Source organism: Oscillospiraceae bacterium (genome assembly GCA_015065085.1).
GTDB lineage: Bacteria > Bacillota > Clostridia > Oscillospirales > SIG627 > SIG627.
This window is the reverse complement of sequence record SVQW01000014.1, coordinates 1-57,671: the sequence shown is the minus strand read 5'-3', so window position 1 is coordinate 57,671 and position 57,671 is coordinate 1. Positions and strand designations below refer to the sequence as shown.

Sequence of the window (57,671 nt, the reverse complement as noted above, 5' to 3'; positions counted from 1 at the left end):
GGTACTTACCTTCCCCGGATGTGGGCTTGTGGGTTTTGTTATGACTAAAATATTTATGATGTTATTCACGTAATTGAAAGGAAGTTATAAAATGGCAAAAGGTGATAAGTTTTATTTTGAAAATTTTTTGGAGTGTGTGACGCTTTCAAAGAAAGCAGCAGACTATCTGCTGGACTGTCTTAAAAATTATAATCCCGATAACCTTGGTGACATGCTTAAGGAAATGCACGAAATCGAGCATGGCGCAGACGCAAAAAAGCATGAAATGGGTGATGCGCTGGCGAAAGCATTTGTTACACCCGTTGACCGTGAGGACCTGGATTTGCTGAGCAATGACCTTGATAATGTTACTGACAACATAGAGGATTTACTGCAAAAGCTTTATATGAACAATATTACCGTAATTAACCCGTCGGCGATCGTTTTTGCGGAGAATATAGTGAAGTCGTGTCAGATACTTTGTGAAATGATGGCTGAATTTGAGAACTTTAAAAAATCCAAAAAAATACATTCACTTATAGTAGAGCTTAACGATGTGGAGGAGGAGTGCGACAGACTTTATATTTCTTCTGTTCACGAATTGATGGTGAACCCGGGCGATGTGCTCACTACCATTGCATGGCGAGAAATGTTTGATTGCTTCGAGGCATGCATCGATGCCTGCGAGCATGTAAGTGAATGTGTCGGCTCTGTTATCATGAAAAACACCTGATATGTGCAGAATTCCCAAGTTAAAAATCCCCGCTTTTTATGTAAAAAAAGCGGGGATTTGCTGCGTAAAAAACTTTTTAGCTCGAAAAAATCAGATATTTCCGCTTACGGTGAGTGTAGCTACACCTGGGGTTACAGTCCAGATTCCGGTTGCGGGATTCTGAGTGTAAGTTGCCCCGGGGACGGTTACTGCACCGGGCTGGGTGGCAAAGTCTCCTGTTGCCGGGTTATATGTGTATCCGTCGGGTTCAGTCAGAACGGTGCCGTTATAGGTTACACTTATATCGCTCAGAATGGGGTCAAAGGTGTCGGTTATTACTATGTTGTCGGTTGTCACAGCAGGAGTATTGCCGGTATTCTGAATAACAAAAGTGTATGTTATCCGTCCGTTTTCGGTAACGACGGCAGGGGATACGGATTTTGCGATGGTAAGGTCGGGCGCATTGTCGGATGTAACAGTTTCGTTAACTGTGATGTCGGTAATACCCGCTCCGCTTATGACCGCGGTGTTAAGTATTGTTCCGTCGGCAAGGGGAGAGGCGGTGCTGTTGACAACAGCTGTATACAAAATTGTTGCAACTCCGTTTGCGGGTATGCTTATACCTGTGATTACAAGAGGCGGACCTGCGATTACTGCGGGAGCGGGCTGCAAAATTCCGTCAGCAAAATATTTTACTGATCCGTTTATGTAGTCCATTGGGTACAGTGTTAAAGCCCCCGCAGTGTATTCACCAAGATTGTCGGTGACGGTAAGACCGTTTATGGGAGATGCACCGGAATTCGCTATATTTATTGCATATGTGATTTCGGAGCCTTGGGTGTATTCGCCTGTAACGGCGGTTTTTGAAGCGGACAGAACTTCAATTATTTCGCCTGAGGTCACATTTGAATTGACAGTTCCACCGCTGTATGACAGGGTTGCCTGGTTAAAGAATGTTGCCATAGATTTCCTCCTTTTGTTTTTTGTCAGGATGAACTCCTGTATAGTTATGGTATGCAGAACAGCGTGTTTTTGTAAATTCATAAAAAAACATAATTCGTTTTTTTGCTTCAAAGTATTGCATTGTATGTCATTTTGTGATATAATACCGGACGTGTGCCCGGTAAATGAAAATTTAATAAATTTGGCACACGGCTTTAATCATTGTCACATCGCAGGAGGTAATAATGGCAGTTCTTTCATTTGTTCTCAGCATTACGGGTCTCATAAGTATGATAACGGCATCCCTTTTGAAGGGAAAGAATATGCGCAAGATACTTGTTTTGGTATTTCTGGGCAATACTCTGGTGGCTACAAGCTATCTTATAGACCAAAATGCCAATGGCGCGGCGTCCTGCTACATAGGAGCGGCACAAACAATCATCAATTACTTTTTTGAATCCAAAAATAAGAAGCTCCCCATCTGGCTCATAATTGCATATTCTGCGGCATTTGTGGTTATAAACCTTATGGTTTTCACAGAATTTGTGGATATCATGGCTATTATCGCTTCTCTCACGTTCATAATGTGCATCGGACAGAAAAACGGCAGAAAATACCGTATATGGACGCTCATCAATATGATACTGTGGTCATCCTATGATATAATCAAAGGCTCCTATGCACCGCTGGTTACTCATGCGATAATGCTGGCATTCAATGTGGTTGGCATGATCATTCACGATACCAAAAAGAAAAAAGCATAAAAGCGAAATGAAGTTCAGGATTCCCGCACTTCATTTTCCAAGTTATATTGTATTTTGCTTAAATTTGCAATAATAGTTGATTTTTTACTTTGGATGTGTTAGAATACTCACTGTTCTCGATAAGAAACAAAACATGGAGGATATATGGAAATAATTTCTTACATACTTAGCATCATAGCGCTTGCAGTTATGCTGGCATCGTCTCTTATAAAAGGCAAAAACATGAAAATTATTCTGATTCTCGTGTTTTTGGGTAATGCGCTTTTGTCTACAAGCTACCTTATCTCCGGCTCGCTCAACGGTGCGTTGACCGGTTATATAGCATCGTTATTCACAATCATCAACTACTTTTTTGAATCCAAAGAAAAAAAGCTTCCGATGTGGCTGATAGTCGCGTACGCCGCAACCTTTGTTATTATAAATATTGTTATTCTTTCGGAACTTGTAGACCTTATTGTTATAGCTACCTCTATGCTTTTTGTACTTTCCATCGTTCAGAAGAACGGAAAAAATTATCGATTGTGCAGTCTTTTCAATCTGCTGTTTCTTGTTATCTATGATTTGCTGAAACCGTCGTATGCTCCGCTTTTGACTCACGCAGTTCAACTTGCAGTGAATGTAGCCGGAATGATAATTTACGATACTAAAAAGAAAAAATCATAACATTTTCACCTAAAAACCTTATGGTCCGAAATTCCCGTTTCCGAAAGGAAACGGGAATTTGCTTTTAAATCGCATTGTAATTATTTTTCAAGTACCATTATGCAGGATTCCTCCGGATTGAGCGAAAAATCAATTCCGCTTTTTGTCGCTTTGCATACAGCATTGCCGAAAATAACGCGTACATCGGAAATTTTTTCGCCTATTTCAATAGTGCCTGTTGCTTCCTCGAGGGTGCTGTTTATAAGAATGGCCATATAGGAAAGGCCGTTTTGTCCGCGAATAACAGACACCTTTACACCGTTGGCTGTACAAATGTTGGGTGTCACTCCCGCTTCGTTTGCGACCTTAAGCACAAAATCCCTTGCAAAAATACTTTTGTTGGCTGTATCATAGCTGTGAATGTCATCTGCAATAAGTGAACGGTCGGAATAACTAAGCCCAAGATTTGTCGCTGAAATAATCGCTCTTCCTTTTCCGAATTTGTTGGAAATGATGGCAGGTTCACCGTTTGTTGTGGTGTAAAGTACGTTGCCATCCGGCACCTTAAACACCTCAAATTGCTGTGTGCCTTTAAGCGTATAGCTTTCTTTCCCGTCGGTCAATGTGACCTCTTTACGCTGTCTCATATCCCTTGCCGTACAGCCGAACACTTCTTCAAAGCCGTGACCGGGAATGTGGTAAGAACGTTTGAAGGTTTCCTCAAAAGCACCGTAGAACGGGTCGGAAATGACTGTTCCGCCGTTTTTTATATATTCCTTGAGTTTTGCGGAAAATGACTCGGAAATTGCATAGGGTGAGGGGAGTATAATAAGTTTGTAACGCGACAGCTCGGGTGCGAATGACTCGTGAATAATATCTGCGGTAATATTTTCTTCCCAGAAAATTTTGTAATAACCGCTTATGCTGTCAACTGCAAATTTGTTTTTTCTTTCTTGTGTGTTAGCCCAGTCGGCAAGAAATGAACGTAAGCTGAATACAAGTGCTACCTCTGCCGGCTTTTGTGTGCCGTTTAAAAAATAATCTTCATGCGCAGTAACCGCACGGCAAAGCTCTCCTGCTCTTTCGGAAAGCTCGGTTGCATCTCCGTTGTAATCCGTGAAGGAATATCCGCCCCATTCATTTCCGAATCTTTCACTGCGATACTGCCAGTACAACAGACCTGTTGCACCGTGGCGTATTGATTCAAGACAGAATTTGTCGAATGTATTTACGTCAACTCTGCCTGTTATACTAAGTCCTGTGCCGTTTGATCCCGCGGTCAGTTCGGATTGCCAGAACTCTTTGCCGCCGGCAGCGCATCTTGTGGCATCACAGCCCATTCCCAGTGTGGCACAGTCCGACGCGGCTTTTGGAAATGCACTGTACCCCCATTTATCAAATACCTGAGCATTTTTCCAGTCGTCAAATGCCATTCCGCCAAGGTTTGCGCAGGTGACGGAGCCACCGCCCCAGGCGTGTGCGATAACAGGCTTGTTATCACAACTTTTAATTATTTCGGAGCGGTATTTTATTTCATCGCGTATATTGTCAATTGTGAACAGACGGAAATCCGCATAGTCGGCAAACGAAGGAGTCCAGCGCGGAGGACGTATTTCGTCAAAATCGTTGTAAAAGTGTCCCCAACTGTCATTGAGCGTTTTTATGTCACTATACTTTTTAGCCAGCCATTCACGGAAACGCTTTACACTGGCATCGCAATAGCATGTAATAGATGCATAGGGGTTTACGTAATTATTCCACTGATGCGGCTCATTCATGGGCTCGTAGAAGGAAACACAGTCATGCTTTTTAGTTTCAGCAATAACACCTTCTATGAATCTGCGCTCAATCTCACGAACCTCGGGATTGTCAAAGCAAAGTCCCGGCCAGCCTCCACCGGGTGTGTTTGGACGCACAGCGGGCTGGAATGGAATTTGTCTTTCATCCTCATAAAAGTAATGAGGGTACTTTTTCACTGCCCATTCGGGACATGCATGCATGTGGAAAAGAAGCCCCACCTCAAGGTCATTTTTCTTGGCAAGTTCAAGAAAGGTTGAAAGATAATCGTAATCAAAAACCCCTTCACTGCGTTCAATGGTATTCCATACAAGCCAGGCTCTTATGGTATTAAAACCGTTTTTTCTTATGTTGTACAGATCCTTTTCCCATACATCGCGTTCGGGAGAGGCGCCTCTGAGATACTGTGTACCGAAAACAAACTTTTTCTTTTCCATAATGTTTCACTCCTCAATTATTGTAGCTCTTTTTATTTTTCTATCCGTAAATACATCTGTTTCATCAGTGCTGGTAGTGGAAAATTCCGAAATTACCGCGCCTTCTTTTCCCGACTGAAACCAATGCAGGGTCTCAGGCATGATAGTGTACTGCTCGCCTGAAGTGAGAATGATTTCATGGTATACAGTGGTAGGGGTATCGGGCAGAACGGCGTTTATATCCTCTTTTTTACCATCGCCTTCAACATAAAGGTAAACCTTTCCGTATCTGCAACGGAAGGTTTCTTCTTTCCCCTCTTTGCCGTCTGTTTTTACATGCTTGTGCTCGGGACATGTCTGATGAGGTAAAAGTACCATTTCCTTGGCACATACACGGTCGGTATTTATGTAAACGCAAAGCTGCAAGCCGATTTTTTCTGAGTTGTCAAGCCCGAAGTCCGCAACCTCGATTTCTTCGTCTTTCCTGATGACAATGCCTGCTTTTTTGTAATATTCCTTTGCGGAATTTTTCATTTTTATCCATAAATCTTTTTTCATTATTGTCCCTCCGGATTCATTTGCTCCTATTATACACATGAAAAAAATATGTAACTACACTTTTTTTAAGAAATATAGTGCATATATTATTATTTGCTTGAAAAAGAGCATAAAAAGTGATACAATATACGTACCGTCAGTTTGCCATATAAAAAAGGGGATGGATATGAGAGATAATTTGCGTTTGGTGCGTCCTGAATTTAATTCCGCTCAACAAATGTCATGTACCGTCAAATCGGTAGAACGTCCGTGCGGGGTTCATTTTCATGATTTTTATGAAATTGAGCTTATACTGGAGGGCAGCGGAAAAACTATACTGAACGGTAAGGAGTATACGGTTTTACCCAATATGGCGGTGTTACTTTCACCTATCGATTTTCATGAATACGAGCCGTCTCCGGCGTTTACAATGTTAAATGTTCAGTTCGGCACACATGTTTTGCGGGATTTAGAGCTACCGTTTTCGGGTTTTCCCATTTGTTTTCTGGATGATGGCGATGCGGCGCTTTTGCGTGAGACACTGGAGCTTATAGGTTCTGCGAATGATGGAGATACAAAAAAATACGTTTATACCAAAAAGCTTCTTGAGGCTGCTGTGGCTTTTGTTTTGCCGCATATGAAAAAAAGTACGGTTAATGAATCATTTCCTTCTTCTGTCGCGAATGCAGTTGTTTATATTAACATGCATTTCAAAGAAAATCCGTCGTTGGAAGAGGTTGCGCATGCTGTATTTCTAGAAAAAAACTATTTTTGTTCGATTTTCAGAAAGCACATCGGCAAGAACTACAAATCATACCTGCGCGAGCTTAAGCTTGGGTACGCTATGCGACTTCTGAAATACACCGATTTATCGGTTACCGAAATAGCGCTGGAAAGCGGTTATTACTCAATGCCGCATTTTTATCGTGAATTCCGTGCTGTTCACGGCTCTTCACCCTCGGAATTCCGCAAAAAATCCGAAAATAAAAAACAGCCTTGACTCTTGTCAAGGCTGTTTTGCGTTATATTCTTGATATGCTTATACCTGCAACGCCAAGTATCACATCGTTGGCAACTGCTTCTATTTTTATATCAGCCAGTTCTTTTTCGGGGTTGATTCTTATACGCTGTACAGTTGCATGATTAACATTGCTGAAATAGAATATTTCTGCTTCGGTGGTAAGTGCGGATGTAAGCCAGTCATCGATATTGAAGGGATAAACAAGCTTTACATGCTGTGAAGTTCCATCAGTGTAGGTGACGGTTATGCGCGCATTTTCTACATGGGAAAGCATACAATTGGTGCTTGCTATAAACATAACCGCAATTTCCTGTCCCTTTCCGCCGAGAGGAACGGTAACCTGCGTGGGGAAAGTATCAAACATGGTAACGCAGGCTAAGTTTTTGCCGTTCTCGGGTGTAATGAAGGGTATTCCGGAGGGGGAGTGAATAATGCCTCCGGAGGTTCTGAACATGGTGTCATCAACGTACACAACGTGTCGTCCCATCTGGTTCCAGTTGTGTGAATAACGTCCGTTTTGGAATAGTCCCATGGAGTAGCCTTCGGGTCTGGGACGTATATATGCCTGCTCATGCACCTCGGTCATATTGCAGTTAAAGAAGTTTGAAATGTCAACAGGGTCGAAGGGCTTGCTTTCAAGCGGGACTTCTTCGTTTTTTTCCTGTTCAATTGTGTAATCCGCGGCAAGCCATGCATCGTATTCGCCCGACGCCGTGCGCAGAAACAGTGTGTGCTTTCCGAAAGTGTCTTTTGCTGTTGCATAAACCTTGTTGCACACAATTTTTATGTCATGGAGTGTTTCGGACACATCAAATATATCAGTAATTACAGCATCCTTTACTTCGAATACCATTCTGTTTTGCGCCAGCACATTTTCGGGATATGTAACTGTCGGAACGGGGGCACATCCGTGCATTACGCGAAGCTGGAATCTGCCTATTTTGTCAATTTCAACCACGATGAAGCTGTTGTTGGGATGCGCCACTGTTTTGTATGAAACAGGCACACCGTCAAGCATTACGGATTCAATGCTGCCCGATCGCATGGGGATTCGTATAAGCTTCTTTTCGTTTTTGTCGCAGTATATATTTAAAATTTCAGCATTGCCTTTTCTGGTGTAATGCAAAGCGATATCCTTAAGAGTAAGGCTTGCGTTGTCCCACTCATCGGGAAAACCGGGCTGTATGTAAACATAGCCCTCAAGATTGTTGATTCTTATTCCGAACAGGCCTTCTATAACAAGACGAAGATATGTGCTTGACACATCGGAAAAATCCAGATCACCCAGATCGGAGGTACACAGTGCGGACTGGACATGGGGTGCCATGCCGGGATTCTTACCTGTGAAATAGCAATCTGAAATACCGTCCAGAATCTTTTTGCCTTCGTTCTTAAGGCCAAGCTTGAAATACATGAGTGCAAGATGAGCATTTTCGGCTGGGAATATTCCGTGGTTGGAATACTGCTTGGGAAGCCAGTCGGAGGAATAGCACAGCCTTCCGTCCGTTCCCGGTGTGACAATGTTCTTCAGACGGTTTTCGGTGTAACGAAGCATTCTGTAAGCTTTGAAAAAGTCAACCATGTCCGAATCAATAACATGGTATACCGAGGGGAGCTCTATTGCGGGATGAATAAGGCAGTTGCCTACGGTATCGAGATATTCCGCAATAACGCCGTCCTGATTTACCCACAATTTCTCGTTGAGTGCACGCTTTATCTTTTCGGCGCGCTGTGCAAATACCTTTCCGTCACGTCCTATTTTTTCCGCAATTCTGGATAAAACCAGATTGGCGCGGTAGTTATATGCGGTTGACTGCGCACATCCTGCGCCGTTGTAGTTGTGTCCGTCGGAAATCCAGGTGTTGAGAAGATTTTGATAAAGCCCGTCATCGTCCGGGTCAAACATTCGTCTTTCCCATTCCACCATAGAACACAGGTCATCGTAATATTTTTCGGCTATTTTAAGATTTCCCGACCACTCGATGTAATAAAGCATCATATCGAGAGCGCATTCCTGCATATTGTACGGACCGTAGGTGGGTGTGTCTACTGCGGAAAAGTCCGAGGGTAATCTGCCGACGGGATTTTCAAGCATGTGAAATCTTCTGTCGAATTTATCCTCACCATCAGGTATAACGGAGTAATCGTACCATACATGTTCATCTTCTACCGAGCCGCGTGAAATGTAACTCAACCACATAGCCATGGTGGTTTCAACTCTGTCGCCCCAGCCCAGCGCAGTGGGAGCATACCAGTTTCTCCAGCCTAAAAAGGGTGCGTGGTAAGCGAAAGAACCGTGATGAAACGAATCTTTGTGCCAGGAGGAATCAAGCGCAATAACCGTAGGGGCAATTGTCAAGTCAAGTGTTTTTTGCGGCGTGGATACATCAATGCAGGCATATTTTGCATATATCTGCTGCTTTATATGGCTCACGGGTTCCTTTATGGAAAGCCATTTGTCAAGAGTACCCTCGTCGGAATTGTAAATAGCAATGATATATCCGTCCAGTACTTCGCCCGGCTCGATAGGCGCGGAAATTTTTACAACGCAATCGTTTTCGTTTTCAGGCTCATTTCCCAGGAATGTGCTGGGGTAGGGGGCTGACATGGCATTTGCAGAGCCAATGGCGAAATCGGCGTCAAAGCTTGTGGCAACGAACATTGCTTTACCGTCGGTGTGCTTTACATGTGCACGATTTTTGCCGATAGTTATGGTGTTTCCCACTGTGTCCTTTGCCGAAAAATTGCGTTTGGGCTCACCTCTGTACTCAAAGCGTGCCTCGCAGGTATCTGTTATTCCGCCAAATCCGGCGGTAAAGAAAATACGCTGATCGGTTGAAATCCTGTAATGAATAAGATAGCCGTCATCCGGCAAAAGTGGATATGCTTCTATATTTACACGTACATCCGGTGCCCAGGACGAAATCTGAGTAAGCCTATACTCCATCCAACCGTTTTTGAATTCTGCACATACATCCTCCGAGTCATGGAACCAACGCGAGGTCTGGTCAATATCCTCGGAATAATAAAACGCTGTTCGTTGACCCGGTGTTACAGCAAGACCGCTTACCAGTATACCGCATTTTTCGTATGTACTGAAGGTGTCCTTCGTCCAGTCGGTTATGGCACCCATGAATTTTGGGACATCACCGGCAAAAGTAAAAAAACGCTCCGGTTTGTAGTCGTTTTTGTGTGAACCGTAAAGTGTTCTGTTAAAAAAATCATTGCTTGCGCTGATAGCAAATCCGTTTTCGGTGGGAGTATAATGTGTATATGGCTTCATAAAATGTTCTCCTGTTGTATTTAATGTCGGTGTCTGAATAATCAGAAGTGATAGTTACTATAACGAATAAAGTATAGCACATATATGATTAAATTGCAAGTACTTCACTTAAAATACAATGGCTGTAATAAAAAGCCGTGCTCAGTAAAAACTGAGCACGGCGGTATATACCAAATCATCTGTTTTTATGTAATTTCTCAAGATTAATTCTGTTTTTCAGTGCACTGTCTCTGATAAAATCAAAATCCGCACCTGCAGACAGCATATCAGCCCCCAAAGCGCTCCAGTGGCTTATGACTTCTTCGGAGTATCCACCCGAAGCTATGGCAACATATTTACCGTTTTTGTGGAGTAATTCGATGGTATCACTAATGATTTTTGTTATCTTGTCGGAAAACACTTCGCCCAGCATACCGTATGAACCGGACAAGTCGTTTGCACCGAAAATATAACCGTCGATGTACGGATTTTTCATTATTTCCGTCAGGTTTTCAATGGCGTCCCTGTGTTCAATCTGTATGAAGCGGCATAGCTTGTCCTTTGAATTTTTTATGTACTCGGCAGTGTTTTTCAATCCGAAATCTATTGCGTTCATCGGACCGAAGCCGCGGTCGCCGTGAGGCGGATAGAGAGTGGAAGCAATAAGCCTGTTCACTTCCTCTGCCGTTTTAACCATTGGGAATATAATTCCGTCCACGCCCATTTCAAGAACTCTTTTGGTGGCGGTAAGGTCATCCTGAGGCAGGCGCACGATGACAGGAGTTCCGGTCGAGCGAAGCGCGTAAATGTGCCCCATAAGCGTTTCGAGTGACATAAAGCTGTGTTCGGTGTCCACCCACACAAAATCATATCCCGCCATTCCCGCAATTTTAGCAATACTTATATCGCAAAGCTGTACGTACATACCGATAGTTTTTTCTTTATTCAGTATTTTTGTTTTAAGCATAATTTCACCTCACTTGATTATATCATCCTCGGGAAAGGTGTGTCAATCGGATAAAAGGACATGTTATTAACATTTACGGACATTTTATTGACAGTGCGCAAAAAAAATGTTATACTGAAAAAAACAAATTCTATTTTCCGGTACAAAACCAATGAACACTATTGATTATACTTCCAAACGTGCACTGACACTCAGAAAGATGTCCTTTTCGGACACAGACATTCCCAATATTAAAATTTTGTGGTTGGATTTGTTGTCCTCCGCCGAAATGAACAGCCGGAACAGCTGGATTTATCACTTTCATTCTTTTTATGAAGTCCATTTCAATTTGTCAGGTACTTCGCTGTACAGCTGCGATGACACGTCCGTTGAAATACAGCCACTTGAGGCACTGTTCATACCGCCGTGCACAAATCACAGATTTATCAGCTGCAGTGACGGTACGGTAAGATTTTCGCTTGCTTTTTCATTGGAGAATTCTGATGGAAAAATGTTTTTGTCCGAAGCCAAAAAAGTAAAAAGAATCACGTTATCGGACAATATTGTCCAAAGCATAAATTATATTCTCGAAAGAAGCGAAAAAACAGATTTTTTAACGCCTGCCGTCATAAAAGGACGGCTGCTTGAGATTGTCGGGTTGTTGTGCGAAAAAGCAGACATACAAATCCCCACCTATAACTGCCGGAATCTTGATTCCCGAGTGTATGTGGCGCAAAAATTTATCAATGAAAATCTTGACAGACACATAAGCATCAATGATGTGGCAGGGGAGTGTTGTCTCTCGTCAAAACAGTTGGGAAGACTGTTCAAAAAATATACGGGGAAAAGCGTTTTTGAGTATATAACCTACACCAGAATAAATCGGGCAAAAAAACTTTTGGCGTCGGACAGATACACAATAAAAGAAGTGTGTTATGCACTTGGTTTTGAAAGCGAAAGCGGATTTGCGGTGTTTTTTAAGCGACATTGCGGTATGACACCGGGCGATTTTAAAAAGGATAAGCTGAATACTGATACAGAGGAGATTAATTATGAGCTTCAAGGAAATAATACACAACAATTACAAGGTAAAGCTGGAAGCCCCCGAAATATATGTGAATAACGAGGTGCGCGGCAGAAGCGGACATATGTCACATGCCATGGCAGAATTTGCCCCCGGTTGCTTTATAGAGTTCAATTCCAACTGCTCTGCAGTACGTCTTAACGGTCATTCTGCATTCGGATTTGTAGAATACCGTATTTCCGAAGATGCAGGTAAAACATATTCGGATGTATACGAGCTGGAGTATTCCAAAAAAGTCCTCATGGACGGTATAAATTCAATATCTGTGGAAAAAGCGGTTGTGTGTGATAACGGTGATATAATTGCTTTTTGCCTGCGTAATACGCAAAGAGGAGAGGTGTGCTGTGAGCCATGGCATACACCGCAGTACCTGATCAGCCACGATAAGGGTAAAACCTGGTCAGAACCTTTTGAACTTTGCCCATACGAGGGTCGTACCTACGATGCCTGCTGTTACGAAGGCGATGTATACGCGCTTAATTTTTGCAACCCGAATTTTCTCGGCAGCTCCGAAGAGCACAAATTCCGCATATATAAGAGCAGCGACAACGGAAAAAACTTCAGCGAGTGGTGTACGGTGCCTTTCGATACAAACGGACGCGGTTACGGCGCCATGATATTCGACCACAAAGGCGCATTGCATGTATATACTTATAATTCTAACGCCGAATGTGAGATGGATCATGCCGTAAGTTATGACAAAGGCAAATCATGGCAGATTCTGAAGCCCTGCCATCTTGCGCAGGGTATAAGAAATCCTCAGATTGGTTACATTGACGGTGTGTATATTCTTCACGGCAGAGCGGGTGAACTTAAAGGCTTTGTTATGTATACATCCGAGGATGCCGAAAACTGGGATGAGGGATGCCTTGTTGTTGAGCGAAAAGGAATATATGCTTTTTACTCAGAAAATATAACCCTTGCCGATGAGAAAGGAAGCTTTATGCTTATTCAGTATTCCGACATATACGGAGAAGTGGGTGCCCGCGTAAATGCAATGCATCTGAAATTGCGTGTGGAAAGATAATTGTACCACAAAAGAAAAGCCTTGATTTAGCGCATTGTCCCTTGGGACACTGCGCAACGACATAAATTCCTGCGGAATTTGATATATGTGCTTCGCAGTCGATATGCCGCAAGCGGCGCGATATATCATTTCGTGACGAGAATTTATATTATATCCGCATTTGCGTAAGCAAATATATCGCGTTGTCGCAAGACAAAATATCACCGGATAAATAAAACCTCTGAATTCGACTTTTCATGCCGTTTTCAGAGGTTTTTTCTTATTTAACTATCCTTTAGAATACAATACTTCATCAAGGCTTTTTTGTGTTATATGAGATAATTTGAGGGATTGAACGCGGCAAGTCTTATGTGCTTTCTTGCCACCGTGTAGGACATGGCAAAGTTACCGTCTGCATAATGTTGTATATAAGGATAGAAACAGCTTGAATTCATTTTTGCCGATAAAACCACCTTGCTGTTTTTAATATCATCTGTGTCTATTTTTACTATACCGATATGCTCCCTGTCGATGGGTGCATGGAATAAATAAAGGGCACCGTTGAACATAATAAAGTCACTTCTGGACTGGCAGTCTTCAATCAGCACGGGCTTTTCCCACGTGTTGTCGGAGATGTTGTATACCGTAAGGAATCCGTGCTTATTTTTGGCTTCCCACTGTCTTACAAAGTAGAAGATTTTGTCGCCCAAAACATACGTTGCGTTTTCCCATCTGGAATTGTTTGGAAAATCGGGCTGTGCGACATATTCCCAGGTAATCAGGTCTTCGCTTTTGATTATGGCGTTGAATTCACCGCAGTATGTTCCCGTATAGTAATATGTTTTGCCGTTTTCTACTCTCTCGGAAAGCTTTTGCATTATACCTATATCGTCGCTGTACATCTGCTTGCAAGGAATGCCGTTCTGAGCGAGCGCCCCTTTGATACCGCTTGCCGAAAAATCATTTGTAATATTTCCTGCCTTGAATCTGTTCACACCGATTTCGCCCAGCGCTTTGGTAGAGAGGGTGAAGGGACAGTAAAAACGGTAGTAATTGTTTTCCGTGCTTGCGGTCCACATTATGTAGATTGTATCTTCATCCTTTTGCATGAGAATGGTATCGTAAACCCTGTCAATAATCTTGCCGTCGACAACATCGCCTGTTGTCTGCAAATCAATAAATGTCTTGTTTTCTATATCGTTGATAGGCGCATAAACAAAACGCGCTGTCTGATTTTTGGGGTCTTCGGACGGCTCCTTTGTGTTTGCGTAGTAGGACATATAAACGGTATCCTTGACTACAACAAATGTGGACACATGAGCCATCTTATCCTCGGGTCTTTCAAAATCGGAGACAAAACAGTCGGTTATTTCATTGGCAAATCTATCCCCAAGCTTAACCGCGCTCTCGTTGTTTTCATATCCAATCGTTGCCGCAATATCGTCAATAGGCAGACCTTCCGAAATAATCAGCTCTTTTTCGCAGAGTGCATCATCTGTAAAAACGTTATTTTTCATTTCTTCCTCCATGTTCTTTTATGAAATAAAGTATAATTGAAATAATTGAAACAGCTTCGTTTACGATACCTATATATGAACCTACGAAAATGTCATAAATCAAAAACGCCGAGGAGATGGGGATGGAAATAATTTTAGTCAGTCTCGGGTTATCAATCCAAAGTGATACGGTAACAAAGGTAGAAGCCGTAATCGGCAAAATGTTGTACCATGAATTAAACGTTCTTATTCCCAAAGCCCAGTTTATAAATATGAAAACCATCGGCCATATGGCATGTGACGCCCATTTTTTATCTTTTCGGTTTATAAATACCAGCTCTCTGAATATACCGACCGCGTTGGGTATCATTCCCGCAAACCCGCCGAGACATAAATAGTGAACTACCCAACAAATGTCTGCAGTAAGCTTGGCAAGTATCATGTGTCTGCGATTTTTTTGCTGATAAATGAGAAACAGTGCCGTCATGGCACCAAGCCCGAAAAGCTGAGCGATAAGATTCATTTTTTCTCCTTGTTGACAAAGCTTTTAATTTATTATATAATAATTATATTGCAGATTTTATTATAATTCAATTGATATATTGTGATAAATTAACATTATATTGTGATATAGGTGATGATATGCTTGGAACACGCTATGAAGAGTATGAGCAGTGGAGAAACGGATTGCCGTTTGTACTGAATGTGGATATAAAGAAAAATTATCACAACTTAAGTAAAGAGAATAACTGGCATGAAAATCCGGAAATACAGTTTTGCACAAACGGTAGCGGTACGGTCTTGCTGAACGGCAAAGAGTATCCTTTTTGCAAAAACAGCACAGTGTTCGTAAACTCCAATATTATTCATTATACTGCCACAAAAAAAGAACTGACATATGATTGCCTTATTGTAGGCACCGAGTTTTGCAGACAAATGAACTTTAATTTAAGCGCATTGGATTTTGAACCGGTGATTGAAAGTGCAGCGATTGGTGAGTTGTTCTCCGAACTTAAAAGTGTCTATGCCGATTCGCAAGCTATGTGCAGAATTGCCAGGCTTAATATGCTGCTTATTCAGATAATGATTGAAATAATAAAGCACGGCACCGCGAAAAACGGCAGAACCTCAAACAACAAAAGCTATGAAAGAATTAAACTGGCAATCTTGTATATCCGCAATAATTATCAGAAGAAAATAACACTGGATGAAATCGCAAAAGCGGTTATTCTTGATAAATATATGCTTTGCAAGGAATTCAAAAAGTACACCGGACAGACGGTTTTTGAAAACTTGAACAATTACCGTTGTATCAAGGCAATCGACTGTCTTGATGCGGGGCACACTGTAACCGAAACTGCTTCACTTTGCGGATTTGACAATCTTTCGTTTTTCGCAAAAACCTTTAAAAAGCATATCGGAATTCTGCCGTCGCAATATAAAAAGCACTGTAACTAAAGCAGTTTATGAGAAAAATATATCCTTGGAAGAACAGTAAAAAAAGAGTTTTGTGATAAACATCCCAAAACTCTTTCTGTTTACGTAAAAAACATCAGACGGCATTTGCCGTCTGATATTTTTTTGATTTAATTACGGGTTGATAAGACTGTTCATGAAACAGCTTAAGGTCTTAGTGCTGTAAAGCCTCTGAACCTCGCCACCGTCGACAGTATAATCAACATAAGCTCTTGCGGCAATGCTTCTCGACATCGCGTATTCGTTGTCAAGAGGAACACCGTGGATAACAACCGTGAAGTCGGTTCTGTATTTATCCTGGTAGAATATAGCATCCTGACATTCCTCGACGTATACAAGATCAGCCATGTCGGTACCCTTGAACATTTCGGCAGTGATTTCCTCATCGCCCACAACATCCTCGGGAACAAGAACCATACCATATCCTACAACTTTGATGTCGTTGTCCTTAAAGTTCTCATAGCTCTTGGAAAGAGACATCTTGAAGCGCATACCCATGGGAAGTTCGCCATCGGCTTCTCTCAGCTCGGTGCCTACAACATTGAGCGCGGGCTGAGTCTTGATATCCTTAATGGTGTGTGTCTGCTCGTTTACAGAGCGGAAGAATGCATCGTGGATTGTTGAGTAAACGTAGGTGTGCATGGTCTTACCGCCGTCCTCGAACATCATCACGAAGATAAGTCCTTCGTCCGAACCGAATTTCACGTGATTTGATATGAAATTCTGGTCCTCGCTGATTTTCCTTCCACCATTGGAGTAATCAAGTGCGTATGCGGAGCAGTCGGCAAGTATCTGGATTACATCATTGCCAAAGTCATTCGCAGTGGGAGAGTTCAGATAGCTGTCATCTCTGCTGTGAGGATGCTGTTTGGTGTCATCACCCTGGGAGTGTCCGCAGGTTACGAGAATTACGTTAGGATACTTGGTAACAAGCTTATTATAGATGTCAAGACCTTCATTGCCATCGCTAAATCCATCTGTTTTTGTGGCGTTGGCTTTATCACGATTTGTAAGAGTACCATCCGTAGAGAAGTAGCAGTGGGTAGAAATAATAGCCTGGTGATTCGGATATTTTGTAAGAACATTGCCTACCCATTCAAGCACAGTGTCGCGCGGACCGTATTCCAGCGTAATGAAAATATAGTCAACGCCGCCGATGTTTGCAAGGCTGTACATGTTTTCAAGGCTCTTGGCACCGTTGAAAGTTCCACCGAAGGTGTCGCCAAATCTTCCAACATATTCGTCGTAATCAAATGCTTCCAGGAATCTGGAAGGATCACGAAGCTCTTGACCCAGACCTGAGGATGGAGATGGATAGTCGTGGTTTCCGAGCGGAATTGCATAAGGAATCATGGCGTCATCCAGGTATTTGAAGGACTCGCGGACCACATCCCACTCGAAACGAGTGTTGTTCTGGGTAGCATCGCCGAGAAGGGTTACATAACCGATGTTATATTTATCCTTGTTTTCAGCCATCCACTTGAACAAATAAGGAAGCATTTCGTGATTATTCTCTTTGTCTCTGTCAAAGTAGAAGTAGCTCTGGGTATCACCAAACTGAATGATGGAGTAATCACCCTGAAGACCTGCTTCCATCTTGTACCAACCGGTACTGTTGAATGTTGCGGTGTTTTCATTATTGGAGGAGTCGAAGTATTCCAGCCACTTGTAGCTGTCTGCAGTCAGCGACCAGTGTGCGAGGAGTTCGTCGTCGCTCAAGAAGCGTACATCTTTAAGGTGACCGATGAAGCCGTACGAATTAATTGTTTCAATGTAATTCTCTATGCTATCAGATCCCTTTTCTGTTTTGTAGGTGACATCACTGGCACCGCCAATAATGGGAGCGTTAGTAGTAAAGGTTACAGCAGACCCTTCTGTATCAAGAACACCGTCGAGGTAAATCTTACCGTCGGAGGTGATTGTAACACGAGTCCATTTGTCAGCGTTAAGCGCGGAAGACTGGAGAGTACCCACGGTTATTTTGCCGTCAACCAGCTTAACGGTTGCAGAACCATTGGTGATAATGGGCATTTCCTTTGCGATATCAGCCTGACTAACCATTATATTGAATTCAATGGTATCAGGCACAGATACTAAGTCCTTGGATGCGGTAATGGTGTCGTAACCAAGGAATTCATGCCCTTCGCTTGTGTAAGTAGGAACTACTTCGTCAGCAGGCTTGGGCTGGAAGTTTGTTTTGTAGTTTACTGTCTTGTAGTAGGTTTCGGTTTTATCTCCGTAGCTGAGTCTTACGCTTACGTCAATAGAACCGCCATTTTCCTTGGTAGAGGGCACGTAATTAGTGTAAGTGATGTTGTCTGCAGCTACGCCTGTTATACCTGTACCTTCAAATATATGGTTGATATATTTTTCAGTATGCATTTTAGCATCTGAAATGGTTTTGCCCTCTTGGTAATCGGTGAAGGTCTTTGTCTGGGGGAAGAGCGCTGCGGCAGCATTGAGAGTGTCGGGAGTTGCGGTCAAATCAGCAATTTTTGCAGCGACAATATTTTCATAGAAACCAAGATACTCAACAGTTGCAGTGGTTGCACCCTTGAAGACAACGGTAATGCGTTCAACAATTCCGTCAAAATCACAGCCGTTCAAGTCAATGTAAATATCTTCGCCTTGCTTTTCAAAATCAACGTCTGCGAGAGTGCTTCCGTTGATGCTCAAAGCAATACCTGTTCCGGTGAAATCCGCACCAAGCTTCATAGCCTTGTGAGAGTTAAGATTTGCGATGGTTTTTGCCAGATCAGTATTAAAGGTAAAGGATACATCACTGTCGGCGGTTATAGTCATTGCGGTGTAATCGCAAACAGCTTTTTTGCTGATTTCTTTTACAAATTCGGGGTTTGTGAATTTGTAAATAACGGGGGTGATGGTGTCGGATTTGGAAACAGTGAGAGTGATATTACCGGTGGTGTAAATAACCTCGTTGTTGTATTTTACATCTGCGGTGAACACGTAGCTTCCGTCGGTCGCACCCAATTCGGGAGCGGTGTAGGATACGTCATTGATTACAACGGAAGCCTCATTGTCGAGAAGCATTTTGTCTATGAGTCCCAGTGCTTTCGCCTGTGCGGTTTCGAGAGTATTACCGTCGTAGAAGTCCACTGTTTCGCCTGTGTAGTTTCTGAGTGTGAGCTCGGTATTGGAGGTTACTCTTTCTTTTACTTCGATGTTCTGTACATAATTTCTTGCATCCGCCATGGAGGGAAAGAATGCTATAAATTCGATTTCGGCACTGAGGTCTGCGTATCTGCGTACACCGAAACTAAACTCGAAGGTATCGGACATTCCGATGTAAGCAGGAACAACGGGAGGATTGAGTGCAACATTTACACCGTTTTTCTCGAGGATTCCGGTATCGATGTTATAGTTATATGCCCACATATTATAGCGGTCGGGTATATACGGGTCAATCAAGGTATAGTACCAATTGTCAAGCTGCTGACCCCAACCCATATTGGAAATTGAACCGGTTGTACCGGCTTTATTTTTAAACACAAAGCTACAGTTCATAACATCAGTCATGCGCTTGTGCTTAATCAGAATATACTGATAATTCTGAAGACGGAATGAGCCGCCGGGCATGTTGTCGGAATCGATAGTCAATTTGAAAGCTCCCATGCCTACGGGGTTTTCGTTATCCAATTTCAAGAGATTGTCTTCAATCTTTGGGTTATCAACAGCGGCAATCTTAACTTTAGTATCAGAAAGGAGTGCAGGGTCATTGAAGCGCCACATGATATAGTCATCAGGCTTTTCAGCTACAGGAACTTCAATATTTGTTACCGTGCGTTTTACGTCACCGCTTCGAAGCTCGATATCAATTATGTGTTTGCCTTTTGTATCAGCGGTAGAAGGAATATAGTCTTTAAGCTTTATGTTACCGCCAAGGCCTCCCGATTGCTCCTCAATAAATATCATAAGACCGTTGGTCGCAATAACATCCTTTGTTCTTACACCTGCAAGGTTTACAGTGCCGTCGGGATTGAGGGTGGCTCTGTCATTGTCAATTTCCGTCTTTTCCTTGGCAACGTCGCCCCATATAGCTACTGCGCCGCTTGCGCCAAGGCTTCTCAGCTTTGCTTCGGCATCATCGAGTCTTTTTCCTTGCTCAACAATACTGTCATATGCTTTCGCCTCTTCGAAAGAGGGGAAGAAGCCGATGTAGTAAACCTCTGCGTTACGGGGGAGGTTTGACTGACGCATGAAGTTAAAGCGCATTACGGAGTATTTGGTGTTGTTATCTCTTATTTTTGTATCGGTATTGTCATAGCATTCGGTTCTGTCTGTGGTAAAGTCTATGTATTTTTCGGTATTCTGGGTGATATTTTGAATGTAAACTCTTTCCTCAAGATCGTTTTGGGGGATGTCCTTCATGTTTACAATGACTTCCAAAATATCATCGTCCTGGTGACCGGTACCGGTATAAGGAGTAAACGCACGGCACAGACTAACAGCGGTGTCGTTGTTTATTCCGTAGTATATCTGGAAGCTGCCCCAGGGATTTGGAACAGCACCGCCCGAGATGTTCTTGTGAATTCCCGAAATTTTATATCTGACTTTAATGTATGGAAGATCGTTGATATTAAACTTGGGAGCCACATTGGGGAAGCTGAGATTAATCTGGAAGCCGTCCTCTACTTCAGGCTTCACGGAATTCAATCCGATAACACCGCCGTTATAGATAAGCTCTGCATTGCTGGTGGATGACAGCTTCTGGAATATGGTCTTGTTGTCCATGTAAAGCATTACCGGTTTTGTCAGCTTTGGAATGTTTATTGTGACGCTTACGGTGTATTCGTCATTGGGTTCACTTCCAAACAATACATCAAATACATATGTACCGGCTGCATCGGAGGTAGGACGGTTGAATACGGCGTTTTCGTAGTCGATATTAACGTTTGATACGAAGCCGCATTCTTCAATGTACGCATCAGCAGCTGCTTCGGCATCTTTTTTTGTTATAACGTTGCTGCCGGCGGTAAAGCTGTTTCTCTGACTGAGATATTCAGATTCGTTCTTCATGGTATCGGGGTCATCATCAGGTATATCTACGGCTATTTCAACAGTTGTATCCTTGACAGTACGCTGATATGCTTTGTCGCCAATAGCGATACGAACCTTACAAGTATATACTGTGTCATTACGTGTACCGCTGAGCGCAGTTACGGTAACATTTGCTATACCTCTGTTGTTGATAACGGCTACTGCATTTGCTACGGCATCATCAATTACATCCTGCGCCGCATTTAACCAGGCGTCCGTGCCTGCTCCGACCTTGGTCAGTGCAAGCTCGGAATCGTCAAGTGCGTCAATAATGCTCTGTGCATCTGCATCGTTGGGCATTGCGCCTGCGTAATCCAGCGCTTCCTTTTCGGTAGCAAAGAAGCCGATATATTCAAGCTGCATTGTACTGCCAACTTTTCCGTCAAGCCAGTCCAATCGCCAGTCGTCGGTGAATTTACCGGTCCAGAAGCCGGTGGGAGCACTTTCATAATTGGCAATGGGAGTTTTAGCTGTGCCTACTACGGTACCTGAAGCATCGTATACGGTGTAAGTACAGTAAGCATCGCTTTTTTCGTCTAAATTCAGAACGGTTTTTGTGAAAATATCTTTTCCGAGGACTTTGAACTTAAGTGCCTTGTCAAAACCGAAAATCTGAACCTCGCGATTATAACAATCTGTGGGGTATTTTGTGCTGAATACAATGTAAGGATAATCAGAACGTTCAACCTCGCCCAATGCACTGACGGATAACTTACTGATACCATCGGCATTATTTGCAGTTAATGACATGGCGAGCTTTCCGTCGGCATCATAAAGTGCCTTGCCTTCATAATGCGGGGTGTAGAACGAGTTAATGTCTGTCTGGTTGTTGAACTTAAACACATAGGGAGCGGGGGTGATGTCGGAAGCCGACTCAACATCAAGAACAATGGTTGTATCCTTTACTGTACGCTGAAAACTCTTGTCACCTACAGAGACGCGTACTTTGCAGGTATATTCATTGTTTGAAAGTGTACCGCTGATTGCTGTAACGGTAACGTTTTGTATACCTTTAGCTTTCACAGCGGATACTGCTGTTGCAGTTGCTTCATCAATTTCAGCCTGAGCCAGTGTCAAAGCACTCTGGGCGGTCACACTGCCCTCCAGAGCAAGAGTGGCGTTATTAAGCGCGGTAATAATGCTCTGAGCATCCGCATCGTTAGGCATTGCGCCTGCGTAATCCAGCGCGTCCTTTTCGGTAGCAAAGAAGCCGATGTATTCCCATTGCATGGTTTTGCCGATGCTTGCACCGTCATTCAGCATATCAAATCTGGTTTGTGCGGTCAATGTACCGCTCCAGAAGTTTGCATCGCTTTCAAAACGAGTTGAATAATTGCTGATGTCGGTAGCAGTTTTGACAACACTGCCCGAAGCATCATAAACAGTGTATTTACCTTTACCGGCACTGCTTTTGTCAAGATTGAAAACGGTTTTGGTAAAATAGTCGCTTTTGAAGGGAATAAACTTGAGAGGGGAGCCGGACCATCCGAAATAAAGCTGGGTATCGCAAGAAACCTCTGAATATCTTGTGCCCAAAACCAGGTAAGGATAATTTGCAAGGTTGACTTCACTCAGTACCCCTTCAGGTAAAAAAGTATAAGTATCATTGGTGGTTGCAGTCAGCGACATGGCGAGCTTTCCGTCAACATCGTAAAATGCCTTCGTTGCCTTTTCGCCTTTGTAAGCACTGATATCTGCGGGATTGTTAAATTTAAACACATACTGTGAGGGAGTGGCAGAGGAAAGAACTGCTTCTTGCGCGGCTGACACTGTCATGCAAACGTTTGCAATAAGCGCCAACATAAACACAGTGATCAGCAATATGCGTGAAAAATTCGTTTTTTTCATAGTTTTTTCCTTTCTTTTTTGATTATTGTGTATGATCTATTTAAAAATTCCTGCGAATTTTATTTTTATAAATCTGTCCAGTCAAAAACTACACCGATGGGGAAGTTTTTGTCGTGTGCCAGCCTGTCGTATACCCGAAAAGCTTCGCCATGCGAGTGAATTTCGGTTATCATGGATTTGAAATCAAGTCTTCCGGCAGATAAATATTCCAGTATAGCCTGAGCATCGTCCATCTCTGTCCAGCTGTCATGACTGGATTCGTTTGCGGGGCGCGCACCGCTGTGTGCTCCTATCAGCTGTATGCCGGGACAATGTACATCCCAATAAAAATTCACGGGAGTCGCGAGTCTCGTACATCCCAACAGCACAACCCGTCCGAATTTTGCGGTGTTCTTAAGTGCCTGGTTTAACGCCTCGCCGTTTCCTGTAACTTCAATAACACTGTTTACGCCTTTTTGATGAGTGATCCGCATTATCTTTTCTCTGCAATTCGTATCGGTGGGATCAAAGGCGTAATCTGCTCCCAGCTTCAACGCAAGCTCGCGCCTTTGCTGGTTCATATCCAGCGCGATAATGGGCATTGCACCGGAAAGCTTGGCAAACTGCACGGAAAATAGCCCCAGAAGTCCAAGCCCTACCACCATACAGCTTTCTCCGAGCTGTATTTTTGCTTTGCGTACTGCGGCTAACGAAAATCCGGATATTATGGTCATAGAGGCTTCCCTCATACAAACATTGTCCGGTATATGTAACACTCTGCTCTGATCTCTGACCGTGTAAAGCTTGTGTCCGCCGCCGTGCATCATTACTTTATCGCCCGGTTTGAACTTTGTTACACCTTCGCCGACTTTTTGGATAACACCGGTTCCCGAATATCCTCCTGCCGAAGTTGGATATTCCTTTGTCAAATCAAATTTTTGACCGGTGTGCTCCGATGCGCTTTCATACACTAATCCGGTGAGCACTGCACGCTCCGTGCCTGCACTCAAAGCACTGTAAGATGTTTTTATCAAAACCTCTCCGGCACCGGGAACCGGCATTTGCGTTTCGTAAATATCGGCAACATTTACTTCTTTGAATTTGATTTCAATATTTTTTCTAACCATTTAATCCTCCAGTTCGCAAGTCTTTCGTATCAATTTGTACACTTCAAGCTCGTAGTCGGGGGAAAAGGGATTTTCTTTTTCGCCTGAAACCATTCTTGCAAAGTCAATCATCATATCATCATATCTGCCGTAAGGTTCAAAGGTGAATTGCTGTTCGATAACGGAATTATTTTCTCTGTATCTCAATTGAAGCGTTGATACATTGGCGTTGGTGATTGTTTCGTGAACGGTGGGATCTTCTATGGGTTTGATTTCTATAACACCGTTGGTACCCACAACCACGAGCTGCCGTCTTTTGTAACCATCGGTTTCACATGCAACTGTTTTGGCAAACGAAACACCTCTGTCGTAATGAAAGAGCACAAAGCCGGAGTCCTTCGAGGAACTTTGGTGCAGTCCGCTGGAGGTATTTAAAACCTCAATTTTGTTGGGCTTACCCTGTAACAGATACATAAGGTCCGTCAAATGGCATCCCAGATAAAACATCATACCGCCTTTAAATTCGCCCAGCCAGTCCACAAGGAATTTTGAGTACCATGCACTCATGTGCATTTCGGAAAAAATAATATCGCCCAGCAGTCCGCTCTTTATTATATCGAGTGTTTTAAGTATTGCCGGATTATAACGGTACATATATCCCGTCTGGAATATGACATTTTTCTCTTTGGCTGTTTTCACCAGCTCTTCAAATATTTTTTTGTCTTCACCGCCCGGTTTGTCCATGTGAACATTATATCCCCGCTGAACAAAGAACAACGCATCCTTACCTTGCTCCAGTTCATGGGTTTCCACAATAATGGCGTCTATATCTTTTTCATTCAGAACCTCATCCAATGTCATCCATCTGACGCCCTTGTATGCTTCTGCACTTTCTGCACGTGCTCTGTATTCATCGTTTGGCTCGCAAACACCTACCAATTCATAAATATCAGGCATGCTGCGCATGCAAAGTGCAACGTGGTCTGCGTGGGTACATACCCAGGTTCCATACTGAATTACTCTGATTTTTCTCATATATTACCTCGTTACAACGTATATTTCGATATTGTCATTGCTCGCCGACATTCAGCCAACCCGTTTTCCCTTTGAGAATATCAACATCATGAAACAATAGCGGAATATATTTTTTGTCGCTGTATTCCTGAATGAATTCGACGCTTTTTTCTCTGTTGAAAGGATAACCTGTGTTGATTTTGTCTGTAAGACATTTCTTGTAATAACATTCATCGCCGCACAGCACGTAGGAATCCGCAAGAACGATACACGAACCGATTGAGTGACCGCCGATTTTTCTTACAATCAATTTTTCTGAGAAAGTAAATCCATCCTCAAACAAATTTACATCAAAACCTTCCGGAATGTGCCTCTTAGCTTCGGGATACTCGTCTTTTTGAATATGTACGATTGCTTTTTTGTAATGACCCACTGCAGCAACATGGTCATGGTGAGCATGAGTGATTACAACATCGGTTATATCGTCGGGAGTAAGACCGTATTCTCCGAGCACTTCGACGGGCCTTTTGAAAACCGACATCTCAAATCCGGCTCCGTCATCACACCCTGCGTCGATGAGTATATTTTTGTTTTCTGTCTGTATCAGATAAATAGTAAAAGTGATGGGCAAAAGTACATTACCTCTGCCACCGTCGAAAATGTGACTTTCTCCGAACACCGACTCACCGTACTTCAAAGCAATTATCTTCATAATAAATATTAACACATAAATAGTATGGTTACAAGGAAAAATACACCGGTTGTTCTATATGCTTTTTTCCTCACTGTACCTTAAGAACTACTTTTCCTACATTTTCACCGCGGTAAAGTATATCGTGTGCTTCCTCAGCTTCTGTTATGGGCAGTATCTTATGTATTGTGGGCTTAACTTCACCGGTTGCCACTTTAGGCCATACATTCTTTACAAGCTCAGCCAAAATCTCGGCTTTTACCTGAGGTGTGCGGGAACGGAGTGTGCTTCCTACGATTCTTACGTTTCTGACATAAATGTTCTTAAGGTCGATTTCTGTTTTTTGACCTGCAAGCGCCGCAATCATTATCCATCTTGCACCGTGTGTCAGGTAGTGAATGCATTTGCCCATAATTTCACCGCCAAGGCAATCGATTGCAACATCAACACCGTGTCCGTTTGCCAGTTCTTCCTTTAACACTTCGGATATGTCTTCTTTTGTTGTAACCACAACTCTGTCAGCGTTCAAATGCTTTATTGAGTCAGCAATCTTATCGGACAGAACAGTAGTTATAACTCTTGCACCGAATGCTTTTGCCATGGGGATGACCACGCTGGCAAGACCGCTTGCACCTGCATTCATCAGCAATGTGTTGCCCGGCTTGATGCCGCCTTCACGGAACAGGTTGAGGTATGCTGTTGCAAACGCTTCGGGAATAGCCGCCGCTTCCGCCATGGTACAATTTTCAGGGACAGGCATAAGCATGTCATATTTTACGGCAACGTATTCTGCATATCCGCCGCCACCAAGAAGTGCGCAAACCTTATCTCCGATTTTCCAGTCGGATTTTTCCTTTGCTTCATTTCCGATTGCGGTAATTTCACCTGAAATCTCCAATCCCATCCATTCGGGACATCCTGCGGGGGGAGGATAATCGCCCTCTCTTTGCATAAGGTCCGCACGGTTGAGAGCCGCGTATTCAATTTTAACAAGAACCTCTTCGGATTTTATAACAGGGTCGGGAACATTATCCCATCTTAAACTTCTGTCGTCGTTTACAAGTATTGCTTTCATATGTATATTCTCCTTACAAAATATTTTACTCTGTATACATTATACCACTTGCAAAATTTTAATCAATATGCTATAATGTGAAAAAAGTAATTATTATGTAATCGGGGAGTGGAATTAAATGCCAAATACGGGTATATATGTTTCAGAACTGTCTTTTTGTGAGCATACGTTCCAAAATTACCATTTTTGCAGAGGGAACAGCAATAAAAGGAAAACCAGACTTGGTATCATCGAAAAAGGGTGCGGGACATATATCTATCTCAACAATAAGATGAAGGTGAAGGAAGGAGATGTGATTTTCATTCCCGAAAATGTTTATTGCTATTCCGAATGGAACGGGAATCCTGAAATAAAGGTCATGTATGTAAGCTGCTTTATGCACTATGAAAGCTTCAGATATGAGCCCCAAATAGTGACATGTGACAGCGATACAAAGGAAGCATTACATGAAATAAGCCGTCTGCTGTCTTTGGGCTATCCGGAAGATTTGGAAGCGTATTCGTTGTTTTACAAAGTTTTGCGCAGACTTCTCCCAACCATGGTTCAATCAGGCATTTCTACAGATAAAACACTGCGTACCGCCGTTGCGTATATAACAGATAACTGGGACAAAAGTTTTTCCGTGGGTGATGTGGCAAAAGAATGCTGCGTGAGTGAATCCACACTGTACCATTTGTTTAAAAAGGAATTGGGACAAACACCTGTAAGCTATTTGAATTCAATTAAAATCAACCATGCCATTGAATATCTTGAAAAAAGTAAGTATTCTATTGCAACCATCAGTCATCTGGCATGCTTCAACTCGGAAAATCACTTCAGAAAGGTCTTTTTTGATGTTACCGGAATGACTCCCATGAAATTCAGAAAGAAGACATAAAATCAAATGCGATATGTACACCCCAAAAAATCAGGCACTTTTGGGGGTACATGTCAGAATAGCGTAGGATGGTTATTTCTTGATTATTCTCATTATCATGCCGTCACAGGCGGGAATAACTTTAATATCGCCGTAAATAATCTCTTTAAGTGTGTATTCCTCGGAAATTTTGATTTCAGGAACAATTTCACTGTCGGAATAGTTGAGAACGGTTACCAGAGATTCGGTATCAGACTCGGGGTTAATTGTAACCCCGAGATTTTTATTGTCCGCGGTTACTGCTTTTTTCTTAATTATATCTTTTGCTACCTCGCTGTAAAGACGGTAATAAGGATATATGTTATATCCGTCGGAAGCATCAAAAGCAAGTTTTTCCGGAGCAAAATTAATAAAATATACGGTTCCCTTGCCGTACTTGTTTTTAAGTAATACGGGATTGCCTTTCTCATTTTCCGCGATAACCTCTGCAGTTGTGGGATTTAACAGTATTTCACTTCCGTGATAACCTGCTTTTTCGCCACCAAAGGTGAAGCTGTGGCTTACTCCGGTCATAAATCCCATCGAAGTTGCACCGATTACCTCGGGAAATGTATTAATATGACCACCGTCAAAAGAAATGCATAGTGTAGCACCGTCATTTACACGGCGGATAAGTTCTTCCCACACAGGCTTATATACAATTGTCCAACCGGTAATGGATGGGAGAAAATAAAGCTGTGAGTCGGGAAGAGGCTCTCCATCGCTGAAAGCGATATCCAGGTCAAGACCTGCCTGCTTCGCCAGAATTTGTGAAGAAATGGCAATGTTTTGGTACGATATGGCGCGAGAAAGCACACATACACCGTCCGCTTTGCGTTTGGGAAAAGGAGATGGCAATTTATCAATAATCTTTGACATTTTCTGCATTTCGTATGCTACCGGCTTGGGATTGCCGTCGCTGTCAAAAAGACCGAGCTCTCTTTCAATAACATTCCAGGTGTATGGTGAGAAATCAAGCTTGTCCTGCTCCCATGCACACCACCACTGGTAACCCAAAAGCCCGCTTGTGAGAGCGGAAAGTATCTGCATACGCATAAAGTCTGCCGACATTTCGCGGTTTCCCAAGGCTTGAGTGAAGGTACCGCTTTCTTGAATATAAGACGGCTTTTTTCCTACTCCTGAATAAAAAAAGCATTGTGCGACGGGGAGATATGACATTCGCAGACGGTTATACGGTTCCTTGGCTCCGCCGACAGTGGGGGAGGGATAAGGATGCGTGGTAAGAACGTCGCAAAGCTCACCTTGATGCTGTATTTTCCACTTTCCAACAACATCAAGAGAGTGCATACCGCTTGATATCGGACGTGTTTTGTCCTCACAACGGATAGCATCCGCAACAGCAGCTGTCCATTCATATGCTTCAAACTCGTTTTCTGGCGCACCCATACAGTTGCACTCGTTTCCAAGATCCCACATTACGATACACTGTTCGTTTTTAAGTTCACTTACAAAACGGTGGATGAAGCGTCTCATAAACATACGCGCTTCAGGGTCGGTTATAAGGTTTTTTCCGTTGAGAGCAGGCGGGAAAAACAGTCTTCCGCTCATCCATCCCGTAACTATTGAAACAACAAGTGTCATACCATTTTCTTCTGCGGCGTGGCAGAAATCGCGGAAATCTGCGATTCTGTCCATATCAACTCCGTCATCATATACAGGTTTTCCTGTGTTTGCGTTAACGTATTCACAACGTACGCCCTGATATTGGTATGTCAAATCAACGGGCTGAAAATCTCTCCAGTTTGGGAAAACTCTCATACAGCGAACACCATACTCCGAAAGTTTTTTTAATTCCTCACGGATAGCATTCCCGTCATAGTGACGCCACATTTCGGTTCCGTAATCACGTCCCCAGTAATTTACACCAAGCATGAATTCCATTTTCTTTACCTTTCTATCGAATCAGTCTATCATATGTATACGTATGAGTTTACTGTCATAGTCACCCCAAAGGGTAAAATCAACACCTTTGTTCATAAGCATCTGACCCGAATAAACTCCCATACCCTCCACCTCGTACAGCTTGTCTTCGCAAAGTCCGTAAAGGCGAAGTGCGGGAAAGCTCTGGCGGAAATCGAGATTGAGACCGAAAATGAACAGAACTGCCTCTCTCTTATCTTTTGCAGCAAAGTAAAACGCCGCCAGATTTTCGTTTGAGCGCGGAGAAATAAGACGGTACAGGTCCCCGCATTGTACGGTTTGTCTTATTTCCTTGTAAAGTGAAACGTAATAAGCGAAATCAGCTCGCTCTTGCTCGGTCATTTCGCGAAGGTCTATCGATATTCCCAAAGAGCCCATAAGTCCGATGTGCCCACGGAACGGGAGCGGTGCACTTCTTCCGTTCATAGCGTTGGGAACTTTGCTCAGATGCCCTGCTCCGCCTGCCTCCATTGATCTTATAACATGGGTGAAGCCCTCGTGCAGGAAAAGCTCGTCGCGGGGATCCTGGTTGTCGGAACGATTCATTCTTACGCAATACTTTGTCATGGTTATATCAGCACGCAGACCGCCCGAGGCGCAGTTTTCAATGATTACATGCGGATATTTTTCCTTTATATGGCTGAAAATCTCGTGAAGATGCTTAACGTAGGTGTACCAGAACGCCGTCTCCATTCCCTCAGGCGCATCTGTCCAGCCGGGCTGGGATATGAATCGGTTCATATCCCATTTCAGATAGTCTATATTATGTTTTCCCAAAAGGTTGTCGAGCATATCAATTATAAAGTCACGCACATCCGTACGTGCAAGATTCAGCATAAGCTGATGGCGCATGGTTTCCTTTTGGCGGGTAGGGAAGGAAAAAATCCAATCGGGGTGTTTTGCAAAAAGCTCGGAATCCTCGTTTACCATTTCCGGTTCTACCCATATGCCGAACATCATTCCTTTGCTGTGCACAACATCAATGGTGCGTTGCAGTCCGCCAGGAAATTTTTCCTTGCTGGGATACCAATCACCCAGTCCCGCGTGCTCGCTGTTTCTTTTTCCGAACCAGCCGTCGTCAATTACAAAAAGCTCGATTCCCATCTGAGCGGCAAGATCTGCCAGAGCCTCTATCTTATTCTCGTCTATGTCAAATTGGAAGGCAGTCCAGGAGTTGTAAAGTGCAGGCAGAGGCTTATTCGCGTATTCCTTAGGTCCCAGAACATAACGCTGATAATCGTGAAGCATGCGGGAAGAGCCGCCAAAGCCGCGGGTGGAATACCCCAGCGTCAGAACGGGTGTTTCAAATGAGGTACCGCCGTCAAGCGGCCAGGAAAAATCAAAGTCATTGATTCCCATCTGTACCGTGACTGCACCGTATTCTGTGCGTTCAACCGTCATTTTGAAATTACCGCTCCATTGGAGTGTGCCGAAAATAACCTCACCCGACTCCTCAAGTGCACATCCGTTATCCAATGCAAAATACGGATAATAATGTGAGTTTGAAACACCGCTTCGGGAGTCGAGCACAATTTTTTGTCCTTTTATCTCGGTGCGGTCGAGGTTGTATTCCCGTCCCCAGCCGCCTGTCATATAGGTGAGACGTGTTTTTGCATAATCCTCGAGATAAACTCCCCCTGACATTGCCGAAAGAACAGTGGCACGCTCTGTGCCTTTGTTACTGATTACACTTCGGCGGTTTATCAGGTCGAGACCATTGAATATTTCGTATTCAAGAGCTACCTCTATGGGGTAATATGTATCTGCCATAGTCACTGTCAGACGCATTCCGTCATCGGAAATGGTGTGACTCTTATATATAAGTTCTGTGTCACGTACACCGTCGTTATGGGTAATTCTCAGTGCCGGCTCACAGAAGAAAAGACCGCCCCATGCAGGATATTCCTCACGGTATTTTCGGACAGCTATTCTTGCAAAATCGGGGTTTGTGTCCCGAGGATGGCATCTTGCGGCGTCCTCATCGCGGTCTATTGGGGCACCGTAATGAGCCTCTGCAAGATGTCCGTCATTTTCGATACGGAGTGCGTAAAGAGAATTTTCTGTTCTTATGGCGAACAACTTTTGTTTTTCGTTAAACGTAATAGCCATAAAATCTCACTTTCCACCGCTATGAAGCAGTATAAACATCAAGAAATCTGTTTTGAATCATTTATTTATATATGTAAAATATATGTGGTGAATTTGATTTTTTCGTTTGGTGCAATAATCTTGTGTCCGTCCGGCATATTAAGCCCGTTTACCTTACCGGACATTGGCTCAACACACAGAAATCCGCTTTCTCCGCCGCCATTGTATAACACGATGTGGTCAAAATTGTCGGATATTCTATAAATAAAATCTCCTATTTTGGCAGTATCGCCGCAGGCATGGTAATACCCCGAAATATTTATTTTACGGGATGGTGATCCGTGAACGTATGCGTTTTCCGTTTCGCTAAGCTCAACATATTTGCCGGTGGGTACATGGTGTGCATCCTTTTCAAGACACATATCAATAGGGCAGGAGAAATTTTCGGGCTCAATAAATGTCGTATGGAGACAAAACGTGAACGGCATATTACCTTGTCCGATGTTTTCCAATTCATACGAAGATAAAAGTCCGTTGTCTGTCAGAGAATAGTGCACGGTGAGTGCATACGGGAAAGGATAACTTGTACATTTGCCGTCATTAATGCGCAAAACAGCAGTGTCTGCGGTCACATCAAGCGTTTCAAAGGATTGGAATAAAACAAGACCATGCAAATGACAGTTGTTCTGCGGTTCATTCAGCGGCATATTGTACTCTTTACCCTCAAAGGTGAATTTGCCCTTGTAAGTTCTGTTTGCCGGCATAAGAATGGGCGAACCGAATACATATGGGTTATTCTCAAGCTGCTTTTCATCTTCAAGAGGACGTAAGACATCCTTTTCCCGATATTTGAGAGCGATGATATTCGCCCCCGGACGGGGGCATATTTTAGCTGTCCATTCGCTATTTTTTAAGGTGATTATGTCATTCGTCATTTTTGTTTATCTTTCCGTGTCAATCACATGATACGTGCGAAGAGGTTATCGTTGTTGAGCATGTAGCTTTCTGCCATTTTTTTGTCAGCGGCATTGTCATTTTCTTCGTATCTGTCGATAAGAGCGGTAAGATAAAGGAACTTTGAACGACGGAGCTTTGCGGGATTATCTGTGAAGGAAATAAAGAATGGTGTGGTTGCAAAGAAGCCGTTATCTTGTACGTTCTCCATTTTGTTCCAGGTGCGTTTGTACTCTGTAATAAGACTGCGTGCCTTCAGTACCTCGCCGAGCCTGTCATATGACATAGCTCTGTAATAGGGGAGTTCGGAAAGATGCATGTTGCTGAAGTACTCAATCTCGGTTTCGGCAATGTAACGGTAAATGCTTTCCGCTTCATCCCGTCTGCCCAGCTTGTCAAGAGCAAGCGCTTCACGGTACTTAAGGGGTATCAGCTTGCAGTGGTTCCAAATGCCTGAGCCGAGGCTTTCGGGAAGCGTCTGACCATTCACAAACAGCTTGAGCGCCGCTTCGTAATCTTGCTCTTCAAAGCAGGCAAGTCCAAGCGAAAGATGTGCAAATATGTACTGGTCAGCAATGGCATGCTCTCCGCCCTCGCAAGAAACAAACTTGCGCGAAAGCAGGGTTTCTATAGCTTTTTGGTGCTCACCACACTGATTGTATGCTTTTGCAAGCTCTACAAAAAGATCGTCTCTGTCGAGTTTTGCGGATGACATCAGTGAAATTTTTTCTTCGGGAGAAACGCTCATTTTGTTCATGAGAATTACCGTCTCGTAAAGAATCTGACCATCATCTTTTCTTTCTAAACAAAGCTCTCTCATAATCTTCAAAGCGTCTTCCGGACGATCAAGATGGCTGAAATAAGCCACGGCAAGGTTGCGTTTTGCGATATATGAGGTGTCCGCGCTGTTCTCAAACAGCTGTGCTGCCGCACTGTAATGACGTTTGTTATAAAGAATACATCCAAGAAGCATTTTGCATTCGGCTTCTCCTTTGTCGGCAAAGCTCTTTAGTACGTGCACTTCAAATGTACGTGAGGGGTATGCAGAACCAAGCTTTGCTTTTTTGAACCGCTCGGTAAATTCGGCGGCATTCTTTCCGCATTTATCTGCAAGATATGCGGCAGAGAGCCATGTCATTTTAGTGATGCTTTCGGGTCTTTCGGATATAAGTCCCTCCAGAAGCTCCAAAGCTGAACTGTATCTTCCCATATCCGTAATGTCGGACACGAGGTCAAGGCAGGTTTCGGCAGGATTGCTCAAAAGCATTGAATAGAAGTCCTTTTTATCTGCCAGGTAACGGATAAGATGTTCAAGGGGATCAAGAACAAGATAATTGGAAGCGAGTTTTTTGGCTTGCTCCGCAAATCCCATTTCCTTTTTTGCAATTATTAGGCAAGCGGTTGCCAAAGCATTTTTTGCTCCGTATTCAAGCGCTTGTACGGCATGTTTTTCAGCCTTTACGTAATCGCCCGAACGAATATCCAACACGGCAATTCTTGTCATTGCCTTTGCTACGGAATCTGCTGCATAAGCAGCTTTATAATAGTAGTCGTATGCCTTTTTGTATTCCTCTGCCGTTTCATATATCTGAGCTAAAATGTAATAGCATTCTCCGCTCAGCGGCCTTGTGTTGAATCGTGTGATGACATTTATTGCTTTTTGAGCATAATCCTTCGCCTGTTCGATACAAAGCATTTCGAGACAATATTTTGCCATTGCCATAAGAGACGGAGCATGGTAAGGATTTCTCTCAAGTGCTTTTTTCCAGTAAGCGTCGGGCTTGACCGCAGGGTCGCGGTACTGCTCAACGTGAACACCCGCAAGATACAACTCGTCCGCACTCGCCATGTATTCCGCAATCGGCATATCCGTAATGGGGTTGGGCATATTATGCTCGTCGAATTTCTGCTCGGTATATTCCGATATAACCTCACCGTCTGAAGTTGTTATTTTAAAGGAAACGTAATCGGAAATACTGCCCAAGGAAATGGAGATGCACTTGTCGGGGGCAAGATTGAAAGACTCATCCAAAATGTTTTTTTCCGAGTCTGTTACCATGATGTGTGCGTTTTCATAAATTTTGCATGGCTGAACCTTGATGCTTGCATTATCGGCACTTCTGTCTATTTTTACCGCACAGTTAAGGTTTGCAAAGGTAGGTGCGCCGATTTCGGATATGGGATACCAATACTGGGAAAATTCCTTTGTTTCATAGGGCATAAGCCACGAAAAATCAGGCTGATTGTCTGAATAAGAGCCCGCCATAAGCTCTGCATACTGACCGTCGGTGTCCGTCAGTGCCTTTTCCCATGAACGGGAAAGCTGATTGTATGCCCAGGTAAACATTTTTTTACCGGGAGATATGTGATGATCGCCGATATGTACTACGCCGCAACGCTTTGAATGGTCATATCCACCGAAAAAGTCATAATCCGAATAGGACGCAAAGTAAGAGGTAGCCTCTCTTGTATTCTTATGCCATGATATATCACGCGGCTCCTTCATTGGTATTCCGTTGTAAACACCGTTGCCCGCGATGGGGAAGGTGGTTCTTGACTTCAGATAATGGAAGTTAACATAAGTCGTATCCTGCGGGAAGAAGATCTGATAGCTTTCGTTTACAGGGACAGCTGCATTTTCCCACCACAAAAAGGAGCGGGGGGAGAAAGTGCGGTTGTAAAGCCTCATTCTGGTTTCAATAGCCTTTGAATCCGGACGGAGAATTACACTTACCATACCCTTCATTCGGTCGATGGGGTCGTGCTCTGAAAGATGGCATGCCACAGAGCCATCGGAATATTCTTCTATCGTATAGTCGCAAGCCATATATCCGGAGGCGCGATGGTGAAACGGCCAGTTGAATTCAACTCCGCCGGATACCCACGAACCGAGAACGCCGATAAGGGCGGGCTTGATAACATGCTGTTTATAGAAAAAATCGTAACCTGTGGATTTATCGGCAGCGCTGTATATTCTTCCCCCTATTTCCGGAAGAACAACAACGCTTACATAATCGTTTTCAAGTCGTACGGCAATATATTCCTTGTCCTCGGGGGATTGTCTGTCGACAGCAGATACTATTTTGTTCGGATAAGGATTTCCGCTTGTTCTCTGATGAACACGGTTTTCCGCAAACATTGGCAGTTCTTCTGCGGGCGGCTCTTTATATGTCGGGATAATCAATTTTTCTACTGATATAACGGATTTTTTGTAAAAACTCATTTTGTCTCCTTTATTGACTTTACTCGAAAAATATGCTATACTTTAATTATATCATAAAATCTAACTGATTTAAATATAATATTCTAATGATTTTTTATAAAATCTTACTGTTTACGGAGACGAAATGAATATAACATTACCACAAAACGTCATTTGCGGATATTTTGATTGCAGTATTTTCGGAGACTTAAAGCAATCCCCGGAAAGAGTGCGCACACTTTACGAAATTGAATACTATCTTGAGGACGGAAAGCTTACATATTCTGACGGAGTGGCATATTCCATAAGAAAGGGATATATAAGAATAGGTGTACCCGGTGAAAGATGCAACAGCCTGCTTCCCTTTAAAACCAAATATGTCAAGTTTTCGGCAACAGGAGAATTGAGCGAACGTATGCAACATGTGCCGAAATATTTTAAATGCCGTCATCCGATTGAGGTGGAGACATTATTTGATGAGCTTATTTCCCTGCAAGCTTCGCACGAATTTGACAGTGTTATGTTCAGCGGAAAGCTTTTGGTGCTTTTAGCTACTGTGATATCGGATTCTAAAAACGCTCCGAGCGGTTCCGTTAAAAATGATACCGTCTTTAAATCCAAAAAGTACATTGAGGAAAACATAGACAAAACAGTTACGTTGTCTGATATAGCCGGTTTTGTCAACCTCAGCCCTAACTATTTTCACACACTTTTTTCCGATATTGAGGGCATAACGCCTCGCGAGTATATAACCAAATACAGGTTGAGTCTTGTTTGTGAGCTATTGCGTACATCTTCGCTGTCTCTGTCTGAAATATCAGACAGATGCGGATTTTGCAACCAACAGTACATGTCTTTGCTTTTCAAAAAAAGCTTTGGACTCTCTCCAAGGGCTTATCGCAGAAATTCCGGAAAAGACTATCTCATTTAATACAAAAAGCAAAACATCTATTGTTTAGCGCCCGTTCGCATTTTTCATTCACATTTGTATGGAATTCCGAAATCTTTTCATTACATAACTACGGACAGCGTGTGAATTACCCGCTGTCCGTAGTTTTTTTGTGATTTTAATATGAAAAACGTGCCGATATTTATAATTATTGATTTTTCCGTTTTATTTGCTGAACTTTTTAAAACAGCGATAGTTAAGTGCTTTTTATTATTTATTTGAGCTTCTAACGGAAGAAGATATTATATACCTTGGTCTGCCTTTGATCTCTTCGTAGATGCGTGCAATATAATATCCTATAATGCCAAGGCTTATCATAATTATGCTACCTATGAAAATTGTTATAATTATGACCGTTGTCATACCTTCAAGAGCTCTTCCGATGATTTTGTCAATAAGAGCCCAAACACCGAAAATGACGGATATTATAAGCATAGTAACACCCAAAGCCGTTACTATCTGCATCGGAGCGGTGGAATACGATGTGATATTTGAAAGCGCATATTTTATAAGTCCTACGGTTGACCATTTGGATTCACCGTCCACACGCTCTCTTACATCATATTCGACGGTTGTTTTGTTGTACCCCACCCAAAAGGATATTGCCCTGAAAAAGCCTCTTTCCGGCATTTTATTGAGCACATCAACAACTTTTCTGTCCAAAAGCTTGAAATCAGACGAATTTGCCATGTCAAACCCCGCCATATTGCTGATAACGGAATAGAAAAACCTTGCACCGATATTGTGGAGCTTTTTTTCCTTTCCCCGCTCTTTTTTGATTCCTTCAACAATTTCGTATCCTTGTTCCCACAAGCGATACATTTCAACTATTTTTTCAGGCGGATGTTGAAGATCGCAGTCAATGACCACCGCACAGTCGCCGTTTACTGCCGCCAAGCCTGCAGATATAGCGGATTCTTTTCCGAAATTTCTTGAGAAATGCAGTCCCGATATATTTTTCTTTTCCAAAGAAAGTTCGGTTATCATTTTGTAAGTTTGATCTTGTGAGCCGTCGTCTACAAAAATAAACTCACTGTCAATATTGTTTTCCATAAGCAGAGAATGTATAGTTTCGTATGCGCGTTTTATACATTTCTCTTCGTTATAGGAGGGAATTATTACGGATAACATAAAATCACCTTACTGTTTCTCAAATAATGCTTCTAATTGTGTAACAGGCATCGGACGATAAAAGTAATACCCCTGAAACATATCACATCCCGCATCTGCCACAGTGTTTTTGTGTTCTTCTGTTTCTATGCCTTCGCACAGGGTTTTAAATCCCAAGTCGTGGGCTGTTCTGATAATGTTTTTGAGAATCAAAAAACCCGATTCGGTTGTTGAATTCTGCGTGATTTCTTTATCGATCTTTACAATGCTTATATCAAATTCAGCAAGATCGCCGAAGCTTGTGTAGCCTTTTCCGAAATCATCCAGAAGAATCAAAATTCCTTTTTTCTTCAATCGCATAAGATTCTCAACCATTACCATCTTTTCGTTTTCATTCAAGCTTTTATCTTCAAGGATTTCAATGGCGATACACGAATAGTCTATACCGTATTTTTCTATAATGCGTATAATGTTTTCTGCTAATTCACTTCCGCAAAGAGTAGAGCGTGAAAAATTGATTGTATACACGTATTTAGTACGGTTGATTTTGTCATTTGCAATCCATTTGCAGTTCTTTTCAAAAATATAGTAATCGAATTTTTCATTAAGTCCGACGTTATTTACCGCTGACAAAAAAGAGTACGGTGTCAGAATACCTTCTGTTGATGAATTAAGACGGGATAAAACCTCGGCGCCTATTATCTTGTTTGTTTTAGAATCCAAAATAGGTTGGTATTCAAGGAAAAATCTGTTGTTGTCAATTTCACTTTGGATATTATTCTCGATTTTAATTTTTCTTTCAAAAGCTTTTCCGTTCGAACTGTCCCAACGGCAAAACAACATGTTTTCATTCTCGGCAATGCTGCAAGCCTGTTTTGCTCTTGCCAGCGCAGTTTTAAACGATACATCCGTCGAGCTGGTAATGTGGTACCCGAAGCTTACACGTACAATGTTTATTGCACCGTAATTGGCGCATACTTCATTTATTTTCTTGATACATGTGTTTATAGACCGCTCTGTTTCATCAGCATCCAGACGATTCAACGCAACAAAGCCTTCGCTTCCGTAAAGAGAAATCTCTCCGCCTGTATTAAGGCACATATGACTGAACAAAATTCTCTTGATTTGTTCATACATTCTGCCCGACTTTGATTCCGAGTACAGCCTTTTCATACTGTCAAGTGATATCGATATGTATACAACGCATCGGATCTCTCTCCCGGCCCCTGCTTTTTCAAAGTCAGTTTCGATTTTACCGATACCGCAAAAGTTTTTCTCTGCCGTTCCTTTTGCAGTTCTGACGGACTTTATGGTAAAATAAAGCCCGATAAATACCATTGCAACAAAAAGCATTGCAAGAATGGTTATAATGACATACGGGTATTCAAAAAATTTCATTCTTTGGGCACCTGCTATCTGTTTTCAAATATTGGAAACGCTTTCGTTCCCGATGTCTTTTTTAGACCTAAATTCAATGCGATCTTTGTATATTTTGCAATGTCTTTTTTTGCCGTCTGCTTTCTTCTGATAATTTCTTTCAGCAAGAACAACGGATTGAATTTAAGCATCGCTTTGATAACCTCCGATTTTGATATACCAAACCGTTTGTATTCTGCCAAAACCTCAAGGAGAGCATAACTGATGGCATTTTTGCTGAAATTTTTTGTTGCAGCTCTTTTGAGCCATTTGGCATATTGGAGAAATTTATTCATATCGGCGGATTCTGTAAAATAAATACCGCTGATATAGAATTTCTGCATTTCTTCATCCATCTCTTCAAGCATGACGGAATAGTATTTATTCTGTATTTTCAGGACTTCCGTATGCTGTTTTTCAAGAGTGGTTTTTGTAATTTGCTTATCATGAAGCCGGTAGATCAAAAGGCACTCGGGGAGAATTTGTATTTTTTCGTTTCCCATTGCCATTCTTGTCCATAACTCAAGATCTTCCGTGCAAGTGAGAGCAGTGTCATAATTGTACTTTTTCATAACCTCACTTTTGGCAATAACACCGGGGTGAAGTATTGGGTTTCCGACAAGAAGCATTGCGCGCAGTGCTTCATTATCACATCTTCCGCCGGCACCGCCGGACATGTATATCCCGTTTTTAACGGTCATAAATTTACATGATGATAACGATACATCTTTATTTTTTTCCATGAAAGCATATTGCTTTTCAAGCCTTTCGGGAAGACATATATCATCTGCATCCATTCTTGCTATGTATTTGCCGCTGCAAAGAGAGATGGCTTTGTTCAGGGAGGAGGGGAGTTTCAGATTTACTTCATTCGGAAAAACCTTTATCCTTGTATCCTTTGAAGCAAATTTTGCAAGGATTTCGCTTGTGGAATCGGTGGAACAATCGTTTATTATGATAAGCTCCCACGAATCGAAAGTCTGGTTTATTACACTTTCTATCGCTTCTTCAAGATATGTTTCTCCGTTGTACACACTCATTATTACTGAAATTTCAGGTGCTTTCAAGCTATTCACCCTTTCTTTAACATTTTTTTGATTTTACCCGCAAAATATAAAATGTAAAACGCAGCTTTGATATATCCTTTCTTCATCAAGAAAACGGTAAGTTTACTTTTGAAAGTTATTTTTTTAAATTCGGCTTTTTTGATAAGATCTTTATTAATTGAATTTAAAATAAGCTCTTTTATTTCATTAAGATATTTGAAATGTGCTCCCTCTGCCGCTGCTGCAAGAATTGCAAAACACATAAAGCAGGAGTAACGTGCAATCTGCTCATCAAAGTCTGTGGGTTTACGTAAGGTTATTTTATTTAGTCCGTTTATTACTTCAGCAAGCTGAGTGAGCTGTTTTGTAGTGAAGCTCGTGGTAAGTGAATCGTCTCTTATGGTGTAAAGATAGGCGGGTGTATTGTCCATATACAACAATTCGGCATCGAGATAGCAGGGGATCATACAGCTTATATCTTCACCGAGAGAAATTTTTGTGCTGACATTTAACTGGTGAGGAGTTATGAGGGTACGTCTTATCGCTTTTCCCCACACGAAATAGAAAAGATGCTCCATATTTATATTGGACAAAAGATGCGGATATATATTCTTTTCCATGTCCTCCTTGTTGTAAAGACCCACGGGAACAATGTCGTTTATTGTATCTTGCGGTTTGCCGTTACGGCATTCTTTATAAGAAAAGGAAACAATATCAGCGTTTGTTTTTGTGATAATACACTTGGCACATTCCAGCGCTTGCGGTAAAAGCGCATCATCACCGTCAAGATTGAAAACATATTCCCCCGAAGCGATTTTTATACCTGCCTGACGTGCACTTACAAGTCCGCCGTTTTCCTTATGTATAACCTTGATGTTGGCGTTTTTGGCTGCATAATCATCGCAAATTTTCGGGCAGTTATCGGGCGAGCCGTCATCGACAAGTATAAGTTCAAAATCATCACAGCTCTGTTCAAGCACACTGTCGATACATCTTTTTAAATACTTCTCAACCTTATATATCGGAACAATTACTGAAAAAAACATTTTTATCACCTATCTGCTTCTTAGTTTTACGAGCATTTTCATTAACAAGTACATTCTGTGTTTTACCGCATATGCAAAAATTCTTTGTTTGACAGGAAGTGTCTTAATGGGATATGCTTTAAGAGCTTTTTTGGTCAAATCATTTGTGCATATTGCCTTCAGTCTGTTTTTGAGATCGGCATATTTGATATTGCTGTCAGTGGCATGCATTATTTCCTGAGAACACAATACTCTGCACATTGCTTGCCAGAATCTGTATATGTATACCCGGTAGGTGTCGGGCGCGATATCTTTTTTGAATCTTTTTTCAACTTCGCTTACAAAAATAAGACTTTTTTCGAATCTGTCTTTTTTGTAGGATTTTGAAAGTGAATTGCCGTTTCTGCAATAGTTATAAAACGCCTCGGGAATTCCCGTTGCCTTTCGTATACAGGATATGTAATCTATCATAAACAGTGCATCTTCCGAAAGCGTATCTCTTTCGGATTTATACGCAAGCTTGTTATCTTTTATTATCTTGTTTTTAAACAGGTTTTTTACCGTGCCCATTCCGTATAGGCTGTCATCAGCATCACCCGGTGTCGAACCCACAATGCCCATTCTCAGCTTTTGCAGGTCGTTTTCGGTTTCAAAATGTGTATCCTTATCAAAATATGCTTTGCATACACATTCGCCTTTTTCGCTGAACATATTTCCGTCTACAAACAGCACCCCTGACATTACAAGGTCACAAGCGTATTCGTCTGCTTTTGCGCAAAGAGTCTTATACATATCCTCTTTCACAAAATCGTCAGAATCCACAAAACCGATATACTCTCCGGTTGCAATCGCAAGACCTGCGTTTCGCGCCATACCTGCACCCTCATTGATCTTGCTGATGACCTTTATACGGTTGTCTTCTTTTGCGGCATTATTGCAAATTTCGAGTGACGAATCTGTGGAGGAATCGTCTACAAGTATTATCTCGAGGTTGGTAAGAGTCTGATTTCTCAAAGAATTTATACACCGGTCAAGATACTGCTCAACGTTATACACCGGAACGACGATGCTCACTTTAGGCTGCGACACTCTATCACCTCGCGATTAATCTTTCGTATTCTTTGATTAAAATATCAGCGTATTCTTCAACGCTCAGAATGCTTTCTGTTCCTTTTTTGCATTCCCGTTTGAGAGTGTTATAGTACTCTTCGTTTTCAAGTGCGCGTTTTAAAGCCGTCGCCATCGCTTCGGGGGAGGGTTCGTCAAAGAGAATTCCGGTAACACCGTCTTTAATAAGCTCTGCCATTCCTCCGTTGTTCATTGTGATAACGGGCACACCCATGCATTGTGCTTCAAGAATGGAAAGCGGGCAATTCTCATACCATATCGACGGCACAACAATAACCTTTGCGTTTGACATGAACTCAGTAAGTTTTTTGCCGGACAGAAATCCAACGGGTTTAATATTTTCAATGTTTTCAATTAAATTCCTTTCAGGACCGTCTCCCGCCACCATAAAGGTATATTCAGGGAGAAGCTTTGCGGTATTTGCAAGAAGCTCAATACCTTTTTCCTTTGAAAGTCTGCCTGCGAAGGCAATGTAGTTCCCGTTGCTTTCGTTTTCACAGTTAAAGTCATTCTTGTTTATAAAGTTGTGGATTGTATTTGTTTTTCCTTTATACAAAGGCTTTGCCGACAAAAGCTTTTTTTCAAGGAAATAGCTGGGTGTTATGTACAAATCCACTTTTTTATAAGTTCCCAAAATGGAATATAAGCCTGCTTCTATTGCGCCTATGATGCTTTTGACTCTTGAATTGTGTATGCATTTGTTTTTTATACAGTTTGTGTACGATCCGTCGAGACATTTTTCGCAAATTTCATTTTTGTCAAAGTTATAAAGCAGATGATTGGGACAGATCATCTGGTAGTCATGAACCGTCTGGACAACAGGAATACCTCTTTTTTTTGCACCGTAAATTACTGACGGAGTAAGCTGAAAATTTATATTATTCATGTGGATTATGTCAGGCTTAAAATTGTCAATTACCTGCATTATTTTCCTTTTCGCTTCAAACGAATAAATTATTTTAAAGGGGTATAAAAACCTTTTTGCTCCCTTAGAATGGAAATCCATATTTTGCGTATATTTTTCTGCCGAGTTTTTTACGGTATTTTTTTCATCATACATACCGAAATACTCAACTTCATGTCCCAGCTTTTTCAGTTGCTCGCCCAAAAAGAGCATATAGTTTTCGCAACCTCCGCGTGAATAGAGAAATTTATTTACCATCAAAATTTTCATAATAATAAGCTCCTTTCATTTTTGCCGGACTTTGAAACACAACCGAACTTTAATTCGACATTGCGCACATTTTTTTCAAAACTGTTACCCATCATCAACATCGCAAGAACTCCGGTTAAAAGCGGATAGTTCATAGTGTTATCTGTCGAAGATACGATTATAAGGTATAGAGTGAGCATGAAAGTGATGATAGCATTGTCTGTATTACCTTTTCTTCCGAAATAAAGCACACGGGTAACAATCATTGACACAAGCCAGATAATATATCCCCAAAAACCCAAGTCAATAAAGTGCTGCAAAAAGTCGTTGTGGACGGAACCGACTCCCACGGACATGAATTCGTTTAACTGATATGTGAGAAAACCTATGCCGTTACCTAAAAAGCCGGGATTAAATTCGTAAAACTTATCTACGGCATTGTAGATCTCCACGCGTCCGCTTGTGTTTATCCCCGCTTTTTCAAGAAGCTCAAAGGCATCCATTTTTATAAGGGCAATATATCCAATAAGCACGGCAATTAACGCAAAAGCAAGGATGTTGACAAGTCTGCCGGCTGTTTTTTTTGCGAAGCGCGCAATGAATTTTAAAAAGTATCCGAATGCAAGCGCCACAACTATTGCGATTATTGCGATTCTCTTGAGTGCCGCCAAAAAGCAAAACAGAAGAAGGGAAAGCAATATAAAATATGTTATGCTTTTTTTGGGCTTATAAAGCATGTAAATCAGATACGCTCCGAGGCAAAAAGCAAGCTCATGAATCTCCGCCTGAACAATGACATCTCCTGTTACATCCGCAAATGTTATTAAGAGTGTTACAAATTCAGAAAAGAATACAGCAAGCCCATTTTGTGCGATAATTGTAGCTATCATCAGAATATTTGCAATAAGAATCGCTATAAGGTTATACCATATGCCGTTTTCCCCGAAAATATATAACAGAGCGCCTGCACCCAAGGCAAAAGAAAGCATATTGGTATATATAAAAGAGCTGGAAAGCCCTCTTGATATGACACCGACATCTACCGTCCCGACAAACCATATGAAAAGCGAAACGACCGTAGTTACCAAAAGGGGAATGCTGTAAACGCATGCATCGCAAAACGCGGTAAAGCCCCTCGGAATATCCGGGTCATATAAAAACAAAAGAGTTGCACTGCCAAAGAGAACAAGGGCAAGCGCATGACGGAATGTTATGTGCAGACCGATGTCTATGTATTCATTCAGAAAATAATACATCATCACCGCAACAACAATGAAATAAAAAGCTTTTGCTTTTTCAAGAATTTTATTTTCCACGCAGCTTGCCCTCCTTTCTTTTTCGGCATATATTTATAATCAGCCTTTGTCCCTTAAATCAGAAATATAGCTCTTTTTGTTACGGATCGCTTCCGAAAGCAGTTTTCTTGCCGTTTTGTTCTCCTTGAATGTTTCTGAAATACCTATCTTGTACTCAATTACAACGTTTTTGTTTTCTTCTCTTTCGTCAAGTCGGAGTCTGAAAAGTCTCATGATATCCTCGACAGTGATGTAATCCGAATCCTCTGTCAGCATGACGAAACTGCCGTTACCGTTATAAATGTACTCGGTTTTTGATTTTCCGAAAGCTTCTTTTATGTGATTGGTGAATATTTTTATGATTCCGTCACCGATATCCCTTGAATAGTTTGTGTTGATTTCTGCCAAATTTGATATATCAATCATACAGTATACGGTACCATCATCAAGAAGCTTTTTATCCTTGGATTTTAAGTATTTGTCAAAGTATGCTCTGTTGTTGAACTCGGTGAAATGGTCTGTATAGAAGATGTAATTTATTATATCTCCGGTTCGTCCCAGAACAATGGCACTTCCGCAACAAAGGATCATGAGGAAGAAGAATGCAATCGCTGTATAAAGTGTTACATTGACGCTTTCTCTTACGGATGCGGATGACCATACCGAAATATAGCTGGCACCAAGATATTTGTTGTACTCGTTATTTGTCTTCGTTGTTGTATCGTAAAGAAGTGTGAGCTCGTTGATGAGCGTATCAATTTCTTGCTCAACTTCTTTTCTCATTTTTGCATACTGTCCGTCGGAAAGCTCTGCACAGGTAAAATCCGAAGATGCACAGACACCGCCGCAATTTCCGGTACAATTTGTAAATGAATCCAAAACATAATTGCAATAAGCGGTATCTATGATGGCATGTTCTTTGCTTTCATTGCGGTCTCTCCAACTGTACATCAATTCATCGTATGTTACGGTCTGATCTCCGAAATAATCCTGAACATTTCTTTCGTGAAGCGTGTCAAGAATATATTCATAAGTGATATTTGTGTTTCCGGATTCACGCATTTTGATTACATATGCATCGATTACCGTCACAATATCTTCAATTAAGCTCTTGTCCTTCTCGTTGGAAATGTTATTGTTGTCGATTCTGGTTGTATAATCAGAAACAAGTACTGACTTATCTTTTGTAATCTGATATTTATAAACTTTGGAGAAAAGGGAAGCAACCTTAACATATCTGAGATAATTGAAGTCATCTATAAGCTCAGCAAAAGACACTCCGGTCTCGGATGATCTGTAATAGTAGTTCTGATCGGTTCTCTGATATAAAGTAGCAACGGTATCGTCAATACTTGTATCGATAAGCTCAAGCATTTCAATGAAATCGTAATTATTGTTATTAAGGTTTTCAATTGTATTGTTCGCGGGAGCGACATTTACATATTTCTGGCTGAATTGCTCGAAATATACATCAAGTATTTCATCGAGAACCGTTCTCGCAAAATCAGGGCCCTCGCCGCTTGTTGCCGCAAAAGAAACAATAAACGTACTCGGCTTATATATGTATTCTTCACCCTCTTCAAGCTTGGCATCCTTTTGGGCGACCTTGTCCGCATCGGCAATGGGGGTTATATCAATTCTTGATATGAGGCTGTCGACCGAATAAATGCCGGTGAGCCCCATTTTGTCAACAACTCTTGACATAACGGAAGAAGATTTTATTTCATTTACATCAAGCTTATCACCGGTGGGTGCAATACCTTTCTCGGCTCTTTCATCGTTATAATGAATTACCTCGGATGCTATATATGTATTGGATCTTGAGAGCTTGAAATAAACTGCATATGTCGCCAAAAGACAAAAAATGACGATGATAGGCAAAAGCTTTTTTAAATATCTTAAAACTTGAAAATTTTTCATCATCATCCTCCTTTATGCCTTTTTGGGGAATTTTTTAGAGATAAGATAAAGCATGAGTGATACGTACATAAAAACGCCGAATAAAACAAGAGATTTAAGCTCACTCATAAGCGAAATGCCATAGATACTTACTGCAATACACTGATTCATTTTGTGGCGTGAATACTCTCTGCCTGCGGTTATCGCTTCTTTTTCAAAGCTCTTTATGCTTTCGTATATGGAATCTATCAGCAAATCTGCCGCAGAAGAATCCTGTATGCTTTGATTGCTCGAAGATATTTTATTTATTATCAGATTATTATCCATGATCTCTTTCTCATTGGAGGCTACACGGTCACTGAAGTTTGCAGCCATAACGGAAAGCTCATCTATGCCGACTTTGGTTCTGCTCATATAGTATTTACCTGATTTATCCCAAGTCGGAACAAGGACTATACGTGTCATTTCTCCGCTGTACATATCAATCGCCTGATTGCACAGTCTGTATGAAATATCATTTTTCTGACGGTCAAAATCAATATTTTTATTACGATAGGAAAGTCTGCCGACATATTCGTCTTTGTCTCTTACAATTCCTTTTTGCAAGATAAGCGATCTTAAATTCTGGTTGATTTGCGTTTCCTTGAACTGGAATACTTTTCCTGCAATGGAATTGAATGTGCTTCCGTTTTCTGTAACAAAGCTGGGATTTTCACCTGACATACCGTACATGTAGTTAAGAATAGCCTGTGTTTCCTTGTCTAAATAGGAAACTATATCCATGTATTCCATCTTGGAAAAATCAGGCTTTTCCGGGTCAAGGCTGAAATTGTCTGTATATTTGTCTATGTAGTATTCCTTATAGGCTGAGGTTACCAGCTTAATAACGTTTTCGGAATCAAGATGTGCCGTGTCTTTGGATGCGTGGTACTCCACTGCAAATTCGGTGGAAATATGATACTGTGATTCGTCTGCGACACTGCCTTGAACACAAGGATAAACAACAAGACATTTTTTCAGATCTTTTACTGTCACATCCTTGAGAGCGCCCTTTTTGATTGCCTTTTCTATAACCTCGTCGCTGATTATCTCTGCCATATTGTATCGTGTGCCGTTTGAATTGAGCGCCTGTGACGCTTCGGAATAATTAAGCGCCACAACAGCATGAACGGATTTTCTCAGCTCGAAATGATTAAATACTCCGTATACAATAGTGATAACAAAGCATAACATTATCACCCATGCGTTAAAGTAGTCTGCAGATTTAAATATTCGTGTGGTTTCCGCACGGTTTACATTTTTAAAGCGAATAAACAATATTGCCAGTGATGACAGAAATAACACTCCGACAATTAAAAATATTAATTTCTGAAGTATATCCGTAAACATATTTCATCTCCCTCCCGCTGCTAAAATTTGTTAATATCGATAATAACCAACTCGGGCTGATTGTTTATGCGAAATATACTTGAATTCTCAAGTCCCGAGCTTACTATTAAAGGTTTTCCGGCGGCATCGTATCTTCCGTAAACAAAGTCACCGTTTCTCTCGGGGAATAATCCGCCCTCGGTTGTAAACAAAGGTCCGAGAACGGGAACACGGATAACCCCGCCGTGAGTGTGACCGCAAACCATTAAATCGCCCCAGAATTCGGGAGCAAATTCCTCAAAAATAAATGGCTCGTGAACCGCTGTGATTTTAAAGTTGTCTGCATTTTCATAAATATAATTACTGAATGCGGTTCCGGAATAAGACCAGAATGAGGAGGGGTTTGACGTTAAAACGCCGTATATATCAATAGTCATGGTTTTTACGGTTATCGTATCTTTTTCATTTTTAAGCACATTGATTCCCGCATTTTCCAATTCTTCCTCAAAAGGATCTTCAAGCTTTGACAATGCGTTTTCATCGCGGGTGTTTTTGTTGAATCCGAATGTTTCGTCAAGCTCTTTTTCATTGAGCGGGAAGTTATATATACTTTCCACCTCATTGTTTCCGTACACGTAATAGGAGGGAGCTATCTTTGAAAGCTCTCTCGCCAAATAAACTGCGTACTCCGCATCGTCCTTGGCTGAATTTACAATGTCGCCCGTACAGATTATAATATCCGGCTCTAATGCCTCAATGCGTTCCAAAAGCTTTTTGTTGTTTTTTCCGTAAGATGAGCTGTGTAAATCTGATAACTGAATTACCCTCACGCAACTATCGACCTTGATACTGTTTGTGCTGTAAAAGGTTTCTCTGAAATTTCTGTTGCCGATATAACTGCAAAGTACAATAATTACGGCTGTTGCAATGCAAACAAATATCATGCCTATAACAAAAAACTTGAAAGCCTTAATGTTCTTTTTTGTTTTGGGACTTAGATTGTTAAAATTGCTTTTTTTGGATATTCTGATTTTCTTTCCTGTTCCGATTACCGAATAAATACATGAGGTAAGTATTCTGTTACACTCTTTTTTGAATTTTTTAATATCCTCAGAACCGTGATATGTAATCAAGACTTCTTTTTCATCTATGGTTTCGATTTCAAAAGTATCTGCCCACAGGTCATAAAACTCATCTGTTACCGATTCTTTGAAAAAATCCATAATTTTTTTTCGGTATTGTTCTGTTTTATCAAAGCTTTTCATATCATCCATATCAAATAACCCTTACTTTTGTTTTTGATAGAGCTCACAGGTTAATTTTGCGACATCCTGCCAGCTGTATTTGTTTAAAATAAATTCATCTGCACCGTCACGTAGCTCTTCCACAAGAGCGCTGTTGTTGCACAATTCTTCGAGCTTTTCAGCCAAATCTTCAACATTGCCTTTCTTGAAGTAGAGCGCTTTGTTCTCGGCAACCGATGTGTTCTCGGGAATATCCGAACAAAGAAGGGCATTTTTATACGCGAGCGATTCCAAAAGACATAAAGACATTCCCTCCAGGTCGGACGGCAACACGTTTATATAAGAATTTGAATATATTTCGCACAGAGTATCGCCTGAAATAAAACCGGTAAATATAATATTGGGATTTCTTGCCGCTTTTTCTTTCAGCATGCTCACATAATCATCTGTATCACTGGTATCTCCGGCTATAACGAGCTTTTTGTCTGTATTGATTTTTCCGTACGCATCAATAAGATAATGGATTCCTTTTTCTGCGGTCAATCTTGAGACAACAGATATATATTCGTCCTTTTTCAGCCCGTATTTTTCCGTAATGATTTCGGCGTCCTTTCTTTTCGGACGGCTTATTCCGTTATGAATAATTGTGGTCTCACGTCCGTAGGTTTCTTTAAAATAATCGTAAGCCGCCTGACTCAGAACGATAACCTCGTCCGCATATTTGGCAAGAATTTTTTCACCGAATTTAATGTATTTTGACGCAAAGCCTTTGCCCCATTTTTCTCTCTGCCAATCCAGACCATGAACAGTTGCGACACATTTTTTGCCGAAGAGTTTCGGAATCCAAAGTGCCGCGCAAGGTCCCTCAGCGTGAAAATGAATAACGTCATAATCGCAAAAAGATGCCGCCGTTGCTGCAGTGAACGATGCTATCATCGCGGCGAAGCCGCGCACATTAAGAGTAGGGGCATTTTTGATTCTTACACCCTTGTACACATTGTTTTGAACGGTGCCGATGTATTCGTTTTCAACTTTATCCGAAGAGCGGTTGTAACATGTGACCTGCAGTCCCATGTCCGCAAGTATAGGACACAGCGTTGTGAGAACATTTTCTATTCCGCCGCGTCTTGACGGAACAACCTTGTGCCCAATCATAGCAACTTTCATTTTTTCACCCCGAATTTGATTTATCGTCCGGTAGCCGTAAGCATGACTATCGGTGTTTTGAGCATGATTTTTAAGTCATTGAGATATGTTCTTGTCTGTATGTATTCAATGTCCATTTCAACCCACTGCTCAAACGGAATGTCGTTTCTGTTTTTGGAAATCTGCCATGTGCAGGTAAGGCCCGGAGTAACAAGAAGTCTGAGTCTCTGGTAATCGGTGTAGAATTCAACCTCTCTGGGAAGCGGCGGCCTCGGGCCTACTAAGGTCATATCGCCCTTCAAAACATTGAAAAACTGCATGAGCTCATCAAGAGAAAGCTTTCTTAAAATTTTTCCCACTCTTGTTATACGGGGATCGTCTTTTATTTTGAATACAGGGCCGTCCATTTCGTTCAGCTTTGCCAGTTCGTCAATCATCTTATCGGCGTTTGCACGCATGGTTCTGAACTTATACATGTAGAACTCTTTTCCGTGCCGTCCTACACGTATCTGCTTGTAAAAAGGTCCCGCACTCGGATCGTCAATTACGATAACAATTGCAATTATGAACATTAACGGAAGGAAAAACAACAAAATCAGCGTAGCAAAAAAGATATCAAAAATTCTTTTTTGCCGCCAGAATGAGGAATATGATTTTTCAATGATCATTTCTAGTTTTTTTCTTGTTTTTTCGTCTACCTTGTCCTGATCAATGTAAGGCATTTTTCTGCACACTTCTTTCTGATATTTTCATTACAGAATCAAATTCTGCTTTTCTGTTTGATGATAAATAAAATTCTTTAAAAACAATGTTTTTGTTTTCTGTGTCGCATCCACCTGTGTCTGTATAACCCGGGTGGAATAAAACTTCTGTATCCATACCATTTTTTTCCGCAAGCTTTTTAAATTTCGGTAAAACTTTACTGACTCTCTTTTCATCCATTTTACCGGAAAAAAGGATTCCGAAAAAATATGATGTGGGTACATTGTATTCCTTAAGATGTTGTCTGTTTAGCAGCCACAGAAATTTAAGAAGCCATTGCTTTATAATGTTTATGGGTTTGTATGTAAAGTAAAGCGATGGTGTTTGTATATAAGGCAATATCGGTTCGGCAGGAATTCTCATGTATTGCAAATCGATTTTTTCATCCCTCAAAACCTTGATTAAAGCGCGGAATACCGCCGGAATCATATGCGTATGCTGATGGCTGTCGATGCAAAAAGGCGTATTCTGAGGCAAGATGCTTTTCCAAAATAAAACCTGGGCTTTTATTTCCTTGTAAAGCTGATGCTCAAGCTCCTTTTTTTGAAATATACCTAATTTGAATAACCCGAAAAAGGTATGCTTCAAATTGCCGTGCATATCTGCTATTAAGCCCAATTCATGTGCTTGTGCCATACATCTTCCTTCAACAAGATTCAAATGAAGAGAAAGACGTATGTCTTTGTTTTCCGAAAGCTTTTGCAAATCAATCCTGTCAATATTGGGAAAAACACTGACCTTGTTGATTGCTCCTTCGTCGATGCATGCTTGTATATGAGCCGATGCACTGTCACACAATCCGTAATCGTCCGCAGAAATATATATCATTTAGTTTTCACCCTCTGTACCGAGCTTGATAATCAACGTGTCATCTGCTACTGTCACGCAATACGGCGATGGCCATCTTTCCATGGCCTTTATGTCTTCTCTTTGTGCGAGAGCTTGCTTTTCTTGTCCGCTTACAAATCTGTAATCCGTGCCGCAATAATCGTTGAGAGCACTGCAAAGCACGCTTTGACTGACTGTTTCATCGTCCGCGCGAAGTATATATCCGTCCGTTATTCCTGTAATCTCCGGGGGAAGCTTAACACTGTAAGCTTCACTGTCGTCGAGAGCACCTATTACAAGAATTTTATCACAATTCTCCGAGTTCGGAGTTTGTTCTATGCGGTCGGCTATACGTATAAGCACCCCATAGGACTTTTCGTATGCCATCTGTGCTTTATGGTAGCTTACATTTGATATAACCACTTGATTCATGATTATTATAACAGCTGCCGTAAGCACCGTCCAGCATTTTATCGCAGTACGCTTTTTTGTTGCTTCCGAACCTCTTTCGTAAACCGGAATGAAAAACAAGTAGAATACGGAATAGCCCATCAGCATCAGATTATGATAGTCAACATTCGGATTTATAAACGCAAGCGCTCCGGAAGCCGGAACAAGCAGAATGCCTAATACCGCAATCATAAGTATTTTTGCCGGGCTCTTATAGATTTTGTTTTTTATTATGCATTTCAGATAATACAGGACAGTAAAAACCAAAACAAAGATGTTCAGTACAACATATATACTTATACCGTCAGAAAAATCAAAGAAAAAATCAATAAATGTTTTCTTGATATTATAAAGGAATGCGGCTAAATCAAGGCTTGATAATGACGCTGCGGCACTTGCTCCCTGATAATCCAGTAATTGTACAGAAAAAATACCGAGAAGCACTTTGAGTATAACGCCGTACAATGCCACGCCCGTAACTCCCGACAGCAGCATGCATACGGATTTTTTTAAAATCACCTTAAAAGATGAATTATTAAAAATTATTTCATCCGTCAGATGGAGCAATATAAGCATTATTGTAACAGTGATATATGCCTGATAGATGCCGGAGGATAAAACGATAAGTGCCGTAGAGATAAGATAGTTGGGTTTTTCTTTTGTCATATAAAACGCGGCTAAGGTCGAAAGGAAAAACGCTATACTGTATCCGTCTGCCACGTAGTTATACATCATAACCGAAGTGACCGAAGTAAACGAAACGATAAACGCACCAATCAAGGCAGATGTGATTTTCTTCTTTACGTTCAGCGTCTTGCAAATGAATACTGCGCCGAGCGCGTGAAATATGATTGCTGCCATGCCGTTTAAAAACGGCAAATCGTAAAACGAGCTGAAGGAGCATGCGACAGGGAGAAACCATCTGCCGAGAGCAAGCATATTCTGTGCATCATATCTGAAAACCAACGAATCCCAATTGGGAAGCCAGTTTGTTATTTTGTATAAATGTGCGGCTAACCCGACCAAAAGAGCTGAAAAAAAACAAACCTTCAAGTGGGGCGAAATACGCGCATTAAGCTTTTTCAATACTTTTTCAGGCAAAATCACCACTCCAGCCATTTTAATTTGTGAAGAAATTTTCCATATAGTTTATTATATAGCTTTACTCCCGTGATTCGCTTTACAAACAGTGTTCTTTTTGCTCTTTTGGAAATCCAGGAGGCGCAAAAATGATGAATTGAATACGTGTTTTTTGTAATTACTTTTTTCCCTGTATAATACTCGATTGGGCAAAGATAGTCTCTCGGGAGCAAATGTATCCCCATAAATACCTGATCGGTATTGTTCGGGTCCATTCCCAGCTTTACCATGACTTCGGTGTTTCGGTCGGGACAGGGTGTAATATCATAGCTTCCGTCCGGGCGAATGAAAGATATATCATCATAATCGGCGAGCAAAGCACCAACCAGCTTGTTTCCTTTTTCACAAGCAAATCCGAGACCTGTTGAAATTTTGCCGTTGTCATCAAAGCCCATATACCCTGTTTCTTTTATCAGTTCATCTATAGGCTTTATGATCTCAACATCTGTATCAAGATAAACTCCGCCCTCGTTATACAACACCTTAAGTCTTACGTAATCGCTTACAAATGCCCATTTGCCCGCTTCATATGCTTCTTTTGCATATCTGTTTTCCGTTATATCAAAGTTTTCTTCACTGTGACAGACTATTTTGTATTGAGGACAGTATTTTTTCCAGCTTTTAATGCATTTTCGGGCAATTGGCGGCATTTTACCTTTCCCAAACCAGCAATAGTGAATTACTTTCGGAACACTCATTGATTTTTCTTCCCCCTGCGAAACTCTAAAATAGTTTTGAAAGCACTTCGGTTAAAAGCAAAATTTACAAGTAAGTATAATCCTGCAATCCACACCGAGTGCATAATCCCGTAAAGCAACAGCTTGAAAAAAGGGACATTGCTGAATGTATCAACGAAAAACACAACCATGACCAGAGCGAAGACTGCGGTATTGGCAATTATGATTTTATACGTACACATCTGGCTTCTCTTGAGAATTTTCTTGTTTGAATAATAAATTGTCACTATACCACGGTATAAAAGTGCTGCAATCGTTCCGACAATCGCTCCGCATATTCCCATATACATAATTGCGATAACGGAAAGCGTAAGATTTATTATCATCTCCCATATTGCATGGTGGCGAGTTTTTTCAAAATCTCCCGAATACTCAATAATGCCGTTGATGGGAAGCTTACCATTAGCGATAAGATTCATTATTACAAAAAGCAGCAAAAGAAAAACATTTGTATATTCAGCATCGTTTATTCCGCTGGTGTATATTTGTATCAAAGGCAACAAAAATACCGCCATAAGGGTATAAATGAAGTAAGTTGCCATTATGTAAAAGGTTTCATACACATTAAGCATTTTGTCAAATTTTTCTCTGTCTGTGTGGAACATCTGACCTAAAGCAAATGTAAAAGAAGAAACCAAACTTGTTATAAAGTTTTGTACCTGAGAGAAAAAGATGTTATATATAGCATAAATACTTACCTCCTTGAAATTGCAAAAAACGGAAATAAGTATTACATCGGTATTGTTGAATACCATGCCCGACAGCTGATGCGCCAGAACCGAATTTTTCTGCGAAATGGCCTCGAAATCAGGTTCGGCGTTTAAATCGAGCCATTTATATCTGCGTCTGGCATAAAAATATAAATAAGCAAGCTGTAAAAGAGCGATTACACAATATACAACCTGGATAAGTATAAGGCTGTTTGTTAAAAACAGAACAAGTATTTTTCCGATGTTTGATGCAAGGTGAAGTACTGTTTCGGAATTGTTTATTACATATTTTCTTCCGTCGACCTCCATCAGTATTCTGTATTTCGCCTGAACAAAATAGCTGAACAGTGACGGGAGGGCATTCAGAATTATAATAGCGAACAAAACATTGCTGTTTATGGATGTGGGTATAAAATAAGCATACACAACGGCGATGGCAAGCACAATGGCTGAATATACTATTCCTGTTTTTGTATAATAGGAGTTGGTAGCGGACAAAACCGCACTTGCACCGTTAAAGTCCTTTTCTCCGATTCTTTTATAGAGTGCCTGAGTTGTGGCAAGGCCTACGCCTGCCTCCAAAAGGCACATATATGTAAAAATCTGTTTTATTGTCGAAAGGACGCCGTTGACCTCTGAACCAAAATTTTCAAGATATAATCTCGGCAAAATAAAACCCAGTGATATCAGAATTACCTGATATACGAACGATGATATCAGATTATTCCTTATTCTAAAATCCTTTTTGGCCAATACGTCACTTCCATCCTTGAAATTTATCAAATAGGGATTGTTTTAAAGCTTGTCATACACAATTGCAAATATAATCGGCAGTGGCATTTTCTTTAGGAATTATTCTGGCGGGATTGCCAATGACAATGCTGTGATCGGGAACATCGAAATTAACATAGGCGAGGGGAGCGATAAGAACATCGCTGCCGATTTTGACATTTCCGACTATAACCGCATTTGTGCCTATCCAGCAATTATCGGAAATAATAGGTGAGCCCTTTCTTTTTCCGCGGTTTTCCGCGCCTATCGTGACGCCGGTACTGATATTGATGTTTTTGCCGAGCTTTGCCTCGGGATTGATGATAATGCGTCCGAGATGCCCGATATAGAAGCCCTCACCGATTGTTGTTCTTGCGGGTATCTGAATTTGTGTTTTGGCGGAAAGGCGTAAAAGCTTTAACATATAAAAAAGCTTCAACGGAAGAAATTTGCACATATTGGCTTTTCTGAAAACAGAGATGTACTTTATTTCAAGCGGGCGAAACACCTTTTTCAAAAACGGCTCGCCGCTTTCGCCGTAATATCGGTACAGATCCTTTTTAAAAACTCTATTCATGGCTTTTTTACACTCATTTTTCTTTTGACTCTAGAAATATTTTTCTTGTTATAAAATTATAAATCGGAACAATTATCATTGCGAAAAGCTTTATTTTCAAGTAATATACAGACGTAAATCTTACACCAATCCATAAAATAAACTGATTTAAGCAAAGGCCGCCAACGCTGAGCAATACAAATACAATAAATTCCCTGAGTTTGTTTTCACTCTTGCTTTTAAAGACGAATGTCATACTCAAAAGATAGTTTGCAGTAACAGAAACGCAAAATGATATTGTCGAAGCAATGAGCACGTCCATGCGGAGAAGCTCTTTTAAAACAACAAGAACTCCTACATCCGTAATGGCGGCTATGACTCCCACTATTACAAATCTGATAAGCTGAAGAATCAAATTTACTTCCTCCGTTGCTCTACGGAAATTTCCCACAGAGTTTCTCTAACATTCACTTTATCATCGGTCATGTTGCGTATGCCGAAAATCGCAGATTCTCCGTTTGACTTTTCTATATAATAATAATAAGATAATAACAAGCAGTCGGTTCGTTTGTCGATTTTTGACATAAAAAGTTAATTTCAGTAAGGAAATATTTTTAAAAACATACACTATAAGTATAACACATATTTGCATAAAAATCAAGCCTTGATTGCAAAGCAAAATGCGATACCCGATTATGTAACTTTGATAGCAGAAAAAGGTTGGAGACGGATGATATACAGAAAAGCAAAAAACACAAAAAGAAAGCCTTGAAATTGATTTGTCAAGGCTTTACTTGAGTTACGGCGGTGCAGACACCAAAAAGCCCGAAAAAGCCCGTAAAATAAAGAAAATTCGGAGGTTCGTTATGAACCTCCGAACTGGTACGAGTGTTCATAACAGACCTAATATTACGGCATAGTGCCGAGGCGGTCGAAACATATTCCCAAGGTACCGAAAATGCTTGTGTTTACAAGGAATTTTGTAACACGAAAGGAATATGATTATG

The 57,671-nt window shown here is 41.5% G+C and carries 44 protein-coding genes (1 of these 44 running past the window's edge); 10 read left to right on the top strand and 34 right to left on the bottom strand.

The window, feature by feature from the left end:
• Window positions 1–73 carry the 3' end of an inorganic phosphate transporter gene (locus tag E7588_09000; GenBank protein ID MBE6689391.1) on the top strand. 980 nt of this gene lie to the left of the window's left edge, so the window shows 73 of its 1,053 coding nt (coding positions 981–1,053); its start codon lies beyond the left edge, outside the window; the stop codon is at window positions 71–73.
• Window positions 74–91: 18 nt separating this feature from the next.
• Window positions 92–712, top strand: a complete 621-nt coding sequence (locus E7588_08995) for a DUF47 family protein (GenBank protein ID MBE6689390.1) — start codon at window positions 92–94, stop codon at window positions 710–712.
• Between the two features lie 90 nt (window positions 713–802).
• Here the strand turns inward: E7588_08995 and E7588_08990 are convergent, their stop codons facing one another.
• Window positions 803–1,654 carry a hypothetical protein gene (locus E7588_08990; protein MBE6689389.1) on the bottom strand — a complete coding sequence of 284 codons (852 nt, stop codon included), beginning with the start codon at window positions 1,652–1,654 and terminating at the stop codon, window positions 803–805.
• Window positions 1,655–1,878: 224 nt separating this feature from the next.
• Between E7588_08990 and E7588_08985 the strand changes: the two genes are divergently transcribed.
• A complete protein-coding gene (locus tag E7588_08985; GenBank protein ID MBE6689388.1) occupies window positions 1,879–2,397 on the top strand; it encodes a YgjV family protein in 519 nt (172 codons plus the stop codon).
• Between the two features lie 144 nt (window positions 2,398–2,541).
• Window positions 2,542–3,060, top strand: coding sequence for a YgjV family protein (locus E7588_08980; protein MBE6689387.1), 519 nt, complete (start codon window positions 2,542–2,544; stop codon window positions 3,058–3,060).
• A gap of 80 nt (window positions 3,061–3,140) precedes the next feature.
• Here E7588_08980 and E7588_08975 read toward each other — a convergent pair whose 3' ends face one another.
• Window positions 3,141–5,273, bottom strand: a complete 2,133-nt coding sequence (locus E7588_08975) for a hypothetical protein (GenBank protein ID MBE6689386.1) — start codon at window positions 5,271–5,273, stop codon at window positions 3,141–3,143.
• Between the two features lie 6 nt (window positions 5,274–5,279).
• Window positions 5,280–5,810 carry a D-lyxose/D-mannose family sugar isomerase gene (locus tag E7588_08970; protein ID MBE6689385.1) on the bottom strand — a complete coding sequence of 177 codons (531 nt, stop codon included), beginning with the start codon at window positions 5,808–5,810 and terminating at the stop codon, window positions 5,280–5,282.
• A 37-nt stretch (window positions 5,811–5,847) separates the two neighbouring features.
• Here E7588_08970 and E7588_08965 point away from each other — a divergent pair, with 37 nt between their 5' ends.
• The gene (locus tag E7588_08965) at window positions 5,848–6,789 is read left to right on the top strand and encodes a helix-turn-helix domain-containing protein (protein MBE6689384.1); all 942 of its coding nucleotides are present in this window, start codon (window positions 5,848–5,850) and stop codon (window positions 6,787–6,789) included.
• 22 nt (window positions 6,790–6,811) lie between these two features.
• On the opposite strand, the gene E7588_08960 is transcribed toward E7588_08965, so the two are convergent.
• Together E7588_08960 and E7588_08955 are read right to left on the bottom strand one after the other, a co-directional pair.
• The gene (locus E7588_08960; protein ID MBE6689383.1) at window positions 6,812–10,093 is read right to left on the bottom strand and encodes a hypothetical protein; all 3,282 of its coding nucleotides are present in this window, start codon (window positions 10,091–10,093) and stop codon (window positions 6,812–6,814) included.
• A 175-nt stretch (window positions 10,094–10,268) separates the two neighbouring features.
• Window positions 10,269–11,039, bottom strand: coding sequence for an aldolase (locus E7588_08955; GenBank protein ID MBE6689382.1), 771 nt, complete (start codon window positions 11,037–11,039; stop codon window positions 10,269–10,271).
• Between the two features lie 151 nt (window positions 11,040–11,190).
• On the opposite strand from E7588_08955, the gene E7588_08950 reads away from it, so the two are divergent.
• Window positions 11,191–12,141 carry a helix-turn-helix domain-containing protein gene (locus tag E7588_08950; protein ID MBE6689381.1) on the top strand — a complete coding sequence of 317 codons (951 nt, stop codon included), beginning with the start codon at window positions 11,191–11,193 and terminating at the stop codon, window positions 12,139–12,141.
• The gene (locus E7588_08945; GenBank protein MBE6689380.1) at window positions 12,071–13,129 is read left to right on the top strand and encodes an exo-alpha-sialidase; all 1,059 of its coding nucleotides are present in this window, start codon (window positions 12,071–12,073) and stop codon (window positions 13,127–13,129) included. Before E7588_08950 ends, E7588_08945 begins: the two co-directional genes overlap by 71 nt.
• A 308-nt stretch (window positions 13,130–13,437) precedes the next feature.
• Here the strand turns inward: E7588_08945 and E7588_08940 are convergent, their stop codons facing one another.
• Entirely contained in the window at window positions 13,438–14,625 is a 1,188-nt protein-coding gene (locus tag E7588_08940; GenBank protein ID MBE6689379.1) for an arabinan endo-1,5-alpha-L-arabinosidase, read from the bottom strand.
• The gene (locus E7588_08935; GenBank protein MBE6689378.1) at window positions 14,615–15,127 is read right to left on the bottom strand and encodes a YgjV family protein; all 513 of its coding nucleotides are present in this window, start codon (window positions 15,125–15,127) and stop codon (window positions 14,615–14,617) included. Before E7588_08935 ends, E7588_08940 begins: the two co-directional genes overlap by 11 nt.
• Before the next feature lie 119 nt (window positions 15,128–15,246).
• Between E7588_08935 and E7588_08930 the strand changes: the two genes are divergently transcribed.
• The gene (locus tag E7588_08930) at window positions 15,247–16,062 is read left to right on the top strand and encodes a helix-turn-helix domain-containing protein (protein ID MBE6689377.1); all 816 of its coding nucleotides are present in this window, start codon (window positions 15,247–15,249) and stop codon (window positions 16,060–16,062) included.
• Window positions 16,063–16,194: 132 nt separating this feature from the next.
• Here the strand turns inward: E7588_08930 and E7588_08925 are convergent, their stop codons facing one another.
• The 5 genes from E7588_08925 to E7588_08905 form a co-directional block, all read right to left on the bottom strand.
• A complete protein-coding gene (locus E7588_08925) occupies window positions 16,195–22,986 on the bottom strand; it encodes a hypothetical protein (protein MBE6689376.1) in 6,792 nt (2,263 codons plus the stop codon).
• A gap of 65 nt (window positions 22,987–23,051) precedes the next feature.
• Entirely contained in the window at window positions 23,052–24,092 is a 1,041-nt protein-coding gene (locus E7588_08920) for a zinc-binding alcohol dehydrogenase (GenBank protein MBE6689375.1), read from the bottom strand.
• Window positions 24,093–25,106: a Gfo/Idh/MocA family oxidoreductase gene (locus E7588_08915; GenBank protein ID MBE6689374.1), complete on the bottom strand. Its 1,014-nt coding sequence runs from the start codon at window positions 25,104–25,106 to the stop codon at window positions 24,093–24,095.
• Window positions 25,107–25,140: 34 nt separating this feature from the next.
• On the bottom strand, window positions 25,141–25,797 hold the full coding sequence (locus tag E7588_08910) for an MBL fold metallo-hydrolase (protein MBE6689373.1): 657 nt from the start codon (window positions 25,795–25,797) through the stop codon (window positions 25,141–25,143).
• 70 nt (window positions 25,798–25,867) lie between these two features.
• Window positions 25,868–26,851 (bottom strand): NAD(P)H-quinone oxidoreductase, encoded by a 984-nt coding sequence (locus E7588_08905; protein MBE6689372.1) that lies wholly within the window; start codon window positions 26,849–26,851, stop codon window positions 25,868–25,870.
• 118 nt (window positions 26,852–26,969) lie between these two features.
• Between E7588_08905 and E7588_08900 the strand changes: the two genes are divergently transcribed.
• Window positions 26,970–27,728, top strand: a complete 759-nt coding sequence (locus E7588_08900; protein ID MBE6689371.1) for an AraC family transcriptional regulator — start codon at window positions 26,970–26,972, stop codon at window positions 27,726–27,728.
• 72 nt (window positions 27,729–27,800) lie between these two features.
• On the opposite strand, the gene E7588_08895 is transcribed toward E7588_08900, so the two are convergent.
• The 4 genes from E7588_08895 to E7588_08880 all read right to left on the bottom strand — a co-directional run bounded on the left by E7588_08895 (window position 27,801) and on the right by E7588_08880 (window position 35,952).
• On the bottom strand, window positions 27,801–29,648 hold the full coding sequence (locus E7588_08895) for a hypothetical protein (GenBank protein ID MBE6689370.1): 1,848 nt from the start codon (window positions 29,646–29,648) through the stop codon (window positions 27,801–27,803).
• Window positions 29,649–29,669: 21 nt separating this feature from the next.
• Window positions 29,670–31,796 carry an alpha-galactosidase gene (locus E7588_08890; protein MBE6689369.1) on the bottom strand — a complete coding sequence of 709 codons (2,127 nt, stop codon included), beginning with the start codon at window positions 31,794–31,796 and terminating at the stop codon, window positions 29,670–29,672.
• 65 nt (window positions 31,797–31,861) lie between these two features.
• Window positions 31,862–32,710 carry an aldose 1-epimerase gene (locus E7588_08885; GenBank protein ID MBE6689368.1) on the bottom strand — a complete coding sequence of 283 codons (849 nt, stop codon included), beginning with the start codon at window positions 32,708–32,710 and terminating at the stop codon, window positions 31,862–31,864.
• Between the two features lie 23 nt (window positions 32,711–32,733).
• Window positions 32,734–35,952 (bottom strand): DUF5107 domain-containing protein, encoded by a 3,219-nt coding sequence (locus E7588_08880; GenBank protein ID MBE6689367.1) that lies wholly within the window; start codon window positions 35,950–35,952, stop codon window positions 32,734–32,736.
• 124 nt (window positions 35,953–36,076) lie between these two features.
• On the opposite strand from E7588_08880, the gene E7588_08875 reads away from it, so the two are divergent.
• On the top strand, window positions 36,077–36,862 hold the full coding sequence (locus E7588_08875; GenBank protein ID MBE6689366.1) for a helix-turn-helix transcriptional regulator: 786 nt from the start codon (window positions 36,077–36,079) through the stop codon (window positions 36,860–36,862).
• Between the two features lie 228 nt (window positions 36,863–37,090).
• On the opposite strand, the gene E7588_08870 is transcribed toward E7588_08875, so the two are convergent.
• The 18 genes from E7588_08870 to E7588_08785 form a co-directional block, all read right to left on the bottom strand.
• Window positions 37,091–38,011 (bottom strand): glycosyltransferase family 2 protein, encoded by a 921-nt coding sequence (locus E7588_08870; protein ID MBE6689365.1) that lies wholly within the window; start codon window positions 38,009–38,011, stop codon window positions 37,091–37,093.
• A gap of 9 nt (window positions 38,012–38,020) precedes the next feature.
• Window positions 38,021–39,388, bottom strand: coding sequence for an EAL domain-containing protein (locus E7588_08865; GenBank protein ID MBE6689364.1), 1,368 nt, complete (start codon window positions 39,386–39,388; stop codon window positions 38,021–38,023).
• A 14-nt stretch (window positions 39,389–39,402) separates the two neighbouring features.
• Window positions 39,403–40,473 carry a glycosyltransferase gene (locus E7588_08860; GenBank protein MBE6689363.1) on the bottom strand — a complete coding sequence of 357 codons (1,071 nt, stop codon included), beginning with the start codon at window positions 40,471–40,473 and terminating at the stop codon, window positions 39,403–39,405.
• A gap of 5 nt (window positions 40,474–40,478) precedes the next feature.
• On the bottom strand, window positions 40,479–41,498 hold the full coding sequence (locus E7588_08855; GenBank protein ID MBE6689362.1) for a glycosyltransferase family 2 protein: 1,020 nt from the start codon (window positions 41,496–41,498) through the stop codon (window positions 40,479–40,481).
• 9 nt (window positions 41,499–41,507) lie between these two features.
• A complete protein-coding gene (locus E7588_08850) occupies window positions 41,508–42,566 on the bottom strand; it encodes a glycosyltransferase (GenBank protein MBE6689361.1) in 1,059 nt (352 codons plus the stop codon).
• 4 nt (window positions 42,567–42,570) lie between these two features.
• Entirely contained in the window at window positions 42,571–43,779 is a 1,209-nt protein-coding gene (locus E7588_08845; protein ID MBE6689360.1) for a glycosyltransferase, read from the bottom strand.
• Window positions 43,776–45,074, bottom strand: a complete 1,299-nt coding sequence (locus E7588_08840; protein MBE6689359.1) for an O-antigen ligase family protein — start codon at window positions 45,072–45,074, stop codon at window positions 43,776–43,778. Before E7588_08840 ends, E7588_08845 begins: the two co-directional genes overlap by 4 nt.
• Before the next feature lie 39 nt (window positions 45,075–45,113).
• Window positions 45,114–46,979 carry a diguanylate cyclase gene (locus tag E7588_08835; GenBank protein ID MBE6689358.1) on the bottom strand — a complete coding sequence of 622 codons (1,866 nt, stop codon included), beginning with the start codon at window positions 46,977–46,979 and terminating at the stop codon, window positions 45,114–45,116.
• A 6-nt stretch (window positions 46,980–46,985) separates the two neighbouring features.
• Complete coding sequence (locus tag E7588_08830; protein MBE6689357.1) at window positions 46,986–48,341, bottom strand: hypothetical protein; 1,356 nt, start codon at window positions 48,339–48,341, stop codon at window positions 46,986–46,988.
• 20 nt (window positions 48,342–48,361) lie between these two features.
• The gene (locus E7588_08825; protein MBE6689356.1) at window positions 48,362–49,594 is read right to left on the bottom strand and encodes a hypothetical protein; all 1,233 of its coding nucleotides are present in this window, start codon (window positions 49,592–49,594) and stop codon (window positions 48,362–48,364) included.
• A gap of 12 nt (window positions 49,595–49,606) precedes the next feature.
• Window positions 49,607–50,719 (bottom strand): glycosyltransferase family 4 protein, encoded by a 1,113-nt coding sequence (locus E7588_08820; GenBank protein ID MBE6689355.1) that lies wholly within the window; start codon window positions 50,717–50,719, stop codon window positions 49,607–49,609.
• A 32-nt stretch (window positions 50,720–50,751) separates the two neighbouring features.
• Window positions 50,752–51,378 (bottom strand): sugar transferase, encoded by a 627-nt coding sequence (locus E7588_08815; protein MBE6689354.1) that lies wholly within the window; start codon window positions 51,376–51,378, stop codon window positions 50,752–50,754.
• Between the two features lie 40 nt (window positions 51,379–51,418).
• Window positions 51,419–52,300 carry a ChbG/HpnK family deacetylase gene (locus E7588_08810; GenBank protein ID MBE6689353.1) on the bottom strand — a complete coding sequence of 294 codons (882 nt, stop codon included), beginning with the start codon at window positions 52,298–52,300 and terminating at the stop codon, window positions 51,419–51,421.
• Window positions 52,301–53,869, bottom strand: a complete 1,569-nt coding sequence (locus E7588_08805) for a hypothetical protein (GenBank protein ID MBE6689352.1) — start codon at window positions 53,867–53,869, stop codon at window positions 52,301–52,303.
• Window positions 53,854–54,588 carry a glycosyl transferase gene (locus E7588_08800; protein MBE6689351.1) on the bottom strand — a complete coding sequence of 245 codons (735 nt, stop codon included), beginning with the start codon at window positions 54,586–54,588 and terminating at the stop codon, window positions 53,854–53,856. The genes E7588_08805 and E7588_08800 overlap by 16 nt, the downstream gene beginning before the upstream one ends.
• Window positions 54,585–55,928 carry a hypothetical protein gene (locus E7588_08795; GenBank protein MBE6689350.1) on the bottom strand — a complete coding sequence of 448 codons (1,344 nt, stop codon included), beginning with the start codon at window positions 55,926–55,928 and terminating at the stop codon, window positions 54,585–54,587. Before E7588_08795 ends, E7588_08800 begins: the two co-directional genes overlap by 4 nt.
• 214 nt (window positions 55,929–56,142) lie before the next feature.
• The gene (locus E7588_08790) at window positions 56,143–56,685 is read right to left on the bottom strand and encodes a serine acetyltransferase (protein ID MBE6689349.1); all 543 of its coding nucleotides are present in this window, start codon (window positions 56,683–56,685) and stop codon (window positions 56,143–56,145) included.
• A 13-nt stretch (window positions 56,686–56,698) separates the two neighbouring features.
• Window positions 56,699–57,115 (bottom strand): GtrA family protein, encoded by a 417-nt coding sequence (locus E7588_08785; protein ID MBE6689348.1) that lies wholly within the window; start codon window positions 57,113–57,115, stop codon window positions 56,699–56,701.
• Window positions 57,116–57,671 lie beyond the last annotated feature (556 nt).

What these genes read in the sequence shown, in the direction of transcription:
- E7588_08985 (MBE6689388.1), top strand. Translation starts at nt 1,879, where the DNA reads ATGGCAGTTCTTTCATTTGTTCTCAGCATTACGGGTCTCATAAGTATG.
- E7588_08970 (MBE6689385.1), bottom strand. Translation starts at nt 5,810, where the DNA reads ATGAAAAAAGATTTATGGATAAAAATGAAAAATTCCGCAAAGGAATAT.
- E7588_08960 (MBE6689383.1), bottom strand. Translation starts at nt 10,093, where the DNA reads ATGAAGCCATATACACATTATACTCCCACCGAAAACGGATTTGCTATC.
- E7588_08800 (MBE6689351.1), bottom strand. Translation starts at nt 54,588, where the DNA reads ATGAGTGTTCCGAAAGTAATTCACTATTGCTGGTTTGGGAAAGGTAAA.
- E7588_08895 (MBE6689370.1), bottom strand. Translation starts at nt 29,648, where the DNA reads ATGGAATTCATGCTTGGTGTAAATTACTGGGGACGTGATTACGGAACC.
- E7588_08890 (MBE6689369.1), bottom strand. Translation starts at nt 31,796, where the DNA reads ATGGCTATTACGTTTAACGAAAAACAAAAGTTGTTCGCCATAAGAACA.
- E7588_08945 (MBE6689380.1), top strand. Translation starts at nt 12,071, where the DNA reads ATGAGCTTCAAGGAAATAATACACAACAATTACAAGGTAAAGCTGGAA.
- E7588_08965 (MBE6689384.1), top strand. Translation starts at nt 5,848, where the DNA reads ATGAAAAAAATATGTAACTACACTTTTTTTAAGAAATATAGTGCATAT.
- E7588_08805 (MBE6689352.1), bottom strand. Translation starts at nt 53,869, where the DNA reads ATGGCTGGAGTGGTGATTTTGCCTGAAAAAGTATTGAAAAAGCTTAAT.
- E7588_08825 (MBE6689356.1), bottom strand. Translation starts at nt 49,594, where the DNA reads ATGGATGATATGAAAAGCTTTGATAAAACAGAACAATACCGAAAAAAA.
- E7588_08795 (MBE6689350.1), bottom strand. Translation starts at nt 55,928, where the DNA reads ATGTGCCTTTTGGAGGCAGGCGTAGGCCTTGCCACAACTCAGGCACTC.
- E7588_08905 (MBE6689372.1), bottom strand. Translation starts at nt 26,851, where the DNA reads ATGAAAGCAATACTTGTAAACGACGACAGAAGTTTAAGATGGGATAAT.
- E7588_08885 (MBE6689368.1), bottom strand. Translation starts at nt 32,710, where the DNA reads ATGACGAATGACATAATCACCTTAAAAAATAGCGAATGGACAGCTAAA.
- E7588_08950 (MBE6689381.1), top strand. Translation starts at nt 11,191, where the DNA reads ATGAACACTATTGATTATACTTCCAAACGTGCACTGACACTCAGAAAG.
- E7588_08915 (MBE6689374.1), bottom strand. Translation starts at nt 25,106, where the DNA reads ATGAGAAAAATCAGAGTAATTCAGTATGGAACCTGGGTATGTACCCAC.
- E7588_08790 (MBE6689349.1), bottom strand. Translation starts at nt 56,685, where the DNA reads ATGAATAGAGTTTTTAAAAAGGATCTGTACCGATATTACGGCGAAAGC.
- E7588_08865 (MBE6689364.1), bottom strand. Translation starts at nt 39,388, where the DNA reads ATGAAATTTTTTGAATACCCGTATGTCATTATAACCATTCTTGCAATG.
- E7588_08830 (MBE6689357.1), bottom strand. Translation starts at nt 48,341, where the DNA reads ATGTTTACGGATATACTTCAGAAATTAATATTTTTAATTGTCGGAGTG.
- E7588_08955 (MBE6689382.1), bottom strand. Translation starts at nt 11,039, where the DNA reads ATGCTTAAAACAAAAATACTGAATAAAGAAAAAACTATCGGTATGTAC.
- E7588_08990 (MBE6689389.1), bottom strand. Translation starts at nt 1,654, where the DNA reads ATGGCAACATTCTTTAACCAGGCAACCCTGTCATACAGCGGTGGAACT.
- E7588_08980 (MBE6689387.1), top strand. Translation starts at nt 2,542, where the DNA reads ATGGAAATAATTTCTTACATACTTAGCATCATAGCGCTTGCAGTTATG.
- E7588_08930 (MBE6689377.1), top strand. Translation starts at nt 15,247, where the DNA reads ATGCTTGGAACACGCTATGAAGAGTATGAGCAGTGGAGAAACGGATTG.
- E7588_08910 (MBE6689373.1), bottom strand. Translation starts at nt 25,797, where the DNA reads ATGAAGATAATTGCTTTGAAGTACGGTGAGTCGGTGTTCGGAGAAAGT.
- E7588_08870 (MBE6689365.1), bottom strand. Translation starts at nt 38,011, where the DNA reads ATGTTATCCGTAATAATTCCCTCCTATAACGAAGAGAAATGTATAAAA.
- E7588_08920 (MBE6689375.1), bottom strand. Translation starts at nt 24,092, where the DNA reads ATGGTTAGAAAAAATATTGAAATCAAATTCAAAGAAGTAAATGTTGCC.
- E7588_08925 (MBE6689376.1), bottom strand. Translation starts at nt 22,986, where the DNA reads ATGAAAAAAACGAATTTTTCACGCATATTGCTGATCACTGTGTTTATG.
- E7588_08810 (MBE6689353.1), bottom strand. Translation starts at nt 52,300, where the DNA reads ATGATATATATTTCTGCGGACGATTACGGATTGTGTGACAGTGCATCG.
- E7588_08820 (MBE6689355.1), bottom strand. Translation starts at nt 50,719, where the DNA reads ATGATTGGGCACAAGGTTGTTCCGTCAAGACGCGGCGGAATAGAAAAT.
- E7588_08815 (MBE6689354.1), bottom strand. Translation starts at nt 51,378, where the DNA reads ATGATCATTGAAAAATCATATTCCTCATTCTGGCGGCAAAAAAGAATT.
- E7588_08835 (MBE6689358.1), bottom strand. Translation starts at nt 46,979, where the DNA reads ATGATGATGAAAAATTTTCAAGTTTTAAGATATTTAAAAAAGCTTTTG.
- E7588_08900 (MBE6689371.1), top strand. Translation starts at nt 26,970, where the DNA reads ATGCCAAATACGGGTATATATGTTTCAGAACTGTCTTTTTGTGAGCAT.
- E7588_08880 (MBE6689367.1), bottom strand. Translation starts at nt 35,952, where the DNA reads ATGAGTTTTTACAAAAAATCCGTTATATCAGTAGAAAAATTGATTATC.
- E7588_08845 (MBE6689360.1), bottom strand. Translation starts at nt 43,779, where the DNA reads ATGAAAATTTTGATGGTAAATAAATTTCTCTATTCACGCGGAGGTTGC.
- E7588_08855 (MBE6689362.1), bottom strand. Translation starts at nt 41,498, where the DNA reads ATGTTTTTTTCAGTAATTGTTCCGATATATAAGGTTGAGAAGTATTTA.
- E7588_08995 (MBE6689390.1), top strand. Translation starts at nt 92, where the DNA reads ATGGCAAAAGGTGATAAGTTTTATTTTGAAAATTTTTTGGAGTGTGTG.
- E7588_08875 (MBE6689366.1), top strand. Translation starts at nt 36,077, where the DNA reads ATGAATATAACATTACCACAAAACGTCATTTGCGGATATTTTGATTGC.
- E7588_08935 (MBE6689378.1), bottom strand. Translation starts at nt 15,127, where the DNA reads ATGAATCTTATCGCTCAGCTTTTCGGGCTTGGTGCCATGACGGCACTG.
- E7588_08975 (MBE6689386.1), bottom strand. Translation starts at nt 5,273, where the DNA reads ATGGAAAAGAAAAAGTTTGTTTTCGGTACACAGTATCTCAGAGGCGCC.
- E7588_08940 (MBE6689379.1), bottom strand. Translation starts at nt 14,625, where the DNA reads ATGAAAAATAACGTTTTTACAGATGATGCACTCTGCGAAAAAGAGCTG.